Origin of the sequence: Novosphingobium sp. KN65.2 (genome assembly GCF_001368935.1) — a bacterium.
GTDB classification, from domain to species: Bacteria; Pseudomonadota; Alphaproteobacteria; order Sphingomonadales; family Sphingomonadaceae; genus Novosphingobium; species Novosphingobium mathurense.
Genome location: NZ_CCBH010000200.1, coordinates 1 through 41,726, shown reverse-complemented (window position 1 = coordinate 41,726; position 41,726 = coordinate 1). Strand labels below are relative to the sequence as shown.

The 41,726-nt window shown below is 59.9% G+C and carries 33 protein-coding genes; 18 read left to right on the top strand and 15 right to left on the bottom strand.

The features are described 5' to 3' along the window. A partial coding sequence (locus SPHV1_RS21400) for a pyridoxamine 5'-phosphate oxidase family protein (protein WP_197277768.1) occupies positions 1-350 on the bottom strand: 350 nt, incomplete at its 3' end. Positions 351-430: 80 nt separating this feature from the next. Here SPHV1_RS21400 and SPHV1_RS21395 point away from each other — a divergent pair. Continuing rightward, entirely contained in the window at positions 431-1,336 is a 906-nt protein-coding gene (locus tag SPHV1_RS21395) for a LysR family transcriptional regulator (RefSeq protein ID WP_054948022.1), read from the top strand. 326 nt (positions 1,337-1,662) lie between these two features. Here SPHV1_RS21395 and SPHV1_RS21390 read toward each other — a convergent pair whose 3' ends face one another. Further along, positions 1,663-2,235 carry a TetR/AcrR family transcriptional regulator gene (locus SPHV1_RS21390; RefSeq protein ID WP_231634807.1) on the bottom strand — a complete coding sequence of 191 codons (573 nt, stop codon included), beginning with the start codon at positions 2,233-2,235 and terminating at the stop codon, positions 1,663-1,665. Between the two features lie 444 nt (positions 2,236-2,679). Here SPHV1_RS21390 and SPHV1_RS21385 point away from each other — a divergent pair, with 444 nt between their 5' ends. Together SPHV1_RS21385 and SPHV1_RS21380 are read left to right on the top strand one after the other, a co-directional pair. Beyond that, positions 2,680-3,102, top strand: a complete 423-nt coding sequence (locus tag SPHV1_RS21385) for a DoxX family protein (protein ID WP_054948020.1) — start codon at positions 2,680-2,682, stop codon at positions 3,100-3,102. Next, positions 3,096-3,941, top strand: coding sequence for a nuclear transport factor 2 family protein (locus tag SPHV1_RS21380; protein WP_231634806.1), 846 nt, complete (start codon positions 3,096-3,098; stop codon positions 3,939-3,941). The genes SPHV1_RS21385 and SPHV1_RS21380 overlap by 7 nt, the downstream gene beginning before the upstream one ends. Positions 3,942-4,062: 121 nt before the next feature. On the opposite strand, the gene SPHV1_RS21375 is transcribed toward SPHV1_RS21380, so the two are convergent. Continuing rightward, positions 4,063-5,019: a ThuA domain-containing protein gene (locus SPHV1_RS21375; protein WP_231634805.1), complete on the bottom strand. Its 957-nt coding sequence runs from the start codon at positions 5,017-5,019 to the stop codon at positions 4,063-4,065. Between the two features lie 24 nt (positions 5,020-5,043). Beyond that, positions 5,044-6,417 (bottom strand): MFS transporter, encoded by a 1,374-nt coding sequence (locus SPHV1_RS21370; RefSeq protein ID WP_054948018.1) that lies wholly within the window; start codon positions 6,415-6,417, stop codon positions 5,044-5,046. Positions 6,418-6,706: 289 nt separating this feature from the next. Here SPHV1_RS21370 and SPHV1_RS21365 point away from each other — a divergent pair, with 289 nt between their 5' ends. The 10 genes from SPHV1_RS21365 (at position 6,707) to SPHV1_RS21320 (ending at position 21,947) form a co-directional block, all read left to right on the top strand. Next, positions 6,707-9,121 carry a TonB-dependent receptor gene (locus SPHV1_RS21365; RefSeq protein WP_231634804.1) on the top strand — a complete coding sequence of 805 codons (2,415 nt, stop codon included), beginning with the start codon at positions 6,707-6,709 and terminating at the stop codon, positions 9,119-9,121. A gap of 159 nt (positions 9,122-9,280) precedes the next feature. Continuing rightward, the gene (locus SPHV1_RS21360; protein ID WP_054948027.1) at positions 9,281-9,913 is read left to right on the top strand and encodes a gluconate 2-dehydrogenase subunit 3 family protein; all 633 of its coding nucleotides are present in this window, start codon (positions 9,281-9,283) and stop codon (positions 9,911-9,913) included. A 10-nt stretch (positions 9,914-9,923) separates the two neighbouring features. Continuing rightward, positions 9,924-11,609 carry a GMC oxidoreductase gene (locus tag SPHV1_RS21355; RefSeq protein WP_054948016.1) on the top strand — a complete coding sequence of 562 codons (1,686 nt, stop codon included), beginning with the start codon at positions 9,924-9,926 and terminating at the stop codon, positions 11,607-11,609. 253 nt (positions 11,610-11,862) lie between these two features. Continuing rightward, positions 11,863-12,966 carry an LLM class flavin-dependent oxidoreductase gene (locus SPHV1_RS21350; protein WP_054948015.1) on the top strand — a complete coding sequence of 368 codons (1,104 nt, stop codon included), beginning with the start codon at positions 11,863-11,865 and terminating at the stop codon, positions 12,964-12,966. Positions 12,967-13,160: 194 nt separating this feature from the next. Then, complete coding sequence (locus tag SPHV1_RS21345; RefSeq protein WP_054948014.1) at positions 13,161-15,455, top strand: TonB-dependent receptor; 2,295 nt, start codon at positions 13,161-13,163, stop codon at positions 15,453-15,455. Between the two features lie 68 nt (positions 15,456-15,523). After that, the gene (locus tag SPHV1_RS21340; protein ID WP_054948013.1) at positions 15,524-16,291 is read left to right on the top strand and encodes a hydroxypyruvate isomerase family protein; all 768 of its coding nucleotides are present in this window, start codon (positions 15,524-15,526) and stop codon (positions 16,289-16,291) included. A 250-nt stretch (positions 16,292-16,541) separates the two neighbouring features. Beyond that, complete coding sequence (locus SPHV1_RS21335; protein WP_054948012.1) at positions 16,542-17,564, top strand: sugar phosphate isomerase/epimerase; 1,023 nt, start codon at positions 16,542-16,544, stop codon at positions 17,562-17,564. Between the two features lie 12 nt (positions 17,565-17,576). Further along, positions 17,577-17,969, top strand: coding sequence for a DUF6379 domain-containing protein (locus SPHV1_RS21330; protein WP_054948011.1), 393 nt, complete (start codon positions 17,577-17,579; stop codon positions 17,967-17,969). Between the two features lie 88 nt (positions 17,970-18,057). Next, positions 18,058-20,436: a glycoside hydrolase family 3 protein gene (locus tag SPHV1_RS21325; RefSeq protein ID WP_054948010.1), complete on the top strand. Its 2,379-nt coding sequence runs from the start codon at positions 18,058-18,060 to the stop codon at positions 20,434-20,436. Between the two features lie 59 nt (positions 20,437-20,495). After that, on the top strand, positions 20,496-21,947 hold the full coding sequence (locus SPHV1_RS21320) for an MFS transporter (RefSeq protein ID WP_231634803.1): 1,452 nt from the start codon (positions 20,496-20,498) through the stop codon (positions 21,945-21,947). 44 nt (positions 21,948-21,991) lie between these two features. On the opposite strand, the gene SPHV1_RS25160 is transcribed toward SPHV1_RS21320, so the two are convergent. Further along, positions 21,992-22,540, bottom strand: a complete 549-nt coding sequence (locus tag SPHV1_RS25160) for a hypothetical protein (protein ID WP_231634802.1) — start codon at positions 22,538-22,540, stop codon at positions 21,992-21,994. Then, on the bottom strand, positions 22,528-23,130 hold the full coding sequence (locus SPHV1_RS21310) for a thioredoxin family protein (RefSeq protein WP_231634808.1): 603 nt from the start codon (positions 23,128-23,130) through the stop codon (positions 22,528-22,530). The genes SPHV1_RS25160 and SPHV1_RS21310 overlap by 13 nt, the downstream gene beginning before the upstream one ends. 594 nt (positions 23,131-23,724) lie before the next feature. On the opposite strand from SPHV1_RS21310, the gene SPHV1_RS21305 reads away from it, so the two are divergent. Further along, entirely contained in the window at positions 23,725-25,665 is a 1,941-nt protein-coding gene (locus SPHV1_RS21305) for a PQQ-binding-like beta-propeller repeat protein (protein ID WP_231634801.1), read from the top strand. 66 nt (positions 25,666-25,731) lie between these two features. Here the strand turns inward: SPHV1_RS21305 and SPHV1_RS21300 are convergent, their stop codons facing one another. After that, the gene (locus SPHV1_RS21300; protein ID WP_054948026.1) at positions 25,732-26,547 is read right to left on the bottom strand and encodes an SDR family NAD(P)-dependent oxidoreductase; all 816 of its coding nucleotides are present in this window, start codon (positions 26,545-26,547) and stop codon (positions 25,732-25,734) included. A gap of 11 nt (positions 26,548-26,558) precedes the next feature. Further along, positions 26,559-27,350 (bottom strand): SDR family NAD(P)-dependent oxidoreductase, encoded by a 792-nt coding sequence (locus SPHV1_RS21295; protein ID WP_054948005.1) that lies wholly within the window; start codon positions 27,348-27,350, stop codon positions 26,559-26,561. A 190-nt stretch (positions 27,351-27,540) separates the two neighbouring features. On the opposite strand from SPHV1_RS21295, the gene SPHV1_RS21290 reads away from it, so the two are divergent. Continuing rightward, complete coding sequence (locus SPHV1_RS21290) at positions 27,541-28,653, top strand: AraC family transcriptional regulator (protein WP_197277767.1); 1,113 nt, start codon at positions 27,541-27,543, stop codon at positions 28,651-28,653. Here SPHV1_RS21290 and SPHV1_RS21285 read toward each other — a convergent pair. From SPHV1_RS21285 to SPHV1_RS21270, 4 genes are all read right to left on the bottom strand, one after another. After that, positions 28,625-30,940 (bottom strand): arylsulfatase, encoded by a 2,316-nt coding sequence (locus SPHV1_RS21285; RefSeq protein ID WP_082431101.1) that lies wholly within the window; start codon positions 30,938-30,940, stop codon positions 28,625-28,627. The two genes, SPHV1_RS21290 and SPHV1_RS21285, sit on opposite strands and share 29 nt — an antisense overlap. A 50-nt stretch (positions 30,941-30,990) precedes the next feature. Further along, a complete protein-coding gene (locus tag SPHV1_RS21280) occupies positions 30,991-32,268 on the bottom strand; it encodes a TetR/AcrR family transcriptional regulator (protein ID WP_054948003.1) in 1,278 nt (425 codons plus the stop codon). Between the two features lie 34 nt (positions 32,269-32,302). After that, a complete protein-coding gene (locus SPHV1_RS21275; protein ID WP_054948024.1) occupies positions 32,303-34,660 on the bottom strand; it encodes an arylsulfatase in 2,358 nt (785 codons plus the stop codon). Positions 34,661-35,007: 347 nt separating this feature from the next. Continuing rightward, positions 35,008-35,226, bottom strand: a complete 219-nt coding sequence (locus SPHV1_RS21270) for a PEP/pyruvate-binding domain-containing protein (RefSeq protein WP_054948002.1) — start codon at positions 35,224-35,226, stop codon at positions 35,008-35,010. Between the two features lie 616 nt (positions 35,227-35,842). Here SPHV1_RS21270 and SPHV1_RS21265 point away from each other — a divergent pair. Then, the gene (locus tag SPHV1_RS21265; protein WP_054948001.1) at positions 35,843-37,048 is read left to right on the top strand and encodes a DUF1624 domain-containing protein; all 1,206 of its coding nucleotides are present in this window, start codon (positions 35,843-35,845) and stop codon (positions 37,046-37,048) included. 212 nt (positions 37,049-37,260) lie between these two features. Here SPHV1_RS21265 and SPHV1_RS21260 read toward each other — a convergent pair whose 3' ends face one another. The 3 genes from SPHV1_RS21260 to SPHV1_RS21250 all read right to left on the bottom strand — a co-directional run bounded on the left by SPHV1_RS21260 (position 37,261) and on the right by SPHV1_RS21250 (position 39,397). Continuing rightward, positions 37,261-37,710 carry a YaiI/YqxD family protein gene (locus SPHV1_RS21260; protein ID WP_054948023.1) on the bottom strand — a complete coding sequence of 150 codons (450 nt, stop codon included), beginning with the start codon at positions 37,708-37,710 and terminating at the stop codon, positions 37,261-37,263. A 109-nt stretch (positions 37,711-37,819) separates the two neighbouring features. Further along, a complete protein-coding gene (locus tag SPHV1_RS21255; protein ID WP_054948000.1) occupies positions 37,820-38,455 on the bottom strand; it encodes a flavin reductase family protein in 636 nt (211 codons plus the stop codon). A 6-nt stretch (positions 38,456-38,461) separates the two neighbouring features. After that, positions 38,462-39,397 (bottom strand): carbon-nitrogen hydrolase family protein, encoded by a 936-nt coding sequence (locus SPHV1_RS21250; RefSeq protein ID WP_054947999.1) that lies wholly within the window; start codon positions 39,395-39,397, stop codon positions 38,462-38,464. A 119-nt stretch (positions 39,398-39,516) separates the two neighbouring features. Here SPHV1_RS21250 and SPHV1_RS21245 point away from each other — a divergent pair, with 119 nt between their 5' ends. Next, a complete protein-coding gene (locus SPHV1_RS21245; RefSeq protein ID WP_054947998.1) occupies positions 39,517-40,644 on the top strand; it encodes a cupin domain-containing protein in 1,128 nt (375 codons plus the stop codon). Between the two features lie 46 nt (positions 40,645-40,690). Further along, the gene (locus SPHV1_RS21240) at positions 40,691-41,614 is read left to right on the top strand and encodes a fumarylacetoacetate hydrolase family protein (protein ID WP_054947997.1); all 924 of its coding nucleotides are present in this window, start codon (positions 40,691-40,693) and stop codon (positions 41,612-41,614) included. Positions 41,615-41,726 lie beyond the last annotated feature (112 nt).

Here is a 41,726-nt window from a genome sequence, read left to right as displayed (position 1 = left end):
TCATGAATAAGACAGGTTAGCGCCACGCGATCCTCCTTGGCCACGTTCCCGGCCGACAGGTACTGGCGGTTCCCGCGAAAGTCGGCAAAGCCGATGCGATTGCTGCCCAGGTGATGCAGGAAGCCGGCCGGGCCTCCGCGATGCTGGACGTAGGGCCTGCCGTCGGCGGTGACGCTGGCCAGGTAGAAGCTGTCGCGTGCCGCGATGAACTCAGCCTCCCGTTGTCCAAGAGGATCGGGAAGCCCATCTGCGCGCGCTTCCATCGCCGCGTAGGAATCGCGCGATCCGGCCCGCGCCTGCATGGCCCTCGATGCTTTGCCGAGCATGGTCGTGAGATAGTTCGCTGTCATGGCAACACGATTAGCACTGGTCAGTTTCTGCGATAATTGCCAGATATTGGCAGTCACTATTTCATGATGTGAAATTATCCATGGATCGATTTGAGGCCCTGAACACTTTCGTCGAGATTGCGGAGCACGGGAGTTTTGCCGGTGCTGCCCGGGCGCTTGGCCAGTCACCGGCGAAGATGACGCGCACCATCGCGGCGCTCGAGGCGCATCTTGGCGTTACCCTGTTTCACCGCTCGACCCGGACGGTGGCCCTCTCGCACGAGGGGGCAGCCTTGCTGGAGCGCGCAAGGGGACTGCTTGCCGACTTGCGCGAGGCCGAACATCTGGTGATGGGCCGCGGCGGCGCGCCGCAGGGGGAATTGCGCGTGACCGCGCCGGTCCTGTTCGGGCGCATGCATGTCCTGCCCGTCGTGGCGGGGCTGCTGGCCAGCCATGCCGGCCTTTCGGCAAGGATGCTGTTGCTCAACCGTAATGTGCGAATCGTCGAGGAAGGTATCGACGTTGCAGTACGTATCGGCGAACTGACCGACAGCACCCTGATGAGAGTGCAGCTTGGCGCCGTGCGGCAAGTGATTGTCGCGAGCCCCGGTTACCTCGATCAGCGGGGAATGCCGAAGCAACCTGCCGATCTGGCCCGGCATGACTGCATAGACGGCTCCTCGATCAGGCCGGACAATGTCTGGCGGTTCGGTCAGGACAAGGCGCTAAAGGTTGAAGTGCAGCCCCGGCTGGTCATCAATGACATTGCCGCGCGCATTGCTGCAGCCGAGGCGGGAGCCGGCGTGGTCAACGTGCTCAGTTATCAGGTTGCGGGGGCGCTACGTGCCGGGCGATTGGTGAGCCTGCTCGATGATCAGGCGCCACCGGCCTTGCCTGTACAACTCCTCTACCATTCCAGCCGGGCGGCCATGCCCGCAGTGCGCGCCTTCATCGAAGCCATGCGAGAGCGAGCCTCAAGAGATTCATGGCGCGCCAACCGTTGGTGAGAACTGGCGGCCAGGCACTGCGTCCCACATACGATGATGGCGCCTTGGAGGCGACGGACCTTCGACGGGATAGGGGGGCAACTTCTCCGGCACGCAAGTTACTTCAAAAGCGGCCAGCGAGAGCGGGGTAGAGTGGCTGCTTGCCGCAGATCAGGTGCTCAACGTACTCCTGTGCCGGAAACGGAAGATGCCTTGGCACTGATGATAGCCTTCGAAGCGACGTTCCTCGACTGCCGGTGATACGCCAAGGGATGACAATTTACTTGGACTGACTCGGGTAGGTCCTTTGATGAACGAGCTGCTCTTCGACTCCAATAAGCCAGTGCTCAATTATCCGTGCATAGATAGGCTAGAACCATTTTGCCCAGTTCACGTTTGAGCATATCCCACTGGTAGTGCTGTTCGGCGCCGCCATTCGGGCTCAGGTTCAGCCCGCGTGCCAGTACGGCATATATGATCTGATACGCCGCAAATACTTTCATATCGACCTGGCCTGCGATTTCGCCAGAGAAGCTCGTTATTGCCTCAGTGAATTGCGTGATGGAATGCTGGGCTGCGGCCCGACCGGATTCCTTGATCACCGGATCATCCTCTGCCCTTTGCATGCTGAGGCGCAATATCGGCGCATTGCCTTTCAGGATCTCGGCAAAGCCATCGGTGTAAGCTGGAATGAATTCTTCCAGGCTGGTCGCTTTAGCCATCACTTGCTTGAGCAGGACGTCTTCTGCAGCCCGGATCTGGGCCAGCGCCTCGGTAATGACGGCGCGGACGAGATTATCTTTCGAGTTGAAGCGCAGATAGATCGAGCCGATGGAGACCTTTCCGAGCTTCTCGACATCGATCAGGGTAAAATCTTCGCTGCCGCGCTCCAGCATCAGCGCGCGGGCGGCAGCGAGCATTCTTTCAAGTGTCGCCTTGCTCCGACTTTGTTGCGGAGTTCGGGCTGACGTTTTTGTGGCTCGTTCTGCGACTTTTGCTCGATCGGACATGCATCAACCAAACAGTATTATAACCGAAACGTCAATTTTTATTAATTCTTTGAAAGCAGTTTTTTGTGGGGACGCGGAAGACCCGGTATCACACCGGCATCGGGCACAATTGCGCCGATTACACAGTCCGCCGCTCGTCAGCCAAGTGTCTCCGTCATCCATCATCGTTGACAGCCAAGTCCGCCTTGTCTGAAACTAAAATCCTAGTTATAGAGTTTCGGAGGGAGAGATAGGTATGGCGCCGCCGGAGAACAGACGGGGTTTCGAGTTTTCAGTGGATGTTGTGGCCGTCGAAATCTCTTCGTGGAAGTTGTTCGTGGCCCAGGAGCCACCGCGCCGGTCTTGGCTTCAAAGATGAAGGGCTACCATCCGTTGGCAGGTCGTCTGATCGCCACACTCCTGGCATTTCCGCTGGCCGCCTTCTTCATCTTTGTCGGATGGAACAAGACCTTTGCCGCGCTTGAGGAATTGCGACAATACGGGGCGTGGACGATTTGGCTGCCTGAAGCGTTAGGGCGTGCGGTTGGCCTGAGCGAGATCTTGTGCGCCGTTCTGCTCCTCGGTGCCGTTTCTGTTCGCACGCAAGTCGTGGCCCGCACCGGCGCTGTGTTGCTTATCCTGAACCAATTGATCGCGGCGCTTTTCCATGCCGCCCACGGTGAGATCGGCGCTCTTCCACAGAACGCTATCCTCTCACTCGCCCTGATTGGTGTGATCGGGCTGACCGGCATTTCGTGGAAGAAGATAACTTCAAAATGGGAGAAGTCTGAATGGTGAAGAAAGTCATGTGGCGGATCGCCGCATACAGCATGCTCGCGTCAACCTGCCTGGCCGGTCAGGCGGCGTGGGCTGCCGGCACTGAATCGGGGCAGGTCGCCAAGCTTGAAGCCAAGGTCGCCGAATTGCAGAAGACAGCACAGGCCAATGCGGATCGCGCCGATGTCGAGAACCTGTTCTCCCGATACATGTATCTGCACAATGCGTTTCAGGATAACCAGATCGTTTCGCTGTGGGCCAAGAAGGGTACTCCGGATATTCGCTCCCAGTATTCGAACCTCGGCGTTTACACCAATTGGGACAGCATCATGTCCTACCATCGTGACCGGCCTTCTCCGATCGGGAAGCTGCTGTTCCACTATGTGACGACGCCTGTCATCGAAGTGGCTGGCGATGGCCAGACGGCAAAGGGCCTATGGATAGTCAATGGTCTCGAGTCTGGCCTCACCGATCCCGAGCACGCGAAGAACATGCCCGACTGGATGTTCGAAAAGGAAATGGTCGACGGCAAGAAAGTCTGGATGCACAACGTCTACCTCAAGTTCGGCATCGACTTCATTAAGCAGGATGGGCAGTGGAAGATCTGGCACTTCCATTGCTTCGAGGTTGCGCGCGCGCCTTACGGGATGGGATGGATCCCGTTCGCCGCAGCTGCCCAGGACGATTCCTTCAACGTCGACCTCATGTATATGGGGGACGATGGCAAGCCGGTGTTCATGCCCAAGGCGGACGGCCCGGCGTCGGTTCCGAACAATACTTACCGCACCGACACCGCGCAGAGATTGGAAGCGCGACCGCCAGAACCCTATCGCACGTTCAGCGAAACTTTCGCGTACTAGGTTAGCGACTGTAATTGAGAAGGGCCCGCCATGCCTTACCGGGCATGGCGGGCTCTTTGTCGTTCGCTATCGGCGGGGATTGGTCGTTCACGGAACCGTAGCGATGGCTCAGAGGCCGTTGTCAGGGAGAGGTTGGAAAATCCGCTGCATCATCGGGCACGGACAGCGTCACCCTACCCGTCCCGGCCCATTCCGTTCCGCGCAGAATAAGCGTCTGCAGTCCGGCGAAGTGGAGTGATACTTCGTCGTGGCCGATGGTAATCGAGAAGACACGTCCCTTGCCGTAGTCCTGCGTCCATACCTGGGGATGATCGGCATTGATGCCGTGCATCTTCGCCAGCTTTTCCTTGGTGTAAGCCCCTGCCGGGTATTTCGGGCCGGCCAGCTTCGGGTCATAGCTCGCTGCGGCATCATGCGCTGTGGCGAGAACATGAATCTTCGCGCCGGGCGCAAAACTCATGTTCGTGTACATGTCGTCGTTGTAGGTCCATACATATTCGCGCATGCCAGCGGTAATTGGATGCTCACGGTCGACGATATGCACCGGGAATGCTCCGGGTGGAGAACGTCGGCTCGAGCCCGGCTCCATGACGGCTCCGATCAGATCCCGGTATTCGGGCCAATTGTAGCCCCAGGTGAATGAGGAATGGTAGGCGACCAGACCGCCGCCTTGCCGGACGTAGTCGAACAGCGCCTTTTCGGCTTCGGGCGACCAGCGGTGCTCCTCCTTGTCGTCATAGACCCAGCGCGAAGAGTAGTTGAGGATTACAACGTCATAGGTTTTCAGCATGGCTAGGCTGCCATGGTCGAAATCCTCCGTTATCCTGACGTCGAAGCGGCCGCTGTCCTGTAGCAGGGTGCGCAACATGTTGTCGACGCCAGTCCAGTCGTGCTCATAGCTGTTCTGACCGCTGATGATAAGGACACTGATCCGCTTCTCGGCTGGATCAACCGGAATGGCAACGCGCTGTACGGTTTCGGGTGGGCGATAGGGTGGGTGGACGATGACCTGTGCCACAGCCGGAACAGTGAGCATCGCAATGGCCGCGCCGGTTGCTGCGCTTCTCAGTAGGTTCACAAGTTTCTCCCTCTTTGAGGTATGTCAGGGCTGCGCGGATAGGCAGTCCAGCTCCTCGTATTCGGTGGTTTCGCCACGTGACTTGCTCGTTCGCCCGATCGGCCAGAACAGAATGCAGATCAGTTGCAGGGTCAAAAGTACGATCGGCCAGCCGTAGTAAGACCAGCGGATCACGCTGCGTGCCTCTTCGGTAACCGCCTCGGGCACATAGTTGGCCCAGGCAAGGCAATAGGCGATTGCCGCAGACCCTACCGCCATGCCGATCTTGGTTGCCAGGCTGACCCCTGCAGACAACAGGCCTTCGTAGCGCACGCCAAAGAGTTTCTCATGGAAATCTACTGCTTCCGCAATCATGGTGAAAATGGCGGTGATCGTGAGCGAAGTTGTGATCGAGGCAGCGAAGTAGACCGCAAGGAAAGCAAGTGGCGCGGATTCGAGCCACGGCAGCAGCGAGAAAAGTCCGACTGATACCAGCAGGGCGCCTACGCAGCCCGATCGAATGCCGGTTCGCGAAAGGATTGGCGGAGCGATGAAAGCCGATAGCAGCAGCATCCCGGAAATGGCCGGCAGCATGACGGAAATCATCCACGGCTTTTTCAGGACATCTATAGCGAAGAAGGCCGTTACGGAAATCATGGCGCCGAAGCGAACGAAGTAGAGCAAGGTGAATACGAAGGCGACCCACCAGGCCTGATTGCGCAACATGTCGCGGATGGCTGGCAGGATCGGGAAATCGGCTGTTGTGGTGCTCTGATGACGTTCGCGGCAGTTGCGGAAGAGCGAAAGCAAGGCGATCAAGGACAGCGCCGAGAACAGCAGCGCGACATAGAGGAAGCCCTTATGTTCATCCCCGCCGCCAAACAGCGAGACCAGAGGCATCGTTGCCGCAGTGCCCAGGATCACCGATACCGAGGTCCCGATCGAGCGCATGGAACTGAGCTTCAGCCGGTCGTCAGTGTCCGGCGTTATCATCGGAAGCATGGCAGTGTAGGGTATCGACCCGAAGGACATCAGAATGCCCAGCAGATTGAACGTTACGAATGCCCAGGCGAGTTTGCCGTATTCCCCCCAGTCGGGCACCATGAAGATCATGACGAAGACAAGGCTGTACGGTAAGGCAGTGAACAGAATGTAGGGCCGTGCTTGGCCCCAGCGTGTACGTGTCTTGTCGACGAGAATGCCAACGCCCATGTCGACGGCAGCATCGAAAAGGCGGGCCGTGAGGAAAATCGTGCCAACAGCGCCCGCAGGCATCTTTGCAACCACGGTGTAATAATAGAGCAGGAACGCGCCGACGGCATTGTACGGCAGGCTGTAGCCGAAATCTCCAAAGCCGTAACTGATGCGTTCCACCAGGGAGAGCTTGGCACCTTGGCCAGCCGATCCGTTGCGAGTCATCGTTTCGTGCCACTTTCCGACACGGTGACAAGGATTCTGCCTAAATGCTTGCAATTCACTGCATTCTCCCGAGGTTCGCACGCATCCGGTCGTTCGGCCGGATCATTCTTATTGGCTTTTGAGACTCGCTCGGCCCCTTTCCGTTAAAACTATAATGCTGATTTTTGTTTGTCGATGGGAATTTTCATCGATCGATCCAGCCAGACCTGCAAGGTCTGCTTGACATGCTCATGTTGCAAACGATATTAAAACACTAATTACATTACGGGCGAAAAATCGTTCGAACAAAATGGGAGGATGGAGGATGTTGCTATTAAGTAGAGCGATTCTCATGGGGGGTGTCAGTCTGCTGGCAACTGGCCTGGCAAACGTAACGCCGGCGGCCGCGCAAGCATCTGTAGAAGAAGACAATTCCAATATTATCATTGTTACGGCCCAGAACCGTGCCGAGAACGTCCAGGACGTTCCCATCGCTATGGATGTCGTCGGCCAAGAGAAGATCGCACAAGCGGGCTTCAGCAATGCCAGCGACCTGGGCAAGATTTCGCCTTCGGTTCAGATCAACGAGGATCAGGGCCAGGTCAAGATCTCGGTTCGCGGCGTGGGCACCACGTCCAGCGACGAAGCGCAGGATACTTCGGTTGTCGCGAATGTCGATGGTGAATACATCAATCGCCCTAATGCCTTCAGCGTCGCCCTTTTCGACCTCGAGCGTGTTGAAGTCCTGCGCGGCCCGCAAGGTACGCTGTACGGGCGTAACTCGACTGGCGGCGCCGTCAACTTCATCACCCGCAAGCCTGGGAAGGAGTTCGGGCTCAACGCTACCGCCAGCTATGGCAACTACAATGCCATTCGCCTCGACGCGGGTGTCGACCTGCCAATCGGCGAAATGGCCGGTGCACGAATCGCAGGCTTCTACGACGACCGCGATGGCTATGTGAAGCATCCCGCCGGTGGCGGCTTCTTCGTCTTCCCTGCTTACGATGCCGGCCGCTCGGACGATAACCAGTCCTACGGCGGGCGTCTGTCGCTACGCTTCGATCCAACTGACGCCCTGTCGGTTAACCTGGCAGGCGAATATGCAGAGCGGCACTTTCGACCAGCCATCTTCGCTGCGGGCGATCTCAATGCCCCTGGCAATGGGCCGACCGGACCGGGATGCAATGCAGCTGGCTTCGAAACTGTGGCGCCCGACTATGGGCTGACTCTTTGCGTTCCTTCGAACACAAACCTGCTGAGCCAGATCGATCGCAGCGAGTATGACGCGCCATTCTACGGACTTGGCTCGGGACTTGACCAGAAAACCTGGGCGCTGCGCGGCCGCGTCGCCTACGAATTCGGGCCCGAAGCCACGCTGACGTACATCGGGGGCTATCGCGACTTCAAGCAGGGCGATCCCAGCGGAAACGAGTACCTTACGCTACCCGTGGTCTACCGCTCCTACCAGTTTCAGGACGATGCCAAGACACAGAGCCACGAACTGCGCCTGAATGGAACCATCGGCGGAGTAATCTACCAGGTGGGTGGATTCTATTTCAAGGAGAAGCTCGCCCGCGAAAGCGGATTCCTGCTGCCGAGCTTCATCTTCGGTTTGGCGCCGACCGATCCAGCAACTTTCCTCAGTTATTTCCGGCGTCTGGTCGACAGTGAAAGTGCATCCGCATTCGGTCAGGTCGAGGTTCCCATCACCGAAAGTCTGACTGCTGTAGGTGGCTTGCGCTACACGCATAACAAGCGTTCGGCACTTTATCTCAATGCTTCACCATTCGGGAATGGTCCGCCGGATTTCGCGCTTCTTGGAGCTGGTTCTGACCGCAAGGACTTCGCAGACCTCGCGTATGTCCAGACGCTCGATCTCGGTAGCAAGGAAAGCAAGGTAACCTGGCTTGCCGGACTCAATTGGAAGCCTGACCCCACGACCCTCGTCTACGCAAAGGCTACGACGGGCTTCAAGGGAGGGGGCTTCGATTCGGTCGGTACCTACAAGCCCGAGACCAATACGGCCTATGAGTTGGGCATCAAGAAGAACTTCGGCGACAGGGGGCAGCACCAGTTCAATCTGAGCGGCTTCTACTACGACTACAAAGATCTGCAGGTTTCAGTGCTGCTCGATACCACCGTGGGTAACCAGATCTTCAATGCCGGTAAGGCGACGATCTGGGGGGTGGAAGCAGAGGCCGCGATTGAGCTGAGTGAAAACGATCGTTTCAACGCGAGCTTTAACTATCTCAATTCGCAGTACGACGAGCTGTTTGCTCAGTTTAACGTCGTTTGCGTTGGATGCGGCCTGAATGGAATCGGCGACCTCGATCCGATCGCACCGGGAGTGCAGCAGCCCAGCTTTGCGGGCAATACGACTCCGTTCTCGCCCAAGTTCATCATCACCATGGCATATGAGCACGTGTTCGATCTTGGCGAAGCCGGCAAGGTTACCGCCCGAGCCGACACCTTGTTCAAGAGTTCGTATTTCACTGATTTCTACAATTACCGCGACGGCAAGCAGCGGGCATTCACACAATCGGGAGCGAGTCTCGAGTACAAGCCGGACAACGGCAAATTCAGTGTAACGGCCTTCGTCCGGAATATTGAAAACAAGCGGCCACTGACGTACGGCAGCTTCGTTTCTGCCGGTCCGGACGATATTTTCAACTGGCAGTTCGGCGCGCCAAGGACTTACGGTATACGCGTCGGCGTTGATTTCTGATCCGATTGGAGCTGTGTGTTTTGGGGGGCGGAGCAAGGCTCTGCCCCCTTATTTTATGCTGAGCATGGGCAGACATTTTCCGCTGTAACTATAACCAAAATTATAATAATTAAAGGTGACTCGGCGCCAGAAGTCGGGCTGTGGGAGAAGTATCGGGTCATGACGCAAAATGCAGCCACTGGGATGCGTCGCCGCGAATTCGCCGGCGGTCTTGCATTGTGGGCCTTAGCCTTGGGCATACCTGCAGCAGCGGTTCAATTCTCCAATCCTGAAGATCTGGAAGCAACGAGCGACCTTCAGCGGCAAATGATCGCAGGTGTCAGTGATATCGTCATCCCCAGGACCGATACACCAGGAGCAGGAGAGCTGGGCGTCGGCGATTTCGTCATTGTCGCCCTCGCGCACGGTCTTGAAGGATCGCGGACACCCTTGGCGACAGGCGATGTGTCGGCCCTGACGCCCTTCACTAGGCCTGATGGTTCCTTGCGGCATCTGCAATGGCTTGAGCACGACCTTGGGATCAGGGGTAACGGCCATTTCATGACGTTCTCGCCGCAGCGGAGAAAGGCCCTCTTGAAAGCACTGGATTCAGAAGCATTCGGTCAGGACCGTCCGCATCATCCCTGGCGTACGATCAAGGCGCTCATCCTGACGGGGTATTATACCACGGAAGTCGGCGGCTCGCAGGAGCTGGGCTACGAACCCGTTCCCGGGCGCTGGGATCCGGACTTGCCAATCAAGCAGGATGATCGTGCCTTCTCTAGCGACTGGACTGCCTTGGATTTTGGCTAAGGAACTAAGGATGGATTTTGACGCGATCGTGGTCGGTTCGGGCATCACCGGAGGTTGGGCCGCCAAGGAATTGACTGAAGCGGGCCTCAAGGTGCTCATACTGGAACGGGGGCGCAATATCCGACACCAGGTCGACTATGATCGAGAAACAAAGGCACCGTGGGAAATGCCGTTTCGGGGCATCGGCGACATTGAGATGTACAAGCGGGAATACCCGGTTCAGATGCTCAATCGACACTTCACCGAGTTCACCGAGGATCATTTCGTCAGTGACAAGGATAATCCCTATGCGACTGCTGCGGACACGGATTTCACCTGGTTCCGCAGCTATCAGCTCGGAGGACGTTCGCTTACATGGGGGAGGCAGTCCTATCGTTGGTCGGACTATGATTTCGGCGCAAACAAGCGCGACGGACACGGTACCGATTGGCCGATACGCTACGCCGATCTGGCACCATGGTATGACCACGTAGAAGAATTCATCGGTGTCTCGGGCGCGGCAGAGGGACTCGCTCAACTTCCCGACGGCAAGTTTCAGCCCCCCATGGCACTCAACGTCGTTGAACAGCACCTGAGAGAGGTGATCGGTGCGCGTTGGCCGGGCCGCTGCCTCACTATCGGCCGCACCGCGAATCTCACGCAGGCGAAACCTGAGCAGGGCAGGGCACATTGCCAATATCGCAGTATCTGCGCGCGCGGTTGCTCCTATGGCGCCTACTTCTCGACCCAATCTTCGACGCTCCCAGCCGCGAGTGCGACTGGTCGACTGACCGTGATCACCGACGCGATCGTCGAGAAAGTCGATGTCGATCCGAAGAACGGGCGCGTTACCGGCGTGCGCTGGATCGACGCGAAGAACAACGAGCGCAAGTCGGCCGCGGCGCGGATCGTTTTCCTCAATGCAGGTGCATTCAATTCCGTGCAGTTGATGCTGCAGTCGGCATGTGAATCCATGCCGCATGGCCTCGCCAATTCAAGCGGGGTTCTAGGCACGCATATCATGGATCATGCCAATACACTTTCGGCCGCCGCACTGATGCCCGGCTTCGAGAATCATACGACATTCGGCAATCGCCCGACTGGGGTCATCATTCCGCGCTATCGCAATCTCGATGAAATTGACGGGATTGGTCACACCCGAGGCTTCTCCTTCCAGGGTGGAGCCATGCAAAGCACTTGGACAAGGGCAAAGCGCGAAGCCGGAGTCGGGAAAGAATTCAAGACCCGCATGCATGAAGTTGGACCATGGCGGGCCGTGCTTGTTGGCTTCGCCGACTGTGTGCCGCGTGCGCGAAACCGTCTCACGCTCCATCGATCGCGGACTGACGGGCGAGGTCTTCCCCTTCTCAATGTCGAATTTTCGTTTGGCAAGGAGGAGCTCGCAGCGCTCGCGCAGGCAAAAGCCGAGGCTGCCGAGATGCTTACGGCTGCCGGAGGACAGGTGATCATGGGATTTGATCGCCCGGGGCCTGGAGGCACAGCCATCCATGAAATGGGCGGCGCGCGCATGGGGTGGGATCCCAAAACGTCCGTGCTGAACAGATGGAGCCAGTCTCATGACATTCCGAACCTGTTTGTCACCGACGGTGCACAGATGAGTTCGTCGGCCTGCCAGAACCCGTCGCTCACGTACATGGCGCTTACTGCCCGTGCTTGCGATGCCGCGGTCAAGATGCTCCGTGAAGGCATGATCTGATCATGGCGGTATCAAGGGCCGTAGGTGGGGACTGAATAATGGCTGGCGAATACGGCCCGAAGCTGTCCGATCACAGGACTTTTCGTGCGCTGCCCACGCTACTGAAGAATATCTGACGAAAAGCAGGCCCTCGGCTGAAACGATGTTGACAGCTTCGACGCTCCGGCTAATAACTATAACAACAATTCTAGTTTTGAACTGATTCTGGCGCCTGTCCGGTTCGGTGCCAGAGTGAGTCTTGTGAGAGGTCCTGATGCGCTTTTCTGTTTTCCTTAATGCCCGCTCGCTTGGTCCCGAGCAGGACCGCAAGCTGATGAAAGACCTGGAAGGCCATGCCAAACTGGCCTCCAACCTCGGTTTTGACGCGATCTTTCTGCCGGACCACCACTTCAATGGCTATATGCCTATCGCCAGCGACAGCTTCATCTACGCGGCTTACCTGGCCGCACAGATGCCGGACATGCACTTTGGCTTCTCGGTCGTCTCCGTGCCGCTGCACCATCCCGTGCGCCTGACGGAACGGATCAATCTTCTCGACCAGATCACCGACGGCAAGCTGCTCGTTGGTGTCGGTTCGGGGACGACGCCCGAGGAAATGATCGGCTTCGCAGTGGACTATCGGAATGCCGGGCCAATCTCTGAAGGTAACCTTGCCATCGCCGAAAAGCTCTGGGCCAAGCGTATGGAGGATCCCGCTGTCGAAATCGACAATGGTCCCTACCAGGGCAAGGTTCTGCAGCGCATCACGCCTGCGCCTTATTCCAAGGGCCATGCCCGGTTGATGCCGGTCGCCATGAAGGAGGCGAGCGCGAGGCGTGCCGCAGAGAATGGCTGGCCGGCGTTCATACCGGCATTCACGCCGCCGAAGATCGGCGGCACCGAACCGTTCCTCCACGTCAAGAAGTGGTTCGACATATACAAGGGCATGCTGCTCGAGGCCGGACATGATGAGGCAACCGTCAAGTCGGCCCTCGACTGGACGACGCACACGTATCAGGCTGTACACATTGCCGAAACCGACGAGCAAGCGCGCGAAGAGCTTGAGATTATCCTGCGCGGTTATCAGGATGCGGTAGATCGTGAAAACGCCTTCAATCGTCGCGCAGAAAGCGATGAGGCAAATACCAAGACTGACCGGACGCCCAACGCCCTCGATGAGGACTATATCGGAACCTGGTGTCTCTATGGCTCACCGGAAACGGTTATCGAGCATCTTCGTCCCTACCAGGAATTGGGCATCGGCAATATTCTTTGCGGTACGACGACCGGTCCCCTGACCGACCAGCGTCTTGCCTTCGGCAACCGCACGATCGAACTCATGGCAAGCAAGGTCATGCCAGCCCTGGCGAACATGTAAGTCGTTTGACTAACCTGCGCCTGCTTCACGATTCAACCTGACGCAAAGAACGTCCCGATCGATCGGCAGTCCGCAAAACCGGGTGTTTCGGCGTTTCTCTATCTAGCTCAACAAACCCTGAGAACGCCGATGCCGCCATTGGGTGCTGAACTCCGTGGCGCTCGCAATAATCAAGCCATAATGGGAGAAGCTGAATGAAATCTCGAAATTTGAGGACTGCAATGCTGGCCGGGAGCGCGATTGCCGCCATGGCGACACCGGTTTTCGCTCAAGAAGCGCAGGGCGAAAAGGCGTCTGCGATCGATCCCAATGTCATCATCGTGACCGCGCAGAACCGGGCACAGAACGTGCAGGACGTTCCTATTGCGATGAGCGTCCTTGGCGGTGAGAAACTGGAAGAGGCGGGTGTCACCGACTTCAACCAGATGGACCGTGTCGCTCCGGCACTGAATATCACGAATGACACCGTCTTCACTCGCGTGGCTATCCGCGGTGTCGGTACCAACTCGAACGACGAGGCGCAGGACCAGTCGATTGCGATCAATATCGACGGTGAATACCTGAACCGTGCCAACGTTCTTGGCGTGTCGCTGTTCGATATGGAGCGCGTCGAGGTTTTGCGCGGGCCCCAGGGCACGCTTTATGGCCGTAACGCAACGGGCGGCGCGATCAACTTCGTGACCCGCAAGCCTGGCGATGTCTTCGCCGTCAATCTGACCGGAACCTACGGAAATTACGACCAGATCACGCTGGACGGTGGCGTCGATGTGCCGCTTGCCGGTATCGGCGGCATTCGTCTGTCCGGCCTGTTCGACAAGCACGACGGTTATTTCTACCACCCGAATATCGATGCGCGCAGCGGTTCGTCCGAAAAGAAGGCCGGCCGCCTAAGCCTGCGCCTTGAACCCACCGACGGATTGCGGATCGATCTCGCCGGCGAGTATGTCAAGGTGGATAGCATCTTGGCTGCCAATGCCTGGACTAACCTGAATGCTGCCGGCAACGGACCGGGGGCGGATTGCTCGCTCAACGGCTTCGAGGAAGTCGCTCCGCTAACCCCCAATGTCCAGTGCATTCCGAGCAACACCAACTTCCTGTCCACCATCGATCGGGACAGCTACGATGCTGCCTTCACGGGTGTGAGCCCGAGCGAGCAGGAATCCAAGGTCGTACGCGGCAAGGTCGCCTATGATTTCGGCCCCGCCATCGTCACTTACACCGGTGGATACCGGGTTACAGACCAGGATGCGGACATTGCTCTGGCTCCTGCCTACTACTTCTACGATTTCTTTAACCGCACGAAGACCCAGAGCCACGAGTTGCGCCTGAACGGTACGCTGAACGGCATCGAGTGGCAGACCGGTGCGTTCTACTTTCACGAAAATCTGCGCAATTCGCGCGGCCTGTTCAGCCCCTTCATCGGACCCAATGGCAGCTTCATCAACGCCTTCCGGCGAGACGTTACGGCCAAGAGCTGGGCAGCTTTCGGTCAGGTCGACGTGCCGCTTACCGCGACACTCACTGCAGTTGGGGGCTTGCGCTATACGCATGACAAGCGTCATGGCCTCTTCGACAACTATGGGTTCGTGTTCAACTCGGGGCCGGTCGAGCAGACCGGGGATGCGCCTTCACAACTCGATCTGGATGCCAAGGGCAGCAAGGTTACCTGGCTTGCCGGTCTGAACTACAAGCCCAATGCCGATACCCTGATCTACGGCAAGGTTTCGACCGGTTACAAGGCAGGCGGCTTCGACAGTGTCGGCGCCTATGATCCGGAAACCAACACGGCCTACGAAATCGGCTCCAAGCTGACTTTTGGCGATATGGGGCAGCACAAGTTCAACCTGTCTGGTTACTATTACGACTACAAGGACCTTCAGGTTTCGGTTCTGCTCGACAATTCGATCGGAGGCCAGATCTTCAACGCCGGCAAGGCCGTCATCTGGGGTGCGGAAGCCGAACTTTCGATCGGGCTCGACGAGCACAACTTCTTCAATGCCTCATTCAACTACACGAATGCAGAATATAAGGATCTGCTGGCTTCGTACGTCGTCTACTGCGTCGGTTGCGGCGATATCGGCGTCGGCGATCTCGATCCCGATCCGAACAATATCGTCCAGCCCAATCTCGCCGGCAACAAGCCGCCCCAGACGCCCAAGTTCGTCATCACCATGGGATACGACCACATCTTCGATTTCGGCAGCGCGGGCACTCTGACTGCCAGCGTGTTCTCGAAGTTCAAGAGTTCGTACTTCACGGATATCTTCAACTATCGCGACAGCAAGCAGAAGGCCTTCACCCAGACCGACCTTACCCTGGTCTATAAGCCGGAAGACGAGCGCTGGAGCGTACAGGCATTTGTCCGCAATCTCGAAAATGAGAAGCCGCTGACATATGCTGCCTATGTCGCAGCCGGTCCTGACGACGTCTATACATGGCAGTTCGGTACGCCGCGTACCTATGGTATCCGCGTCGGTATCGATTTCTGATCTGACCTGGCGGGGAGGGGCGGTTCCTTCCCCGCCAGCAGTCGAGCACTAGAAATGGGAAATGGCTCATGAAACTATCAGCCTGCATCGAATGGCAGTTCGGAGACGAAACAGTCGGATTGCCAGATCGCATTCGCGCGGCAAGCGAAGCCGGTATCGACCTGGTGGAGTTCCACCTGTGGCGTGACAAGGATGTCGACGGCATTGCCCTGGCTCTCGAAGAAACCGGTTCGAAGCTGACAGGCTTCTGTGTCGATCCGCGACGCTCGATCGTCGACCCGGCACAACATGCCGAGATGCTCGAGGCGGTGCGCGGTACGCTGGAAGCGGCCGTCAAGCTCGGTTCGCCGCCGCTGATCGTGGCCTCGGGTTTCCTGCGCGAAGGGGTTTCTCCGGAAGAGCACAGAGCCGAAGCCGTGAAGGTTTTGCGCGAAGCGGCGCTACTGGCGGAGGAGGCTGGCGTTACGCTCGTCCTCGAACCGCTCAACACCAAGGTCGAGCACCCCGGCATGTACCTCGACAGCACGCGTCTCGCGCTGGACATCGTCGAGGAAATCGGCAGCCCACGGCTGAAGGTGCTCTATGATGTGTATCACTCGCGGGTCATGGGCGAGGATATGAAGTCGGTGCTGGAAGGCCGCATGCATCTCGTCGAGCACGTGCAGGTTGCCGATATGCCCGGCCGTAACGAGCCGGGAACAGGTGAGATCGATTGGAAAGGCGTGGTCGCGGACTTGCGCGATCTGGGCTACCAAGGGGCTCTCGGGCTCGAGTATCGTCCGACCTTGCCTGCTCTGGAATCTCTGGCGATGACCCGCGAGGTGCTAGGCGTCTGAGATGCATCCGAATTGGACAATGTCGGACCAGTCCTGATGCTGGTCGATGCTTCGAGGCCGGGCATTACGCCTTGACGAAGCGGCCCGTATATGGGAACAGTAATTTTAATTAGGGTTTAGGCCCCAGGGGAGAGAGTTCCAGCCTGCCAGGCAATTTGGGCGCCGACACATCATCGGCTCATCAAATCCTGCGGCGATGCTTCCCCGCCTTCGTAAACGAGTGCCACTTGCTTCGCGAAAGGGAAGAAGCATGAGTAATCAGATCAAGCGGGGCGTTAGCCTCTACAGTTATCAGAACGAAACCTTTCAGGGAAAGATGACCCTGGAAGATTGCATCCGCACCAGCGCAGAGCTGGGTGCGAACGGCATCGAGATCATCGGCGAACAGACATTCTGGGGTTGGCCGGAGGTCGGCGTCGAAGATGCCGCCGTCGCGAATTGGCATGAACTGATCAAGAAGTACGACTGCGTACCCGTTAGCCACGACTTCATGCTGGACTACAAGCGCTACAAGGGTCGCGTGATGCCCTTCGACGAGCAGGTCGCCAGCGTGAAGAAGGATATCGACTTCGGTGCCCGCCTTGGCATGAAGTTTATCCGCGCGCTCGTTTCGATCGAGCCCGAAGTGCTGGTGGCGGCCGCGCCCTACGCCGAGGAGAAGGGCATCAAGATCCTGATCGAGGTCCATGCACCGCTTCACTTCGATCACCCCTGGATCATAAGGCATGCGGAAGCCTTCGAGAAGAGTGGTTCCGACGCTCTCGGATTCCTGCCCGACATGGGCATGTTCCTCTTCAAGTTCCCGCCGGTCTGGAAGGAAAAGTTCCTGCGCATCGGCGTTCCCAAGAACATCGCCGACTACATCGAGAAGGCTTATGAGGACCGCGTGCTCTCCGAGTACGTCATTCTCAACGTGCGCGAGATGGGTGGCGAAGGCCCGGCACTGGGCATGGCCGAAACGCTCCGGCACAATGCTGCCTTCGAACCCAAGCGCATGCTCGAACACATGAGCCGCATTCACAACATCCATGGCAAGTTCTACCAGATGGACGAGGACTACGTGGAGCCGTCGATTCCCTACGACGAGATCGTCAAGGTTCTCCAGCAGGGTGGCTACAAGGGCTACATCTGCTCCGAATACGAAGGCAATCGCTGGATCGAGGACGCCGAGGAGCCGGATTCGGTCGAGCAGGTGCGCCGCCAGCAGGTCATGCTTGCCCGCCTTCTGGGCGAAGAGACCGTCCCCACCCTGAAGACCCCCGTGGCCGCCTAAGGAGACTGCGACATGATGGACAACAAGATGATCTGCACCGAGCAGTTCGAGAATGTCGTGGAAGACGGCAAGGCGGTGGGCTTCAGCTTTCTGGGACGCCTGCCTTACTACCGCGGTCTGGGTCTCTCGATGGTCGAGGATATCCAGGTCAGCGTCGATGACGCAAAGATCGCGCGCGAGGACGTGCGATTTTCGGTTCGCGGCAAGACCTACACGCTCGACGAAATGGAAACGGTCTATGACGACCGCTGGAACTTCGGCGAAAAGGCAACGATCATCGCGCTCAAGCCGGGTGGCCTGACGCCCGGCAAGCACAAGATCGAATTTGCGGTGCGCATGCGCGTTTCCTATCTTCCCTTTGTGCCCACCACCAAGGATACCAAGGAACTGGATCTGGCTGCCTAGGCAGCTCGAGGGCGGCGGCCGAACCGACCTCTCCTCCCGGGGAGGCCGCCGTCTCATTTTTAAATTCAAGATATCGAGAGATTACCGCATGCGCGAGCCGACGACCGCCGAGAAGGCTTCCCTTACCGCCGGAGCGGCTATGTGGCGGACTGCCGCCGTGCCGGAAGCTGACATTCCTTCCTTCACGATGAGCGATGGACCGATGGGAATTGCAAGCGGCAAGGTCGATGAACGCGACATCGCCGCGCTCAGCCCCTGTGCCATGTCTCTCGGGGCGAGCTGGGATGTCGATCTGGCGAGGCGCATCGGCGCCCTTGTTGGCGGAGAGGCGGTAGAGCGCGGCGTGGATGCGGTTCTGGCACCCAACGTCAATCTTGCGCGCAGCCCGTTGGCGGGACGCGCCTTCGAGTACTTTTCGGAAGATCCGTTCCTTGCAGGCGTGCTCGGCGCGGCCTGGATAGGCGGCTTGCAGTCGACCGGTACGGGCTCGGTTGCCAAGCATCTGGTGTGCAATGACAGCGAGACCGAACGCGACCGCGTCGATGTCCGCGTCGATGAACGCACCTTGCGCGAAGTCTATCTGCTGCCTTTCGAAATGGCGGCACAGGCGGGCTGCGCGGGCATGCTCGCCGCTTACAACAAGGTCAATGGAAACTGGTGCAGCGAACAGCACCACGTCCTGACCACCATCGTCAAGGAAGAGTGGGGCTATCCGGGCCTCATCATGAGCGACTGGTTCGGCACTCATTCGACGCTCGGCACGATCAATGCCGGGCTCGACCTGGAGATGCCGGGACCGGCCCGCTTCATGGGTGCGCATGTCGGTGAGGCGGTGGAAGCCGGCCAGGTCAGCGCTGAGCGTCTCGACGATGCAGCGCGCCGCGTGGCGGAAATGGCGCGCCGGGTCACTGGATCCAAGAGCGTCCCCTATACTGCCGAGCAGGCGCAGGAGCTGCTGGTCGAGGCATCGGCTGCCGGCTTTGTGCTGTTGAAGAACGAGGGAGACTTGCTGCCGCTCGCACCGGGCGCGGTCAGCCGCCTTGCGGTTATCGGTCCGAACGCCGCCGCGCCATGTTTCCAAGGCGGGACTTTCGCGAAGATTTCGGTTTCGCCCGATCTGGCGACGCCTGCCCAGGCGATCGCCGCGCTCTACGAAGGCGGCACGCAAGTCGTATTCGAACCCGGCGTCGATCCGCAGCCGCGCCTGCCTTCGATGCCGGCAAGGCCGGCGATTGACATCGGCGACGGCTGCACGGCGGGCATGACGCTGGAGTATTTCGCCAGCACCGATTGCAGTGGTGAGCCGCTGACACGCGAGACGCGCAATACCAATTCGATTGTCTGGTTCGTGGGGGTGCACGAGCAGGGACCGTTCGATCAGGGCGGTTCGGTGCGGGCTTCCGGCTATTTCACGCCGGTCACGGACGGGGAGCATGCTTTTTATCTCGGTGCGACCGGAGAAGCACGCCTGTTCGTTGACGGCGATCCGGTTCTGACGACAAGTGAGATCGACGCCAAGGATGTGATGGGCAAGCTCAAGTCGGGCGATGCCTATACTGCCAGCGTGGATCTATCCGCCGGGCGGGAAGTGCATGTTGTAATCGAGTTCCATTATCGGCCTGCGCGCGTGCAGGGCCTGTGGTACGGTGTGCGTGGCCCCGGTGGGCGCGAAGAACTGCTGGCGCGCGCCGAAGCGGCTGCGCGCGACGCGGATGCGGTGTTCCTGTTCGTAGGAGAGACTTCTGACTCGAGCGTCGAGAGCAAGGATCGCGCTGACACCCTGCTCGTGTCCGATCAGCTGGAATTGATCGAGCGGGTTCTGGCTGCCAATCCCCGAACAGCTGTCGTGGCCAACGTCGGTCATGCCTTCGATACGAGTTGGGACGAAAAGGCTGCAGCGCTCATATCAGCCTGGTATCCGGGCGAAGGCTTCGCGCAGGCGATTGCCGAGGTTCTGGCCGGCGAAAGGGAGCCGGGTGGCCGCATGCCCGTTTCGATTGCGAAGTCGGAAGCGGATTATTCCGGGTTGAACCTGATACCCGATGCCGATGGCGTACTCGAATATGCCGAAGGCACGCGCTTCGGATATCGCGCCATCGCCTGTAGCGGCGGGAAGGCGCGCCATTCCTTCGGCAGCGGCGCGGGTTATGCCCGCTTCGCGTGGAGCGATGTACGCGTCGAAGGAGACAGCGTGTCGCTCACCTTGCGCAACCTCTCGGATCGCAGCGGCAGCGATGTCGTTCAGGTCTATCGTGACGATCCTGAGCCTACGCTCGTGGCCTTCGCCAAGTGCGAGGTCGCGCCCGGCACCGAGAAGCGGGTCGTGTTGCCGCTTCGCCGGCGCCAGTTCGTGACTTGGCAAGGCGATGGCTGGTCGCCGCTCGGAGAGCGTTTTGACGTGCGCGTAGCGCGCTCGGCCGAAGATCCGGGAACAGTTCTGAGCGTCGATTGGGAGGCGCTTGGTTAGAAAAAATCGCGTGCCGCAAGTCAGACAATAGGCAAGGCGAAGGGAGAGGCAACATCACGTTGGAAATCAAACGGCTGGGTTGGGGCACGCGCATTTCCTTCATGGCTTGTGCCATGCCGGAGCTTATCAAGAGCTTCGCCTGGGACGCTTTTGTCCTGTTCTTCTACAGCCAGGTCGTCGGCCTCGGCGGTTTTGCCATCGGCGCAGCGCTGGCGATCATCCTGGTCTTCGACGCTGTGGTGGATCCCTATATCGGGGCCTTGTCGGACCGCATGGACAAGGCCCCCCTCGGTCGCCGCCATACCCTGATGGTTGCAGCGGTTCTGCCTTATGCCTTCGGCATTGCCATGGTATTCAATCCGCCGGGCGGCATGTCGCAGTTGCAGATATTTGCCTGGCTGCTTTCTACCGGTCTCTTGGCGCGCGTGGGAATATCGTTCTGGACCGTTCCTGCCTATGCGATGGGCGGAGAATTGACGCGCGACACGGCAGAGCGCAACATCATCTCGGTGATGCGTAACATGGGCAACCAGTTGGCGGTGCTGACTGTACCGTGGGTTGCCTTCGCGGTCTTCTTCGTGCCTTCCGCCAACTTTGCCAAACCGCAGCTCGATCCGGCGCCCTACCCGGGCTTCGGTCTTTTCGTTTCGTTGCTGGGTGCGGCGCTTATGGTCGTCGGCTTGCTCGGCACGCGCGCACGGATGCGTGAAGTTGAAGCTGAAGACCGCGTCCTCGTGCGCGATACCGGAATTGAGACGGTGCCGCAGCTTCTGCGCCGGCTCAAGGCTGCGATCCGTACCACGCCCAATGTCGGACGCCTGTTGATGGTCACATTGCTGGTGCTGTTCACCAATTCGGTGGTCAACCAGCTGACACTGCATCTCTCGACCTACTTCTGGCAACTTGACCCTGCATCCACCCAACGCCTGTTGATAGCGGGCGTTCTCGGCTCAATCACCGCGATGTTCCTTGCGCCTATGTGGATGAAGCTGGTCGGCACCCGTTTTGCGATGGTAAGCGGGCTTGTCGCATTCTTCGTTGTTCAGGCGGCGGCCGTGCTGCTGCCCCTGCTTGGTCTTTCACCGCCGCCTGCAAGCATGGCGATCGGCACTTTCGTATTCGCTTTCCGTGTGCTCGGTGGGTTGGCTTACGGTCTCTATGTCGTGCCGTTCAACACGATGTCTTATGATGTCGGTGATGAGCACGAGGCCAATACCGGCCTGCCGCAGCAGGGCCTCGTTGCCAGTTTCATGTTCATCGGCCTGCAGATCGGAAGCGGCTTGGTAGCGTTGTTGGCTGGCTCGTTCCTCGGAATGATCGACTTTCCGGCCGGCCTTCCCGTCGATCAGGTGCCGGCAGACAAGGTCGAGGCACTGGCATGGTTCGTAACCGGGCTAATTGTCGTTGCTGGCGGCCTGATGGCGTGGCTGGTTGGCCGATTTGACATTTCTGCGGAGAAGCAGGCGGCGATCCGGGCGAAACTCGCTGAGCTGCGCGCCACAAGCGAATGATTCCGGGCCTCGTGCGGGGCCCGGAACACTTTTCCGGCAGTTGGTCAGGCATTGTCGCTGAATTCGGCACCTGCGCCGTAGAAGCGCACTGTGCCGTCGCAATCGGCGGCCTTCACGCCAATGCTCAATTGCAGCCCGAAGCGTAGCGGCAACGGTTGCTCCATCGTAATCCGGGTCAATCGCCGCGCCGCCTTGGGGTAGTATTCCCGCCATTGTTCCGGCGGATCGAATGGCACGCTCTCAAAAGGCGGCTCCGTACCGATTTCGGTGAGTGGCATGCGCTCCATGCCGCCATGCTGCAGCACGATCCAGTTGATCTGCGCCCCATCGAGCACTTCCCACATGAGCGACACGGCATCCAGCACCTGTTGCACGCCATTGGACTTACTTGGGGTCTGGAGTGGGAAATGGAACCAGACGTTCTTTCCGGCCCTGATGCGAAAGCTTGAGAAGAAGCCTCGATGGAAACCGTGGCCTTCGGACCATGGAGCGTCGTCGATGGCGGCGACGAATTCGCTGCCGTGTTCCTGTAGGACAACCGCTGCGGAGGGTTGCCAGACAGTCGATGTGTTGCGCCGGCTTAGCCCCACCACGGATCCTTGCCCTCCTTCCACTTGATCGAGCAGCCAGCGCTGGGATGGTGCGGTTCGGGAACCGGCTGACCGGCAAGCACTGCATCTACAGCGCGGCGCATGTCCTCGCCGGTAACCGGCAGGTCGGTGCGGAGCGGCGGCAGACCGGGAACAGGCGGGCGGTTGATCTTTGGACGGCTGGCATCGAACTGGCCGTTGTAGACGAGCTTGCGATCGCGATCGTACAGGAAGAAGTCGGGCGTGCAGATGGCTCCGTAGGCGAGCGCTACATCCTGACTCTCGTCGTGGAGATAGGGGAAGGGAAAGCCCTTTTCCTGCGCGAAGTGACGCATGTGATCATAGTCGTCTTCAGGAAATTCGCTTGGGTCATTCGACGAAATTGCAACGACTTGCAGGCCAATGGGCTCGTACTCCTTCGCAAAGGCGACAAGCTCGTCGATGATATGGAGGACAAAGGGGCAATGGTTGCAGATGAATGCAACCAGCAAGGCGGGTTTGTCCGCGAAATCTGCCAGGGATCTTCGTTCGCCGAGAGTATCCGGGAGATCGAAATCCGGCGCAGTTTCACCTTCGCCAACTTGTCGTGACATTCGCAACATACGCTCATCTCTCCCTATAAATATAATTATGATTCTTGTAGTGGAACGGAATGCGCCATGCAAGTTCACATGATTGAGGGACATTTCGCGCATGGATTGGGCGCGCTTATGGGCCGTCTGCGCGATTCGAGTAGCGGAAGATCGCGTGGATCTTGCCTTATTTGATCGGTCTGGTCTGATCCCAAGCGCCAATCACAACTCTTCGACGAGGCATGCAAGGCACATTCTGCCGGGTTCGATGCCGCCGACCGATTGCGCTATTCGAGTGGGGACTTGATACCGAGCGAGGTGGCACGATTGTGCCGAGTTATCGGATCGCAGGGGCGCGGCGCACCTGTCGCTTGGTCAGCCTGCTCGACGATCCCAGCTGTGCGGCCATGCTCGCTCAACGTGCCTGTGTTGCTCGCGCGCATCCCTACTCATCGTTAAGCTAGTTGTTCGCGCAATGCCCCGACCCTTAGCAACGGATCGGCAAGTCTCGGTCAGGGGCTGGCCATGACAGTGTCCCCGGCAACAATCCGCAAAGAGAGTGCCGTGATCGCAGGTCAACATAACGAAGAAGTTCATGGCTTTGGGAGAGCACGGATGAAGTTCGGGGGAGGACAGCACAGTCTTCGTATGGCGGGGCTGGCGTTTACCGCGTTGACCCTTGGGGGCGCACTGATGTTCGCTGGCAGCGGTCTGGAGGCTGCCGCGCCGGCAAAGGATCAGACCGTAGCCGCCGACAGCTATCGCGACGTGAGTTCACTGCCGGCAGGGACCGAAGCGAAGGGCAGTGCGATCTGGAGCGGTACGTGTGCCGCCTGTCACGACACCGGCATGGCGCGCGCGCCCGCCCGGATCATTCTCCAGCAGATGACGCCCGAAGCTATCTACAAGGTCCTGACCAGCGGCGTTATGGCGCCGATGACTCCTTCGCTCGATGACCGGGAGAAGCGGGTCGTCTCCGAATATATCGCCGGTCGTCCCTTCGGCTCGACCAAGGCCGCAGCCATGCTAAAGTGCGAAGGCAAGGCGGAGATCTTCGATCGTTCTGCGCCAACCAGCTATCCGTACTGGGGCGTGGATAAGGGCAACACGCACTTCATCCCCGATGACAAGGCCGGGATTTCGCCTGAGAACGTGGGCGACCTGGAACTGAAATGGGCGATTGCCATTCCCAACGCTACGCGTGTGCGCTCGCAGCCCGCCTTTGCAGGCGGAGCAGTCATTATCGGCGGACAGGACAATACGGTGCGAGCCTTCGATGAGAAGACGGGCTGCCTGCGCTGGTCTTTCGAAAGCGATGCCGAAGTGCGCACCGGCATCGTGGTGCAAAGCTGGAACAAGGACGACGCGAAGGCCAATCCGCTGGCATTCTTCGGCGACGTTACCGGCAACGCCTATGCCATAGAGGCATTCACCGGGAAGCAGGTCTGGAAGATCTCCGCCGATGACCATGCCTCGACGACCCTGACCGGTACCCCGGCATTCTACCAAGGCGTGGTCTACATCCCGGTATCCTCGCTTGAGGAAGGAGCTGCTTCGACTGCGGGCTATCCGTGCTGCACGTTCCGCGGCTCGATTCTTGCCGTGGATGCGGCCACCGGCAACACCAGATGGCGGACCTATCTCGTCTCCGAGCCGCAGGAGGGCGCGCCCGGCGTGACCGAAAAGGCCTTGCTCGGGCCCTCGGGTGTCCCCGTCTGGTCCGCACCGACGATCGATGCGAAGCGCGGCCGGATCTACGTGGCGACGGGAGACAACTATACCGGTCCCGGCACCGATCTCAGCGATGCGCTGGTCGCTCTCGACATCGATGCCGGTGCCATCGCCTGGCACTATCAGGCCCTGGGCGATGACGTGTGGAACGGAGCTTGCGAAGAGTCCGACCGGACGAACTGCCCCGTGGAGGATGGACCCGACTTCGACTTCGGCACTCCCCCGGTGCTGGCCGAGACGAAGGATGGCAAGGAGATGATCCTGCTCGGCCAGAAATCGGGCATAGCCTATGGCGTCGATCCGGACAGTGGCAAGCTGGAGTGGAAGAACCAGGTCGGTCGCGGCGGTGTCGTTGGCGGAATCCATTTCGGCATGGCAGCGGCCGGCGGCGTCATCTTCGTGCCGGTATCCGACGTTCCCGATGGCAATGACTATGACCTGCAGCCGAGGCCGGGCCTCTACGCGCTGGACATCGCGACGGGCCAGTATGTCTGGAAGGCGCCTGCATCCGACGTCTGCGACGGCAAGGCGCTATGCTACCCGGGCTATTCCGCTGCGATCACCGCGACGCCCGGACTCGTCTTTGCAGGGGCGAATGACGGACATGTGCGCGCCTATGCGACTGCCGACGGTACGGTCCTTTGGGATCTCGATACCACGGTCGACTACCAAGCCCTGAACGGGGTGACCGGCCACGGCGGATCGATGAGCGGCGGTTCCGCCCCCATGCCACATGACGGAATGCTGTTTATCACGTCGGGATATGGCTTCGCTGGCAAGATGCCGGGGAATGTCTTTCTCGCCTATGGTCCCAAGGAAAAGTGAGCGTCTATTGCCCGCTGGGTTCGGCACTCGGGAATGCTCTAGGTCCGGCTCAAGCGGGTGCCTGCTTCAATCGAACCAGGCCCCGCCATTCACGCTGACAACGCTGCCCGTTGCATAGCTTGCGTCATCGCTTGCGAGGAAGGCGACCGCACCGGCAACTTCCGCAGGGTCGGCGAGGCGCTTCATCAGGCAGTCGTCGGCGATGCTCTTCTGGGTCTCCTCGGGGATATGCGCATAGAGCGGCGTTCGCGTGGCCCCGGGATTGACGGCATTGACCCGGATGGCCCGCTCCGCCAGCTCGCGCGCCATCGCACGGGTCATGCCGATGATGCCGGCCTTGGCCACGCAATAGGGAATGGGCCCGTTGCCATTCGACGCTGAGGTAGAGGCGATATTGACGATAGACCCGCCAGTGCCATCGCGCGCCATCAGTCGTACGGCGGCCCGACTGCACCGGAATGCACCGTTCAGCGTGATGTCGAGGACACGGGCCCAGGCGGCATCTTCGCAATGGATGGTCTGGTCTGCGTAGACGGTCGGCTCTTCGCCCCCGGAAATCTGCGCAAGGCGTTGAGCCTGCGCGGCATAGTACTTGTCCATGCCGTCGCCCGGAACGCTGCCGAGCCCGGCATTGTTGACAAGGATATCGACGCCGCCGAATGCCTCGTCCACCTGTGCGAAGGCGCGGTCAACCGATCCGCGGTCGGAAATGTCGCAAGCAATGCCGATGTGCGGGGTGGGGAGAACGGCTGAAGCTCTTTTCGCATCGAGATCGAGGATTGCAACCCGTGCGCCTTCCGCAGCGAGGCGCCTGGCTATGGCTTCGCCGATGCCTTGCGCACCGCCGGTGACCACTGCTCGCCTGTTCTGAAGTCTTTCCATCCTTGCCTCCATCAGTCCTCGACCTCGGGTCGCCAGGGCACACCGTTGATATGGCCGCCGCCATCGGCAAACATGGTATTGCCGGTGTAGTAGCCGCTGCTCTCGCTCGCCAGGAAGACCGCAAGCGGGCCTATGTCCTGCTGCGCATCGCCAAAGCGTCCGGCTGGAATGTTTTGCAGCAAGGCCTTGGTCATCTCGGGGTTGGCGTCGAAGTAGGCCTTGGCCTGCGGGCTGAGAGCCGAAGGGCAGATGACATTGGCGGTAATGCCATGTCTGCCCCATTCGGCTGCGGCAGTGCGGGTGAGGGCGCGGACGGCTTCCTTGCTGGCATTGTAGGCCGCAGTGAAGAGGTGTGCGTTGACGCCATTGAGCGAGCCAAGATTGATGATCCGGCCGAACCCCTGCTTCTTCATTGTCGGGAAAGCGGCGCGCATGGCCTGGAACACGGAGAAATAGTTGAGCGCGAAGGAGCTCTCCATGTCTTCGTCAGTGTGGTTCTCCAGTCTCTTCGGAAAGCTTGCGCCAGCGTTGTTGACGAGGATTTCAAGTCTGCCGAACCGTTCCACGGTCTCGTCGACCATGGCGTCGACTTGCTGGCGGCTGGTCACGTCGGTCTGGATGAAGAGGCTTTCGACGCCATAAGTGTCGCGCAAGCTGGCGGCTTCGGCTTCGCCCTGCTGCGCATTGCGCTGCGCAATGACGATGTGCGCTCCAGCCTCGGCCAGGGCCCTTGCAATGCCATTTCCCACGCCTTGGCCGCCGCCGGTGACAATTGCGACGCGGCCATCGAGTATCCGGCCCATCAGACGGTTCGCCCGATGGCGGTGAGTTTAGAAAGACGACGCGGTTCGAAGTGCTTCGTGCGCGCCGGGGTATGTCCCGTTGTATTCATGGTCCTCTCCATCGGGGCCGACAGTGTGGTCGTGCGATGGAGGGATCTTGCCCGATCGGCGATTGCTTTGAATGGCGGATTGGCTCAAAGGTTATGGGAAAATGGCTCAAAAGTCGAAGCGCCTCTCCATACCGGCTCCGCGCCGCGCGTCGATTGCGGTCGCGCGGGAATTGCTCGGCTATGTCGTCGAAGCCGGCGGCAATGCAGACGCGTTGCTTGACCGTGCAGGACTGCCCCATACCGCGACGGCCATGCTTGATCCCAAATGGAAGGGCCAGCTCTCGCGGTTGCAGTTTTCGGCGCTCTATGCCGAGGCGGTCTGGGCGCTGGATGCGCAAGCGGCGCATCAGGAAGAGCGTGAGCCACTGACCAAGTCCCAGTTCGATCTGTTCTGTCACTGTCTCATCACTTGCCGAACCCTGCGAGACGTCATTGCGCGCGCTGCCGCCTTCGAAGCCATGCTGGGGCCACGCATGGCCGCTTTAACACTCAGCGAACGTGACGGCGTGGCAGAACTGACCATGACGACCAAGCGCACCAAGCGCAACGTCAGCGCCTATGTCTCGGACCTGACCGGGCTATCGGCGCATTATCGCCTGTTCAGTTGGCTGCTCGGGGTGAATATCGGCCTGCTGTCTGCGCACCTGCGCTATCCGCGCCTTGTCAGCCGCGAATGCGCGTCTCGCTTGATGCTGCACCCGGTCATTCACGATGCCGCCGGCAACACACTGCGGTTTTCATCGTATTATCTCGACCTGCCGGTGATCCGCACGCCCGCGGAGCTTGAGCAATTGCTGCAGCGTTTTCCCTTTGACCTCGAGGAAATCCTGTCGCGGGAGGCCCCCCTTTCCGAACGTATCGGCGTCGTAATTCACTCGGCCCTGTCGCGGGGTCTGAAGCTGCCGACCGGGGCAGCGATCGCGCGTCAGTTTCACATCAGCCCGGCAACGCTCAAGCGCAGGCTCGCCGACGAGGGCGTTACCCTGCTTCAGCTCAAGAATGCGTGCAGGGGAGACGTGGCGAGGGTCTTGCTCGCCAATCGGGAACTGTCCATCAGCCAGATTGCCCAGTGGACGGGTTTCAGCGATTCCACCACGTTCAGCCGGGCGTTCCATCAGTGGACCGGCAGTTCGCCGGGCGCCTGGCGACAGCGGAGAACTGCGCCAGACGAACAGCGAATTAGGCCTAATTCCGCTCCGGGAGCGAAATCGTGACACTGTCCACTGCACCACCCGAAATGGGGTAGCCGATGCGATCTGTCGGTGGATAGGCGGCGACCGATGATCCGCGATCCCGGCCGACATCGAATGTCTCGTCGATCGTATAGACCCCGGTCGTGCTGGCGTGCAGGCGACCGGAGCCAACCGGTTTGCCATCCACGGTCAGCGCGACGTTCCCGCCCTTGCCGTAACCACCGCCGTCATAAGCGAAGTCGATCGCGATGGAGTGCGATCCCGGCTTGAGCGGTGTGTCTGCCTGCAGGTTCAGCGTCTGCAGGTCGAACAGGCGATAGGTGAAGACCGGGCGCGACTGTTCATCCAGCCAGAGCGACCAGCCTGCCGAATGCCCGCCCAGCGCAGCGATGACGCCCTTCGCTGTCTTGCCGGCTTCGATCTTTGCCTCGATGCGCCATGACCGGTTGGCCATTTTCGGAAGTGCGGGTTCGGGTATGGCCTGCGCCGTGCCGGGATAAGTCACGCTCCTGCGACCTGCCGCGAGTTCGGGAAGGCCGGAGCGCAGGTGCTGCCCTTCGATCGGAAGAACGTCGTTGCGTGCAGCTTCGGCAAGGAAAGCGGCCTGCATCTGCGCCAACCGGGCCGGCTTGCTGTCGGCGAGGTCCAGTACCTGGGTTGGATCGGAATCCAGGTCATAGAGGCGCCACTCGTCCTTGTCGGGCGATGGCGCCATGGGGTTGAAGCTCTTCCAGGGCAGGCGGCCATGATCGGCTGCGGCGAACCAGCCATTCTCGTAAAGTGCGCGGCTGCCGAAGACTTCGAAGTACTGGCGGGTGTGCCGCTCCGGAGCGTGAGGCGCATCGAAGCTGTAGATCAGGCTGGTGCCGTCCATCGACCGCTGCTCCACTCCGTTGACGACTTTGGGTGCGGCAATGCCCGCGGCTTCCAGGATCGTCGGAGCGATGTCGTTGACGTGCCCGAACTGGTTCCGGCGCTGTCCCTGTTCATCGGCGCCGATTTTCTCCGGCCACGAGATGACGAGCGGATTGCGGATGGCGCCGAGCCATGCAGGCATCGCCTTGCCCCACTGGAACGGCGTATCTGCGGCCCAGGCCCAGCCGGAATTGACATGGGTATAGGACCGCGCCGTTCCGGCATCGCCTATGCGGGCGAGCTTGGCCGCTTCGTCCTGCGGCAGACCGATGAGCGCACCAAGGTAGTTCAGGCTGCCAAGCAGCCCGCCTTCGAGGCTCGCGCCATTGTCGCCCACCATGTAGAAGACCAGGGTATTGTCGAATTGGCCGTCATCCTTGAGCGCCTGCAGCACGCGGCCCACTTGCGCGTCGGTGTGGTCGAGGAAACCGGCGTATGCCTCCATCGTGCGCGCCGCGAATGCCTGTTCTTCGCGCGAGAGCGAATCCCATGCCGGAATTTCCGGCGGACGGGGTGGCATGCTGGCATCGGCGGGGAAAAGGCCCATCGCTTTCTGGCGGGCGAAAGTCTGCTCGCGCAGCTTGTCCCAGCCCATGTCGAAGCTGCCCTTGTACTTCGCAATATAGGTGTCCGGTGCCTGGATGGGCGCGTGAATGCCGCCAGTGGCGAGGTAAAGAAAGAAGGGATGGTCGGGCCGCAGTGCCCTCTGCTCGCGCATCCACGCGATCGAGTGGTCTGCAAGGTCTTCGCTCAGGTGGTAGCCCTCGCGGCGGGGCTGGTCGACCGGGGCGGTTCCTTCATAGAGTGTGGGCGTGAACTGGTCGGTTTCCCCGCCGAGGAAGCCATAGAAGGTGTCGAAGCCTTCGCCGGTCGGCCAGCGGTCGAAGGGGCCGGCCCGGGAGGCTTCCCAGTCCGGGGTCTGGTGCCATTTGCCGAAGGCGCCGGTTGCATAGCCGTGCTGGCGCAAGACTTCGGCGATGGTGGCCGTGTCCTTGCGATGAAAGCCCGAATAGCCCGGCCGCGCATCGGCCGAGTTCATGACAGCGCCTATGCCCGAGGCATGCGCATTGCGCCCCGTCAGCAGCGAGGCGCGTGTTGGAGAACAGATCGCAGTCGTATGAAAGCGCGTGTAGCTCAGCCCTTGCTTCGCCAGTGCATCGAGCGCCGGCGTGGCGACGGGGCCGCCGAAAGTGCTTGCCGACCCCCAGCCGACATCATCCAGCAGGATCACGACGACGTTGGGTGCACCTGTCGGCGCCTGGCGCACGAATTCGGGCGGCGCCGCCTGCGGCATTTCCTGCGCGATGGCGCCGATGGGCAGGGCGAAGCCGCAGGCGCCGGCCAGCAGCAGGGGCAGCATGCGGCGCGTGGCGCCGTGGTTCTTCTTGGCCATGTCTCTCCTCGCTTATCGTTCTGATTTTTTCCGTCGCGCCCTGTCCCGATTCAGCGATCTTCTCGTAGGGGTGGCATTGCGAGCCCGCGGAGGAACAGTCTTGCGCATTCGCCGGAATAGCTGTCGCGCTGCGCGGGTTCGGGAACGGTCGTGAGTGTCATGAAGCGTGCTGCGAATGTCGCCAGGACGTAAAAGGCCCTTATCGCCGCCGAATTCGGCTTTGGCAGGCCGTGTGTTTCCAGCAGCGACGTCAGCGCCCTGCCAGCAACGGCAACCCGCACGTCGTAAAAGCGGGCGGCAAGGTCCGGGACGAGATCGCTCTCCTGGATCAGGAGGCGATGAAGCGCAATGTTCTGAGGCATGAGATGCCAGTCGAGGACCTGCCTGGCGAGCGCCGCGAGCGCGGTCTGCGCATCGCCAGCCAAGTCCGCCTGCAATGTGACCTGGCTGGTCGTGTGGATCTCGCGTTCGACGACATGGCGCAGGAGGTTCTCCTTGCTACTGAAATGCCGGTATACGGTAGCCGTGCTGGACTGCGCGGCAGAGGCAGCCCGGTTGATCTTGGCAGCCGGAAAGCCATGCTCGAGAAACTCGGCCAGCACGGCGTCCATCAGGCGTTGGACTTTTTCGGGAGAAAGCCGGACGGCAACTTTGCTCTCGATCGCTGGGGGCAGAGGCGCATCCGTCAGGTTCGCAAGGTCCATGTCGTCGATTTCGGCCATGCCTGCATAGCCGTGCAGAAACAGCTCGATCGCGGACCGGACGATTGCCTGGCGCGCTATTTCTGCGGGTAGCGGCGTTCCCAGGAAGTATCGGCTGCCTTGGACCGCGAGACCGCCGAAACGGCTTGCAGTCAGTAGCGGGTCGGCCTGCTGCAGGGTGCCGTTGTCCATCAGCGTTTCGAGGTAGTCGGCCAACTTTCGCGACCTGGCGATGCGGTCTTCGTGGAGTTCGTCGGCCAGTTCGGGAAAATGGGTGGCGGCGACGATGCTGGCCCGGAACAGGCCGAAGTTGACGGCGTCGGCAAAGCCCCTGAAAAGACCTTCGCCGAACTCGGACAAAGTCTGCTCGACGTTCGTCGAAGGCTCGACGAATGCAAGCCTGGAGCGGCCCATGTCGAGCGCGTCGCGAACGGCGGCCTCGAACAGCGCCTGCTTGTTCGGGAACAGTTCGTAGATGCTTTGTTTGCTCATGCGGGCAACGGCGGCGATCTGATCGACGCTCGTGCGTTCGAAGCCGATTTCGAGGAACACTTCGCCTGCCGCCTTCAGGATCCTTGCGCGGCTCGCCGTCAGCCTGTCGGACTTGCGATCATGATTTTCATTCATGAGCCGGTTCCTAGCAATGAAACTGTCCCGTGCGTCAATGCGCTGCCAGTGGGCCGGGCACGCCGCGCTTGCCCGGTTCGACGTCGACCCGGATGATGTGTCCCGTGAACTTGCCGCCCGGCGCATAGTCGTCGGTAACGGGAGTGTCGGCATCGAAGCCGATGTCGAGTGTGTCGGTCATTTCCGGAAGCTTGGAGATCGTCCGCGCAATCCGGCCCCGGGCTATCTCGCGCTCGTCGGCGCGTATAATCATCTCGCCGCCGCCATTGGCGCCTCCGTCATAGGCGAAGTCGAACACGAGGTTGGTTGTGCCTGCCTGCAGGGGGTGGGTCGCGGCCACCCGCGATTGGTCTCCTGCCATTTGCGAAGCTGCCATCAGGGCGACCGGACGGCCATCCTTGAAGTAGAAGCTCCAGCCGCCGAAACGGCTGCCGAGCGACAGCACGGCGCCATTGGCAGCTTCAGGCAATACGACCTGTGCGGTAATGCGGAAGCTGCGTGCCAGCAGTCCGGCAGTGTTGACGGAAGGGTTGCCGGTTCCCGCACTCCAGTACGTATAATTGCTGTGTTGCGGTTGCTGGGCCTGTGCTGCGCTGAACCGCGCGAGGTTCAGCCGATTGTCCAGGGGATAGACGTGGTTCTTTTCGGCCTCGTTGCGGAACAGGGCCTGCATTTCCTTCAGTTTCCCGGGTTCACGGGCCGCAAGATCGTGTGCCTGGGAGAAGTCATGCTGTAAGTCGTAAAGCTCCCAGGCATAGTCGGTCGGCAGCGTCGATCCGTCGCCGCGCCTCCAGGGCTTGTTGACGGGCGAAGTGCTCGCCAACCAGCCGTGGTCGTAGATGGCACGGTTGCCCATCATCTCGAAATATTGGCGTTCGTGCCGTTCCGGCGCCTTGGGAGCATCGAAGCTGTAGGTAAAGCTGATCCCATCCATGCGCTGCTGGTCGACGCCATTGACCCTCTGAGGGGTGGACACACCGGTCGCTTCGAGGATCGTCGGAACGATGTCGGTGACGTGTGTGAACTGCGACCGGATTCCGTGAGCCTGGATTCGGTCGGGCCACGAGACGACAAGGCCGTTGCGCGTGCCGCCCAAGTGCGAAGCGTATTGCTTGAAGAGACGAAAGGGCGCGTTGGTTGCCCAAGCCCAGCCATACCCGTAGTTCGAAATGGTCTGTGGACCGCCTACCTTGTCGAGATTGGCCAACAGCGACTGCACGTCTTCGGCCATGCCGTTGACGAATGCAGCCATCGGGTTCGTGCTGCCGTTCGGACCGGCTTCAGCAGCGGCACCGTTGTCCCCTTCGATAAACATGACCAGCGTATTGTGGCTCTCGCCCATACGGTCGAGTTCGTCGAGCACCCGGCCGATCTGATCGTCCTGATAGGCGAGCATTCCGGCATAGGCCTCCATCATCCGCGCATTGATCTTGCGCTCGTCCGGGCTGAGATCTTTCCAGGCCGCGATGCCTTCCGGCCTTGCCGTATTGACGGTGCCTCGCGGAATTATTCCCATCCTGACCTGGCGCGCGTAGGTATCGGCGCGCACTGCATCCCACCCTTTGTCGAACTTTCCACTGAACTTTGCGATCCAGTCTGCCGGGGCCTGAACCGGGGCGTGGGTGGAGCCGGTAGCGTAATAAACGAAGAAGGGCTTGTCCGGCGCAGCTGACTTCTGGTTATGGATCCAGTGGATCGCCTCGTCTGCAAGCGACTTGTCCAGCACGCCCTCGCTCAGCGTGGGGATGGGGCTTGTGCCGCGATAGAGCGCAGGTGTGAACTGGTTCGTCTCGGCCGCCATGAAGCCGTAGAAGTATTCAAAGCCCAGACCGGTGGGCCAGAGATCGAATGGACCTGCCGGAGAAACGTCAGCTTCGGGCGCATTGTGATGCTTGCCGAACATGGCGGTATTGTAGCCGTTCTGGCGCAGGACTTCGGCGATAGTGGCTGCACTCTTCGGCATGACGTTGTCGTAGCCGGGAAATCCCGTGGAGAGATTGGCGACGATGCCGTTGCCGACCGCATGATGGTTGCGCCCGGTCAGCAGGGCCGCGCGCGTCGGCGAACACATCGCCGTCGTGTGGAAGCGGTTGTAGATGAGGCCGCGTGCAGCCAGCCGGTCCAGATTGGGTGTGGGGATCGGCCCTCCGAACGTCGACGCTGCGCCAAAGCCGACATCGTCGGTCATGATCAGCAGGACGTTGGGCGCACCTTCCGGGGCGACTGGCCGTTTGGGAAACGCAGGAACCGAGTCGGCATACGTCTCGCCGATCTTGCCTGCGAAGGGTTCTGCCGGGCTTGGCAAAACCGTCTGCGCCGCGACAGGCGCTGATCCGGCCAGCAAAAGTGCGAGGCACCCACGTGTGCAGTGTCCCATTCGCTTTTCGCGCATGTGTTCTTCCTCATCCCACATTGGGTTAATCTGTACGATTTAGTTTCGTACAAATCAATGGGTGCAATTATGGGAAGGAGGAAGGATCGCAATGCTGTGAAAGGAGTTCGTCTTATCGGGGCGGTTAATGGGGTGTCACGGTGCGAACCGCTTTGTTAAGCGGGCATGGACGGAGACAGGAGAATGGCCTTGAAGGTCGCGGTGTTCAGCACGCACGCCTATGACCGCGAATTCCTCGATCTGGCTAATGCCGGAGCAGGGGGACACGATTTTTACCTATCTGGAACCCAAGCTGGACCCGAGGTCGGCCGCCCTCGCTGCCGGGCATGAGGCCAATTGCGCTTTCGTCAACGGTCACCTCGATAAGGAACTTCCGCAGGCGTTTGGGGCCAATGAAACAAGGCCCGCGCGGTTGTCGCAATGCCTGCTGGAACGTGAAGTCCCGCATTGCCAAGGCGCTGCACGATTTCGCCGAGCGAGGCATTCTTGCCGCCAACGTTCGCCACGTCTGCGATCGCGATCTCTTCGTACCAGAGAATATCGGGCTTCGGTTCCGCTTCGGTCACAGCCCTAACCCCACAGCCGTCAGGGTGCAGGCTCCCTTACAATTGCGGGCGCCGCCAGATCATAGTGCACCATTTTGCCCCATTGCATTTGAAGCTGAAGTTGACGTTGCCGCTGTCAATTGCGTCGCGAGCTGCATTGCCGTTCGCGGGAACGCCGCCCTGGGTGAGTGACTATGGCACAAGCGAATTGACCGCCGGTGTGGATGGGGCCCAGTCCGTTATGGACAGGTCTGTTCTGAATGGCCTGCCTTAATGGAGACATGTATAAGACTGGGTGGATTGCCGGGGCTCATCGGGTTGGCTTGCGCCAGAGCATTCGGAGATTCGCCCTATCGATCCGCCTGCGTCGGACACCTTGGGCGGCCTGTTCAGTCATAAGCGTGTCGTCCGTAGAAAGGACCGAGCCGCGGTCGACCGCCTGAAGCGCATGCATCGTCCGGGACGGAGGCGCGATGCCGTGGGTTGGACCGCACAGGTCCCGACGCGGAATATCCTTCTATGGGGGGATGATCTTCGGCATGAAGGACCGTGTGGATCGAAAACACGCTATCCTACACCTTGCGACTGCAATCACGATGGATGGTGGCAATTGAAAGTTGAAGATTGAGGTCAGCATATGGCGGGTAGCATTTCAATCCCATCCGGAGCGGTCGGTAATGTCTCGCAAAGTCGGGCCAAGCCGGTGGTTAGCGCAAGGCTAGCCAATATTGACGCATTGCGCGGATTCGTAATGGTTCTGATGCTGCTGGATCACCTTCGCGAGACCTGGTTCGTGAATTATGCGGTCACGGATCCGATCAATGCGACCACCATCTTGCCTGCCATCGGATTTGCCCGATTTGCGGCGAGCTTCTGCGCACCGATCTTCGTCGCTCTGACAGGGCTTGGCGTATATCTGTTCAGCGTTCACCATACGGTGGAAGAGACCACAAGTTATCTGCTGAAGCGCGGCTTTCTGCTGATTGCGATCGAGCTTCTCTACCTTTCGCCGCTGTATTGGGGGATCGTGCCACAGCCGACTTTCTGGCTGCAGGTTATCTGGTGCATCGGTCTGTGCATGATTGCACTGTCCGTCTTGATGCGACTGCCGCGCCCCGCGCTGATTGCTTTCGGATTGATTGTGCTCTGCTTGCACAATTTGCTCGATCCGATCCAGATGACGCAGGGCGATGCCTTGTTCCCCCTCTGGGCTATCCTGCACCAGCGGGACGTGATCGCACTTCCCTTGGGTTTTGTTGCCAAGACAACCTATCCCATTCTGCCATGGCTGGGTGTGATCTCGCTCGGCTTCGGAATCGGTCCGTGGTTCCGCTCCGATACGGCGCCTGAAGTCCGGCAGCGGCGTCTGCTCCTGTTGGGCTTCGGCCTGATTGCAGCCTTCATCGTGCTGCGTCTTATCAACGTCTATGGCGACAAGCCCTGGTTTGTCGTCGAAGGTGATCCTGTCCGCAGCCTCATCAGCTTCATTTCACTGACCAAGTACCCACCGTCGTTGCTCTTCCTTTTGCCGACGCTTGGAGGCGGCGCGCTCCTGCTCGTCCTGTTCGAGCAGATCAACAATTCACGGCTGGTAGCTGCCCTTGCGGTCTTTGGTGGCGCCCCCATGTTCTTCTACCTGCTTCACCTCACGGTCTTGCGCATCCTGTACCACAGCGCGCTGGCGATCTGGGGGCCGAACCAGGGGCAGTTCTACATGTTCGACAATTATAACTGGGTGCTGGTCTGGTACGTCGCGATGATCGTACCGCTCTACATTCCGACTGCCTGGTATTCGCGCCTGAAGCGGCGTCGCAAGGACATCGCCTGGCTGAAATATTTCTAGGTCCGGCAGCGGCCTGGGGCTCCCTGTGAGTTCCAGGCTGTCGACAGACGTTGCAGACAACCGGGGCGCCGCTCAAGGCTTCCCAACCGATCGGGGGCAAGTGGATCCATTTGCCCCCGATTGCTTGAATCAGCTGTCATCGTTCAGTCTGCCGGGAGTGAGATTTGGCCGGCGGTGCGGCTATTCTGTCTTCTTTCGAACTTTATCCGGTGTCAGGCCATCCGGATCAGCCTTACCAGCGTTTCATCGAGGCTCGAAAGGTATCGTGACCGATCGGCGTTGCTGAACGGAGGCGGTCCACCGAGGTTCTCGCCCCCGGCGCGCAGGTCGGCCATGATCGCTCGCATTGCGATGGCGCTGCCAATCGACGAACTGGTGAAGGGCTTGCCGGATGGGGCGAGGACAGTGGCTCCGAGCTTCAGGCATCGGTCGGCCAGCAGGATGTCTGCCGTAATCACCACTGTGGTGGGCGTGGCGTTCTCGACGATCCAGTCGTCCGCAGCATCGAAAGCGTCGCTTACGATCTTGCGCGATATGAGCGGATCGCGCGGAATGCGGATCGGGCTGTTGCTGACTACGACGACCGGGATCTTGTAGCGGGCGGCAACCTTGTAGGTCTCGTCTTTCACGGGGCAAGCGTCGGCGTCGATCAGAATCTGCATCATGCCCTCCCATAGCGGCTCTGCGCGCAAATGACGAACCGGAGCTTGGCAGGATCCCGGACATGAGGAAGGGCCTGCCGCATAGACGTCAGGCCCCTGGTGATCGATCTTAGCCGGAGATCTTGTCGGCGGCCCATTTCGCATAGGTCGGGCGCGTCATCTGGAACAGATCTGTTGTACGCGCATACCATCCGGCGCCGTGTACGCGCGCAATGAGGCCCATTTCGAGAGTATCGACATGCAGTTTCTCCGCGTCGATGAAGGTATCGGCGATGTGGAACCGCAGCACTTCGCCAAGTGCAATGGTGGTTTGGCCCGCTTCGATGCTCTGATAGAGTCGGCATTCCATCGCTACAGGCGCGGTTGCGATGCGCGGGGGGGCGATTTGGGTCGAAGCCAGAGTCTCAAGACCAGCCGCTTCCAGTTCGTCAAACTCGGGAGGAGCGTCGATGCACGTAAAATTCATCGCCGCGCTATCGGCTGCGGATACGAGATTGACGACGAACTCTTCCGTTTCCAGAATGTTGGCGGCGCTGTCCTTGTGGCTGCCATCCGGACGACGCATCATGCCCAGAACGATGAGCGGCGGTTCGGCGCTCATCATGTTGAAGAAACTGTAGGGTGCAGCATTTCGCACACCCGTGCCTGACACCGTCGTAACCCATGCAATGGGGCGCGGCGTAATGCTGGAGCTCATCAACTTGTAGCGATCGGGCCCCGGGACATTTGAAAAATCGAATTCCATTCCTGCTTACTCTCCGGAGCGGGTGACCGCGCGACGCGGCGCGACATTGACCTTGAGTTCGAACACGTCCGGGCGGGCGTAATGCCCGACGACGTCGAAGTCATATTTGCCCCGCACGACCTCCACGGGCTCGATATCGGCGTAAAGGATCGTTTCACCTGTAAAGTCGGGTCCGGCAAGCACCTGACCGAGCGGGTCCACGATCATCGATCCCCCGCGCAGAAGGACCGTTTCCGGATCGTTCCCCAAGGCGCAGTCATAATCTGCCGGATACGCACCGCGCGTCACATGCTGGCATGCGGACAGCACGAAGCACCTGCCTTCGAGCGCCACGTGCTGCATCGAGGAGGCCCAGCTATCGCGATCATCCGCGGTTGGCGCGCAGTAGACGGTGATGCCCTGATCGTACATGGCCATTCGCATCATCGGCATGTAGTTTTCCCAGCAGATGACCGCACCGACCTTGCCGAAAGGCGTATCGAAGACCGGAAGGGTCGAACCGTCTCCGAAGCCCCAGATCAGCCGTTCCGCCCCGGTCGGCATGAGCTTGCGATGTTTCCCGACAAGCCCCTTGTCCCCATCGAAGAACAGCGCCGTACAATAGACGGTGCCGCCATCACGTTCGATCACGCCGATGACCACGAACGCGTCGGTCTGCGCAGTCGCCTCTGAAATTGCAGCCACTTCCGGGCCATCGAGGTCAATGGCCGCTTCGTGATAGGCGCGATAGTCGTCACGGCCCTGAGGCTTGCGCATGCCAACCGGGGTGCCGAACGAGGCGCCCTTCGGATAGCCGCCCAGAAATGCCTCGGGGAAGACCATCAGCCTTGCGCCGCCTGCCGCAGCCTTTCGTATCAGGTCTGCGGCCTTTTCAGCTGCAGCCAGAGAGTCGGTGGGAATCGATGAAGCTTGGACGACGGCGGCCTTGAAAGCCTCTGGCATGAAGCGCTCCTTATCCGAGAAAACGCAGGGAATCTGCGGTTGGTCTACAGCATAATAGTTGCATTTGACAGTTTATTCAATTTATTTTAGGTTTGTAGTAATTCGGCGAGGAGGCATCCATGGTAAGCCAGAGCTACGACCAGTACCGCGAAGAGATGATCGGCCGCGCAAACGTTGCGGACACACCCGAACTGGTCGCCTATTATCAGCGCCTCCAGCAGCTCGGCACGGGCGCTTTATGGACCGTTGCCAACAAGATCGAGCCATGGGAACCGGTGTCGACATCGGTGCCTCATATCTGGCGCTACAAGGACCTGCGCGACGATGTCATGAAAGCCCTTGACCTGGTGACGCCCGAGCAGGCCGGTCGCCGCGTAGTGTACCTGGAAAACCCCGGCCGCGCCGATGTGGTGGCAGCGGTTGGTTGGCTCTACTCGGGACTGCAGGTCATGGGGCCCGGAGAACTGGCTTCCAGCCACCGCCATTCCGCGTCGGCGCTGCGCTTCATCATGGAAGGGCAGGGCGCCTTCACCAATGTTGACGGTCACAGGATGACTCTGGGCGCGAATGACTTCGTGCTGACGCCCAACGGGACGTGGCACGAGCATGGCGTTTCCGAGGATGGCACGCCGTGCATCTGGCAGGACGGTCTGGACATTCCTCTCATGAACGCGCTGGAAGCGAACTTCTACGAGGTCCATCCCGATCTTCAGCAAGCGGTTTCTTTCCCGATCGACGATTCTACCGCGACCTGGGCCGGTACCGGGCTCCGTCCGGCGGGCATGGCCTGGTCGAAACCCTATTCGCCGCTGCTCAAATACGAATGGGCCCCCACTTACGAGGCCTTGACCAAGTTCGCCCGGGTGACCGATGGCTCGCCATACGACGGTGTGATGATGGAATACGTCAATCCGCATACGGGCGGACCGGTCATGCAGACCATCGGTGCGTCGATGCAATTGTTGCGCCCGGGCGAGCGGACCAAGGCTCACCGCCAGACCGGCAGCTTCGTTTACCAGTGTGCCAAGGGCAGGGGCTGGTCGATCATCAACGGTCAGAGGTTTGACTGGCAGGAACGGGACATTTTCGTGGTTCCCGCCTGGATGTACCATGAGCATGCCAATGCATCGGACAGTGAAGATGCTTGCCTGTTCACATTCAACGACCTTCCGGTGATGCGCGCGCTGGGCCTTTATCGCGAGGAAGCGCTGGCGGAAAACGACGGCCATCAACCGGTGCTTTCCTGAGTATCACCACCCGAAATCCGGAAATTATCTCAACAAGGGAAATCCCATGCGTCTCGTTACCTATCGCGCCCATGTCGAATCTGAAGCCCGGCTCGGCGCACTCGTCTCCGGCATTGGCGGCGATTTCGTTCTCGACCTGGAAACCTTCGGCGAGGAAATGGGCGTTCCATTCCCTTCCACCATGTTGGAGTTCATCGATCTTGGTCCCCAGGCAGTCGCTATCGCGACCACGCTGATTGAGCAGGCCGACGGTCTGTTCCCGCTTGGTACGGCCATTCCTTTCGCGAATGTCACTTTGCTGGCGCCTATCCCGCGTCCCCGCAAGAACATCTTCGGTATTGGTCTCAACTACACCGAGCATGTTGCCGAAAGTGCCAAGTCGCTCGATACGTCCCCGGAATTGCCGCGTCAGCCGGTGATCTTCTCGAAGCCGCCGACGAGCGTGATCGCACCGGGTGAGCCGATCCGCCACAACGGCGAGATCACGCAGCAACTTGACTGGGAAGTCGAGCTTGCCGCGATTATCGGAACGAAGGCCAAGGGTGTGAGCCGCGAGAATGCGTTGGCCTATGTCTTCGGCTATACCGTCTGCATCGATATGAGTGCACGCGACTGTCGGCGTGCCGGCCAGTGGATCTACTCGAAGGGGCAGGACACATACGCCCCGATGGGTCCCGTGGTCGTTACCGCTGACGAAATTCCCGATCCGCAGACGCTTGACCTCTCGCTGACGGTCAACGGCGTAACCAAGCAGTCGAGCAACACCGCATTCATGCTGTTCAAGGTCGATGAACTCGTTGCCGACATCTCGAAGGGCATTACCCTTGAGCCCGGCGATATCATCGCGACCGGCACCCCGGCAGGCGTCGGTGCTGGCATGGACCCGCAGGAATGGGTCTGGCCGGGAGACGTCATCGAGGCAACTGTCGAGAAGATCGGATCGCTGACGCACTCCATCATAAAAGCCTGATTTTACGAGCTTCCATATGGAAGAATGACCACTCTCACCAACTTCAAGGGGCCTTGCGAGGCCCCTTTTTTTGTCTGCAAACGGCTAGGCGAACAACAAAAGGGCCCCCCCC

Coding starts and splice junctions, on each gene's coding strand:
- SPHV1_RS21255 (WP_054948000.1), bottom strand. CDS start 38,455: ATGGAATTCGATTTTTCAAATGTCCCGGGGCCCGATCGCTACAAGTTG.
- SPHV1_RS21310 (WP_231634808.1), bottom strand. CDS start 23,130: ATGTCACGACAAGTTGGCGAAGGTGAAACTGCGCCGGATTTCGATCTC.
- SPHV1_RS21285 (WP_082431101.1), bottom strand. CDS start 30,940: ATGGCCAAGAAGAACCACGGCGCCACGCGCCGCATGCTGCCCCTGCTG.
- SPHV1_RS21265 (WP_054948001.1), top strand. CDS start 35,843: ATGGCGGGTAGCATTTCAATCCCATCCGGAGCGGTCGGTAATGTCTCG.
- SPHV1_RS21385 (WP_054948020.1), top strand. CDS start 2,680: ATGAAGGGCTACCATCCGTTGGCAGGTCGTCTGATCGCCACACTCCTG.
- SPHV1_RS21290 (WP_197277767.1), top strand. CDS start 27,541: ATGGCTCAAAAGTCGAAGCGCCTCTCCATACCGGCTCCGCGCCGCGCG.
- SPHV1_RS21240 (WP_054947997.1), top strand. CDS start 40,691: ATGCGTCTCGTTACCTATCGCGCCCATGTCGAATCTGAAGCCCGGCTC.
- SPHV1_RS21330 (WP_054948011.1), top strand. CDS start 17,577: ATGATGGACAACAAGATGATCTGCACCGAGCAGTTCGAGAATGTCGTG.
- SPHV1_RS21275 (WP_054948024.1), bottom strand. CDS start 34,660: ATGCGCGAAAAGCGAATGGGACACTGCACACGTGGGTGCCTCGCACTT.
- SPHV1_RS21395 (WP_054948022.1), top strand. CDS start 431: ATGGATCGATTTGAGGCCCTGAACACTTTCGTCGAGATTGCGGAGCAC.
- SPHV1_RS21390 (WP_231634807.1), bottom strand. CDS start 2,235: ATGCTCGCTGCCGCCCGCGCGCTGATGCTGGAGCGCGGCAGCGAAGAT.
- SPHV1_RS21260 (WP_054948023.1), bottom strand. CDS start 37,710: ATGCAGATTCTGATCGACGCCGACGCTTGCCCCGTGAAAGACGAGACC.
- SPHV1_RS21325 (WP_054948010.1), top strand. CDS start 18,058: ATGCGCGAGCCGACGACCGCCGAGAAGGCTTCCCTTACCGCCGGAGCG.
- SPHV1_RS21380 (WP_231634806.1), top strand. CDS start 3,096: ATGGTGAAGAAAGTCATGTGGCGGATCGCCGCATACAGCATGCTCGCG.
- SPHV1_RS21350 (WP_054948015.1), top strand. CDS start 11,863: ATGCGCTTTTCTGTTTTCCTTAATGCCCGCTCGCTTGGTCCCGAGCAG.
- SPHV1_RS21300 (WP_054948026.1), bottom strand. CDS start 26,547: ATGGAAAGACTTCAGAACAGGCGAGCAGTGGTCACCGGCGGTGCGCAA.
- SPHV1_RS21345 (WP_054948014.1), top strand. CDS start 13,161: ATGAAATCTCGAAATTTGAGGACTGCAATGCTGGCCGGGAGCGCGATT.
- SPHV1_RS21355 (WP_054948016.1), top strand. CDS start 9,924: ATGGATTTTGACGCGATCGTGGTCGGTTCGGGCATCACCGGAGGTTGG.
- SPHV1_RS21245 (WP_054947998.1), top strand. CDS start 39,517: ATGGTAAGCCAGAGCTACGACCAGTACCGCGAAGAGATGATCGGCCGC.
- SPHV1_RS21360 (WP_054948027.1), top strand. CDS start 9,281: ATGACGCAAAATGCAGCCACTGGGATGCGTCGCCGCGAATTCGCCGGC.
- SPHV1_RS21340 (WP_054948013.1), top strand. CDS start 15,524: ATGAAACTATCAGCCTGCATCGAATGGCAGTTCGGAGACGAAACAGTC.
- SPHV1_RS21365 (WP_231634804.1), top strand. CDS start 6,707: ATGGGAGGATGGAGGATGTTGCTATTAAGTAGAGCGATTCTCATGGGG.
- SPHV1_RS21280 (WP_054948003.1), bottom strand. CDS start 32,268: ATGAATGAAAATCATGATCGCAAGTCCGACAGGCTGACGGCGAGCCGC.
- SPHV1_RS21370 (WP_054948018.1), bottom strand. CDS start 6,417: ATGACTCGCAACGGATCGGCTGGCCAAGGTGCCAAGCTCTCCCTGGTG.
- SPHV1_RS21250 (WP_054947999.1), bottom strand. CDS start 39,397: ATGCCAGAGGCTTTCAAGGCCGCCGTCGTCCAAGCTTCATCGATTCCC.
- SPHV1_RS21305 (WP_231634801.1), top strand. CDS start 23,725: ATGAAGTTCGGGGGAGGACAGCACAGTCTTCGTATGGCGGGGCTGGCG.
- SPHV1_RS21295 (WP_054948005.1), bottom strand. CDS start 27,350: ATGGGCCGGATACTCGATGGCCGCGTCGCAATTGTCACCGGCGGCGGC.
- SPHV1_RS21335 (WP_054948012.1), top strand. CDS start 16,542: ATGAGTAATCAGATCAAGCGGGGCGTTAGCCTCTACAGTTATCAGAAC.